The sequence below is a fragment of the Cellulomonas chitinilytica genome (assembly GCF_016862675.1).
Taxonomy (GTDB): Bacteria; Actinomycetota; Actinomycetes; order Actinomycetales; family Cellulomonadaceae; genus Cellulomonas; species Cellulomonas chitinilytica.
In genome coordinates, this window is sequence record NZ_BONK01000004.1 from 227,177 (window position 1) to 283,478 (window position 56,302).

At 74.0% G+C, this 56,302-nt stretch carries 54 protein-coding genes and 1 riboswitch (2 of these 55 cut by a window edge); of the genes, 32 read left to right on the plus strand and 22 right to left on the minus strand.

The genetic code is table 11. The annotated features are described in order from the left end of the window. A protein-coding gene (locus Cch01nite_RS07570) for a type II toxin-antitoxin system HipA family toxin (RefSeq protein WP_203750661.1) crosses the window boundary here: on the plus strand, window positions 1-1,222 show its 3' portion. Its footprint begins 59 nt before the window's first position; only the last 1,222 of its 1,281 coding nucleotides appear in the window; its start codon lies beyond the left edge, outside the window; the stop codon is at window positions 1,220-1,222. Between the two features lie 22 nt (window positions 1,223-1,244). Here the strand turns inward: Cch01nite_RS07570 and Cch01nite_RS07575 are convergent, their stop codons facing one another. Beyond that, window positions 1,245-2,705, minus strand: a complete 1,461-nt coding sequence (locus tag Cch01nite_RS07575; RefSeq protein ID WP_203750664.1) for an XRE family transcriptional regulator — start codon at window positions 2,703-2,705, stop codon at window positions 1,245-1,247. Between the two features lie 150 nt (window positions 2,706-2,855). On the opposite strand from Cch01nite_RS07575, the gene aceA reads away from it, so the two are divergent. Beyond that, window positions 2,856-4,169, plus strand: a complete 1,314-nt coding sequence (gene aceA, locus Cch01nite_RS07580; RefSeq protein ID WP_203750666.1) for an isocitrate lyase — start codon at window positions 2,856-2,858, stop codon at window positions 4,167-4,169. A gap of 34 nt (window positions 4,170-4,203) precedes the next feature. Further along, entirely contained in the window at window positions 4,204-5,859 is a 1,656-nt protein-coding gene (gene aceB, locus Cch01nite_RS07585) for a malate synthase A (RefSeq protein ID WP_203750668.1), read from the plus strand. Between the two features lie 84 nt (window positions 5,860-5,943). On the opposite strand, the gene Cch01nite_RS07590 is transcribed toward aceB, so the two are convergent. Then, entirely contained in the window at window positions 5,944-6,474 is a 531-nt protein-coding gene (locus tag Cch01nite_RS07590; RefSeq protein WP_239070026.1) for a TrmH family RNA methyltransferase, read from the minus strand. Between the two features lie 178 nt (window positions 6,475-6,652). On the opposite strand from Cch01nite_RS07590, the gene Cch01nite_RS07595 reads away from it, so the two are divergent. Genes Cch01nite_RS07595 through Cch01nite_RS07605 form a run of 3 tightly spaced genes read left to right on the plus strand, consistent with a single transcriptional unit; the run spans window position 6,653 to window position 8,714 of the window. Continuing rightward, on the plus strand, window positions 6,653-7,498 hold the full coding sequence (locus tag Cch01nite_RS07595) for a hypothetical protein (RefSeq protein ID WP_203750673.1): 846 nt from the start codon (window positions 6,653-6,655) through the stop codon (window positions 7,496-7,498). Further along, window positions 7,495-8,172: a helix-turn-helix transcriptional regulator gene (locus Cch01nite_RS07600; RefSeq protein WP_203750676.1), complete on the plus strand. Its 678-nt coding sequence runs from the start codon at window positions 7,495-7,497 to the stop codon at window positions 8,170-8,172. Before Cch01nite_RS07595 ends, Cch01nite_RS07600 begins: the two co-directional genes overlap by 4 nt. Then, window positions 8,169-8,714 (plus strand): hypothetical protein, encoded by a 546-nt coding sequence (locus tag Cch01nite_RS07605; RefSeq protein ID WP_203750679.1) that lies wholly within the window; start codon window positions 8,169-8,171, stop codon window positions 8,712-8,714. Before Cch01nite_RS07600 ends, Cch01nite_RS07605 begins: the two co-directional genes overlap by 4 nt. Window positions 8,715-8,767: 53 nt before the next feature. Here the strand turns inward: Cch01nite_RS07605 and Cch01nite_RS07610 are convergent, their stop codons facing one another. Together Cch01nite_RS07610 and Cch01nite_RS07615 are read right to left on the minus strand one after the other, a co-directional pair. After that, window positions 8,768-10,474 (minus strand): glycosyl hydrolase family 18 protein, encoded by a 1,707-nt coding sequence (locus Cch01nite_RS07610; protein ID WP_203750682.1) that lies wholly within the window; start codon window positions 10,472-10,474, stop codon window positions 8,768-8,770. 587 nt (window positions 10,475-11,061) lie between these two features. Continuing rightward, window positions 11,062-12,573, minus strand: coding sequence for an ArnT family glycosyltransferase (locus Cch01nite_RS07615; RefSeq protein ID WP_203750686.1), 1,512 nt, complete (start codon window positions 12,571-12,573; stop codon window positions 11,062-11,064). A gap of 115 nt (window positions 12,574-12,688) precedes the next feature. Here Cch01nite_RS07615 and Cch01nite_RS07620 point away from each other — a divergent pair, with 115 nt between their 5' ends. Beyond that, window positions 12,689-13,444: an ABC transporter permease gene (locus tag Cch01nite_RS07620; protein ID WP_203750689.1), complete on the plus strand. Its 756-nt coding sequence runs from the start codon at window positions 12,689-12,691 to the stop codon at window positions 13,442-13,444. 20 nt (window positions 13,445-13,464) lie between these two features. On the opposite strand, the gene Cch01nite_RS07625 is transcribed toward Cch01nite_RS07620, so the two are convergent. After that, complete coding sequence (locus Cch01nite_RS07625; RefSeq protein WP_373309862.1) at window positions 13,465-14,127, minus strand: DedA family protein; 663 nt, start codon at window positions 14,125-14,127, stop codon at window positions 13,465-13,467. After that, window positions 14,124-14,936: a COG4705 family protein gene (locus Cch01nite_RS07630; RefSeq protein WP_203750692.1), complete on the minus strand. Its 813-nt coding sequence runs from the start codon at window positions 14,934-14,936 to the stop codon at window positions 14,124-14,126. The genes Cch01nite_RS07625 and Cch01nite_RS07630 overlap by 4 nt, the downstream gene beginning before the upstream one ends. A gap of 53 nt (window positions 14,937-14,989) precedes the next feature. Between Cch01nite_RS07630 and Cch01nite_RS07635 the strand changes: the two genes are divergently transcribed. Then, the gene (locus Cch01nite_RS07635) at window positions 14,990-15,667 is read left to right on the plus strand and encodes a response regulator transcription factor (RefSeq protein WP_203750695.1); all 678 of its coding nucleotides are present in this window, start codon (window positions 14,990-14,992) and stop codon (window positions 15,665-15,667) included. Between the two features lie 31 nt (window positions 15,668-15,698). Continuing rightward, the gene (locus Cch01nite_RS07640; RefSeq protein WP_203750698.1) at window positions 15,699-16,163 is read left to right on the plus strand and encodes a GNAT family N-acetyltransferase; all 465 of its coding nucleotides are present in this window, start codon (window positions 15,699-15,701) and stop codon (window positions 16,161-16,163) included. A 6-nt stretch (window positions 16,164-16,169) separates the two neighbouring features. Here Cch01nite_RS07640 and Cch01nite_RS07645 read toward each other — a convergent pair whose 3' ends face one another. Continuing rightward, window positions 16,170-17,549, minus strand: coding sequence for a sensor histidine kinase (locus Cch01nite_RS07645; RefSeq protein ID WP_203750701.1), 1,380 nt, complete (start codon window positions 17,547-17,549; stop codon window positions 16,170-16,172). Between the two features lie 10 nt (window positions 17,550-17,559). Next, window positions 17,560-18,345, minus strand: coding sequence for a COG4705 family protein (locus Cch01nite_RS07650; protein ID WP_203750704.1), 786 nt, complete (start codon window positions 18,343-18,345; stop codon window positions 17,560-17,562). A gap of 117 nt (window positions 18,346-18,462) precedes the next feature. Here Cch01nite_RS07650 and Cch01nite_RS07655 point away from each other — a divergent pair, with 117 nt between their 5' ends. Then, window positions 18,463-19,029 carry a hypothetical protein gene (locus Cch01nite_RS07655; RefSeq protein WP_203750707.1) on the plus strand — a complete coding sequence of 189 codons (567 nt, stop codon included), beginning with the start codon at window positions 18,463-18,465 and terminating at the stop codon, window positions 19,027-19,029. A gap of 20 nt (window positions 19,030-19,049) precedes the next feature. After that, complete coding sequence (locus Cch01nite_RS07660) at window positions 19,050-19,559, plus strand: GNAT family N-acetyltransferase (RefSeq protein ID WP_239070032.1); 510 nt, start codon at window positions 19,050-19,052, stop codon at window positions 19,557-19,559. Here the strand turns inward: Cch01nite_RS07660 and Cch01nite_RS07665 are convergent. The 3 genes from Cch01nite_RS07665 to Cch01nite_RS07675 are packed head-to-tail and all read right to left on the minus strand — an operon-like array spanning window position 19,525 to window position 21,898. Next, entirely contained in the window at window positions 19,525-19,776 is a 252-nt protein-coding gene (locus Cch01nite_RS07665) for a hypothetical protein (protein WP_203750709.1), read from the minus strand. The two genes, Cch01nite_RS07660 and Cch01nite_RS07665, sit on opposite strands and share 35 nt — an antisense overlap. Then, window positions 19,773-21,677 (minus strand): ferrous iron transport protein B, encoded by a 1,905-nt coding sequence (feoB, locus tag Cch01nite_RS07670; protein WP_203750711.1) that lies wholly within the window; start codon window positions 21,675-21,677, stop codon window positions 19,773-19,775. Before feoB ends, Cch01nite_RS07665 begins: the two co-directional genes overlap by 4 nt. Next, entirely contained in the window at window positions 21,674-21,898 is a 225-nt protein-coding gene (locus tag Cch01nite_RS07675; RefSeq protein ID WP_203750713.1) for a FeoA family protein, read from the minus strand. The genes feoB and Cch01nite_RS07675 overlap by 4 nt, the downstream gene beginning before the upstream one ends. A gap of 131 nt (window positions 21,899-22,029) precedes the next feature. On the opposite strand from Cch01nite_RS07675, the gene Cch01nite_RS07680 reads away from it, so the two are divergent. Then, window positions 22,030-23,346, plus strand: coding sequence for a hypothetical protein (locus Cch01nite_RS07680; RefSeq protein ID WP_203750714.1), 1,317 nt, complete (start codon window positions 22,030-22,032; stop codon window positions 23,344-23,346). A gap of 3 nt (window positions 23,347-23,349) precedes the next feature. On the opposite strand, the gene Cch01nite_RS07685 is transcribed toward Cch01nite_RS07680, so the two are convergent. Beyond that, complete coding sequence (locus tag Cch01nite_RS07685) at window positions 23,350-24,369, minus strand: hypothetical protein (protein WP_203750716.1); 1,020 nt, start codon at window positions 24,367-24,369, stop codon at window positions 23,350-23,352. Between the two features lie 206 nt (window positions 24,370-24,575). Continuing rightward, on the minus strand, window positions 24,576-25,244 hold the full coding sequence (locus tag Cch01nite_RS07690; protein WP_239070033.1) for a type 1 periplasmic-binding domain-containing protein: 669 nt from the start codon (window positions 25,242-25,244) through the stop codon (window positions 24,576-24,578). 178 nt (window positions 25,245-25,422) lie between these two features. Between Cch01nite_RS07690 and Cch01nite_RS07695 the strand changes: the two genes are divergently transcribed. The 5 genes from Cch01nite_RS07695 to map all read left to right on the plus strand — a co-directional run bounded on the left by Cch01nite_RS07695 (window position 25,423) and on the right by map (window position 31,828). After that, window positions 25,423-26,628 carry a HupE/UreJ family protein gene (locus tag Cch01nite_RS07695; RefSeq protein ID WP_203750718.1) on the plus strand — a complete coding sequence of 402 codons (1,206 nt, stop codon included), beginning with the start codon at window positions 25,423-25,425 and terminating at the stop codon, window positions 26,626-26,628. 121 nt (window positions 26,629-26,749) lie between these two features. Further along, complete coding sequence (locus tag Cch01nite_RS07700) at window positions 26,750-28,747, plus strand: purple acid phosphatase family protein (protein ID WP_203750721.1); 1,998 nt, start codon at window positions 26,750-26,752, stop codon at window positions 28,745-28,747. Window positions 28,748-28,829: 82 nt separating this feature from the next. After that, window positions 28,830-29,894, plus strand: a complete 1,065-nt coding sequence (locus Cch01nite_RS07705) for a WxL protein peptidoglycan domain-containing protein (protein ID WP_203750723.1) — start codon at window positions 28,830-28,832, stop codon at window positions 29,892-29,894. Window positions 29,895-29,926: 32 nt separating this feature from the next. Then, the gene (locus tag Cch01nite_RS07710; RefSeq protein WP_203750726.1) at window positions 29,927-30,718 is read left to right on the plus strand and encodes an SDR family oxidoreductase; all 792 of its coding nucleotides are present in this window, start codon (window positions 29,927-29,929) and stop codon (window positions 30,716-30,718) included. Between the two features lie 345 nt (window positions 30,719-31,063). Beyond that, a complete protein-coding gene (map, locus tag Cch01nite_RS07715; RefSeq protein ID WP_203750729.1) occupies window positions 31,064-31,828 on the plus strand; it encodes a type I methionyl aminopeptidase in 765 nt (254 codons plus the stop codon). A 92-nt stretch (window positions 31,829-31,920) separates the two neighbouring features. On the opposite strand, the gene Cch01nite_RS07720 is transcribed toward map, so the two are convergent. The 3 genes from Cch01nite_RS07720 to Cch01nite_RS07730 form a co-directional block, all read right to left on the minus strand. After that, window positions 31,921-32,736, minus strand: a complete 816-nt coding sequence (locus Cch01nite_RS07720) for an ABC transporter permease (RefSeq protein ID WP_203750731.1) — start codon at window positions 32,734-32,736, stop codon at window positions 31,921-31,923. Continuing rightward, on the minus strand, window positions 32,733-33,830 hold the full coding sequence (locus tag Cch01nite_RS07725) for an ABC transporter ATP-binding protein (protein WP_203750741.1): 1,098 nt from the start codon (window positions 33,828-33,830) through the stop codon (window positions 32,733-32,735). Before Cch01nite_RS07725 ends, Cch01nite_RS07720 begins: the two co-directional genes overlap by 4 nt. A gap of 156 nt (window positions 33,831-33,986) precedes the next feature. Next, on the minus strand, window positions 33,987-34,676 hold the full coding sequence (locus tag Cch01nite_RS07730) for a PadR family transcriptional regulator (protein WP_203750743.1): 690 nt from the start codon (window positions 34,674-34,676) through the stop codon (window positions 33,987-33,989). A 147-nt stretch (window positions 34,677-34,823) separates the two neighbouring features. Here Cch01nite_RS07730 and Cch01nite_RS07735 point away from each other — a divergent pair, with 147 nt between their 5' ends. Next, window positions 34,824-35,324 (plus strand): low molecular weight protein-tyrosine-phosphatase, encoded by a 501-nt coding sequence (locus Cch01nite_RS07735; protein WP_203751169.1) that lies wholly within the window; start codon window positions 34,824-34,826, stop codon window positions 35,322-35,324. A 35-nt stretch (window positions 35,325-35,359) separates the two neighbouring features. On the opposite strand, the gene Cch01nite_RS07740 is transcribed toward Cch01nite_RS07735, so the two are convergent. Continuing rightward, on the minus strand, window positions 35,360-36,355 hold the full coding sequence (locus Cch01nite_RS07740) for a magnesium and cobalt transport protein CorA (RefSeq protein WP_203750745.1): 996 nt from the start codon (window positions 36,353-36,355) through the stop codon (window positions 35,360-35,362). 68 nt (window positions 36,356-36,423) lie between these two features. Between Cch01nite_RS07740 and Cch01nite_RS07745 the strand changes: the two genes are divergently transcribed. Then, on the plus strand, window positions 36,424-37,584 hold the full coding sequence (locus Cch01nite_RS07745) for an aminotransferase class I/II-fold pyridoxal phosphate-dependent enzyme (RefSeq protein ID WP_203750747.1): 1,161 nt from the start codon (window positions 36,424-36,426) through the stop codon (window positions 37,582-37,584). Between the two features lie 51 nt (window positions 37,585-37,635). Here Cch01nite_RS07745 and Cch01nite_RS07750 read toward each other — a convergent pair whose 3' ends face one another. Then, window positions 37,636-39,555, minus strand: coding sequence for an O-antigen ligase family protein (locus tag Cch01nite_RS07750; RefSeq protein ID WP_203750749.1), 1,920 nt, complete (start codon window positions 39,553-39,555; stop codon window positions 37,636-37,638). 145 nt (window positions 39,556-39,700) lie between these two features. Between Cch01nite_RS07750 and Cch01nite_RS07755 the strand changes: the two genes are divergently transcribed. From Cch01nite_RS07755 to Cch01nite_RS07790, 8 genes are all read left to right on the plus strand, one after another. Further along, complete coding sequence (locus Cch01nite_RS07755; RefSeq protein ID WP_203750751.1) at window positions 39,701-41,290, plus strand: OmpA family protein; 1,590 nt, start codon at window positions 39,701-39,703, stop codon at window positions 41,288-41,290. A 20-nt stretch (window positions 41,291-41,310) separates the two neighbouring features. After that, complete coding sequence (gene moeB, locus Cch01nite_RS07760) at window positions 41,311-42,441, plus strand: molybdopterin-synthase adenylyltransferase MoeB (RefSeq protein ID WP_203750753.1); 1,131 nt, start codon at window positions 41,311-41,313, stop codon at window positions 42,439-42,441. A gap of 137 nt (window positions 42,442-42,578) precedes the next feature. Continuing rightward, window positions 42,579-43,865, plus strand: coding sequence for a molybdopterin molybdotransferase MoeA (locus tag Cch01nite_RS07765; RefSeq protein ID WP_203750756.1), 1,287 nt, complete (start codon window positions 42,579-42,581; stop codon window positions 43,863-43,865). Further along, the gene (gene moaC / locus Cch01nite_RS07770) at window positions 43,862-44,335 is read left to right on the plus strand and encodes a cyclic pyranopterin monophosphate synthase MoaC (protein WP_203750758.1); all 474 of its coding nucleotides are present in this window, start codon (window positions 43,862-43,864) and stop codon (window positions 44,333-44,335) included. Before Cch01nite_RS07765 ends, moaC begins: the two co-directional genes overlap by 4 nt. Further along, window positions 44,335-45,189, plus strand: coding sequence for a molybdenum cofactor guanylyltransferase (gene mobA / locus Cch01nite_RS07775; protein ID WP_203750760.1), 855 nt, complete (start codon window positions 44,335-44,337; stop codon window positions 45,187-45,189). Before moaC ends, mobA begins: the two co-directional genes overlap by 1 nt. Then, the gene (locus tag Cch01nite_RS07780) at window positions 45,186-45,440 is read left to right on the plus strand and encodes a DUF6457 domain-containing protein (protein ID WP_203750762.1); all 255 of its coding nucleotides are present in this window, start codon (window positions 45,186-45,188) and stop codon (window positions 45,438-45,440) included. The genes mobA and Cch01nite_RS07780 overlap by 4 nt, the downstream gene beginning before the upstream one ends. After that, window positions 45,437-45,676 carry a MoaD/ThiS family protein gene (locus tag Cch01nite_RS07785; RefSeq protein ID WP_203750764.1) on the plus strand — a complete coding sequence of 80 codons (240 nt, stop codon included), beginning with the start codon at window positions 45,437-45,439 and terminating at the stop codon, window positions 45,674-45,676. The genes Cch01nite_RS07780 and Cch01nite_RS07785 overlap by 4 nt, the downstream gene beginning before the upstream one ends. A gap of 126 nt (window positions 45,677-45,802) precedes the next feature. After that, window positions 45,803-46,216: a hypothetical protein gene (locus tag Cch01nite_RS07790; protein ID WP_203750766.1), complete on the plus strand. Its 414-nt coding sequence runs from the start codon at window positions 45,803-45,805 to the stop codon at window positions 46,214-46,216. Window positions 46,217-46,271: 55 nt separating this feature from the next. Here the strand turns inward: Cch01nite_RS07790 and moaA are convergent, their stop codons facing one another. The 3 genes from moaA to Cch01nite_RS07805 are packed head-to-tail and all read right to left on the minus strand — an operon-like array spanning window position 46,272 to window position 48,177. Beyond that, window positions 46,272-47,276: a GTP 3',8-cyclase MoaA gene (gene moaA, locus Cch01nite_RS07795; protein ID WP_203750768.1), complete on the minus strand. Its 1,005-nt coding sequence runs from the start codon at window positions 47,274-47,276 to the stop codon at window positions 46,272-46,274. Beyond that, window positions 47,273-47,695, minus strand: a complete 423-nt coding sequence (locus Cch01nite_RS07800; protein WP_203750771.1) for a molybdenum cofactor biosynthesis protein MoaE — start codon at window positions 47,693-47,695, stop codon at window positions 47,273-47,275. Before Cch01nite_RS07800 ends, moaA begins: the two co-directional genes overlap by 4 nt. Then, window positions 47,692-48,177 carry a MogA/MoaB family molybdenum cofactor biosynthesis protein gene (locus Cch01nite_RS07805; protein WP_239070036.1) on the minus strand — a complete coding sequence of 162 codons (486 nt, stop codon included), beginning with the start codon at window positions 48,175-48,177 and terminating at the stop codon, window positions 47,692-47,694. The genes Cch01nite_RS07800 and Cch01nite_RS07805 overlap by 4 nt, the downstream gene beginning before the upstream one ends. 189 nt (window positions 48,178-48,366) lie before the next feature. After that, window positions 48,367-48,466, plus strand: a riboswitch (glycine riboswitch). Between the two features lie 186 nt (window positions 48,467-48,652). Between Cch01nite_RS07805 and gcvP the strand changes: the two genes are divergently transcribed. The 5 genes from gcvP to Cch01nite_RS07830 all read left to right on the plus strand — a co-directional run bounded on the left by gcvP (window position 48,653) and on the right by Cch01nite_RS07830 (window position 54,311). Then, window positions 48,653-51,679 carry an aminomethyl-transferring glycine dehydrogenase gene (gcvP, locus tag Cch01nite_RS07810; protein WP_373309869.1) on the plus strand — a complete coding sequence of 1,009 codons (3,027 nt, stop codon included), beginning with the start codon at window positions 48,653-48,655 and terminating at the stop codon, window positions 51,677-51,679. Between the two features lie 29 nt (window positions 51,680-51,708). Continuing rightward, on the plus strand, window positions 51,709-52,854 hold the full coding sequence (gene gcvT / locus Cch01nite_RS07815; RefSeq protein WP_203750775.1) for a glycine cleavage system aminomethyltransferase GcvT: 1,146 nt from the start codon (window positions 51,709-51,711) through the stop codon (window positions 52,852-52,854). 40 nt (window positions 52,855-52,894) lie between these two features. Continuing rightward, entirely contained in the window at window positions 52,895-53,263 is a 369-nt protein-coding gene (gene gcvH / locus Cch01nite_RS07820; protein ID WP_203750777.1) for a glycine cleavage system protein GcvH, read from the plus strand. A gap of 264 nt (window positions 53,264-53,527) precedes the next feature. Next, the gene (locus Cch01nite_RS07825; RefSeq protein WP_203750779.1) at window positions 53,528-53,761 is read left to right on the plus strand and encodes a helix-turn-helix domain-containing protein; all 234 of its coding nucleotides are present in this window, start codon (window positions 53,528-53,530) and stop codon (window positions 53,759-53,761) included. A gap of 118 nt (window positions 53,762-53,879) precedes the next feature. Further along, window positions 53,880-54,311 (plus strand): (deoxy)nucleoside triphosphate pyrophosphohydrolase, encoded by a 432-nt coding sequence (locus tag Cch01nite_RS07830; RefSeq protein WP_203750781.1) that lies wholly within the window; start codon window positions 53,880-53,882, stop codon window positions 54,309-54,311. Between the two features lie 568 nt (window positions 54,312-54,879). On the opposite strand, the gene metE is transcribed toward Cch01nite_RS07830, so the two are convergent. Then, window positions 54,880-56,302: the 3' portion of a 5-methyltetrahydropteroyltriglutamate--homocysteine S-methyltransferase gene (metE, locus tag Cch01nite_RS07835; protein ID WP_203750783.1), read on the minus strand. It continues 902 nt past the right edge of the window; the window shows 1,423 of its 2,325 coding nt (coding positions 903-2,325); its start codon lies off the right edge, out of view; the stop codon is at window positions 54,880-54,882.

A 56,302-nucleotide genomic window follows, 5' to 3' on the forward strand; every position in this document is an offset into this window, starting at 1 on the left:
ACGGGGCGACGTCGAGCTGCAGTACACGCCTGAGCACATCCGCCGACGCACCAGGACACCGCTCTCGGTGAGCATGCCTGTGACCTCGCAGACGTACCGGAACACGACCGTCGCACCCTGGCTGGACGGTCTGCTTCCTGACGACGACGCGGTGAGGCGCCGTTGGGGGCGCCGGTTCTCGGTGTCCGCCGGATCGCCGTTCTCGTTGTTGTCGACCCCGATCGGCGAGGAGTGCGCCGGCGCGGCCCGGTTCGTGACTGCCGAGCGGGTCGATGCGATGCTCGCGGGCAAGGGTGATGTGCGGTGGCTGACGGAGGACGAGGTCGGTGCCCGTCTGCGCGAGCTGCTGGCGGACTCCTCAGCGTGGCTCGGGGCGGACTTCTCGGGCCGGTTCTCACTGGCGGGGGCACAGTCGAAGGTCGCGATGGTCTACGACGACAACGCCGACCGGTGGGGTCTTCCCGAGGGGGCTGCCGCGACCAGCCACATCCTCAAGCCGGCGATCTCCGGGCTGGAGGACCACGACCTCAACGAGCACCTGTGCCTGCGCGCGGCCGCTGCGTGCGGGCTGGTGACCGCGCCGTCGAGGATCGTGCGCTTCGCCGGCACCTCGGCGATCGCCGTGACCCGCTACGACAGGGCAGCCGGTGAACCCTGGCTGCGACGCATCCACCAGGAAGACATGTGCCAGGCATCGAGCCTGCACCCGGCCTCGAAGTACCAGAACGACGGCGGCCCGGGAAGCAAGGACGTCGCGACCCTGCTGCGGGCGGTGCTGCCGGCATCGCAGGCCGAGGCCGGGGTGTGGAGACTCTTCGACGCCGTGACCTTCAGCTGGCTGATCGGCGGGACCGACGCGCACGCGAAGAACGACTCGCTGCTGCTGGCCGGCAACCAGGTGGCGCTCGCTCCGCTCTACGACGTCGCGTCGGTCCTGCCCTACGGGTGGACGCTGCAGAAGCTGCGCCTGGCGATGAAGTACGGCGGCGACTACACGCTGCGGACCCGGACGGCGACCATCTGGCCCAAGGTGGCCGCCGAGTTCTCCCTGCCGGTCGAGCAGGTGAGGTCTCGGGCAGGCGCGCTCATGGACGTCGTCCCCGACGCCTTCGCGGAGGCGGCCGCCGACCCGGACGTGAAGGCGTTGGGCAGCGTCCTGCCGACGACGCTCGCGAGCAAGGTGGCCGAACGAGTCACGCAGTGCCGCGAGACGCTCGCCTGACGAACCCCACGCACAGTTGCCGTCACTCCGGCGCGTGCCGGTCGAGGAACCGGTAGACCTCCGTCGTGTCGACCCCGGGGAACACCCCCACAGGCAGCGCGGCGAGCAGCGACGCGTGCGGCCGGGCGCTCGGCCAGGCCTGCGCGGCCCACCGCTGCGCGAGGTCGGCGGGAGGCTGCCGGCAGCACGTCGGGTCGGGGCAGCGGGACTGGGAGCGCTCGGTCGTCTCGCGGCCGCGGAACCACCTGACCTGGGAGAACGGCACCCCGACGCTCACCGAGAAGGCGCCCTGCGACGACGGCTGGACCCGGGACGTGCACCAGTACGTGCCCGACGAGGTGTCGGTGTACTGGTAGTACGGCGAGAACCGGTCGGGCAGCGTGAACACGACGCGGGCCGTCCACTGCCGGCACACGGGCTGCCCCTCGATGGCGCCGAGCGGGTCGGACGGGAACACGACGCCGTCGTTCTCGTACGCCTTGTGCAGGGTGCCGCCCTCGTGGACCTTCATGAAGTGCACCGGGATGCCGAGGTGCCGGGTCGCGAGGTTGGTGAACCGGTGCGCGGCCGTCTCGTAGGGGACGGCGAACGTGTCGCGCAGGTCCTCGACGGACAGCCGCCGCTCGGCCTTCGCCTGCTGCAGGAACGGCACGGCGCCGTCCTCGGGGAGCATGAGCGCGGCGGCCATGTAGTTGGCCTCGACGCGCTGACGCAGGAAGTCGCCGTAGTCGCGCGGCTCGGCGTGGCCGAGCACGTGGCTCGCGAGGGCCTGCAGGAGCGGTGAGCGGGCGTCGGTGACGCCGCCGGTGCCCTGGGACAGGTAGATGCGGCCGTGCGCGAGGTCGGTGACGGACCGGGTGGAGTGCGGCAGGTCCGTGACGTAGTGCAGCGAGAAGCCGAGGTGGGCGGCGACGTCGGCCGTGGCACGCTGCGACAGAGGGCCGCCGGGGTGGTCGATGGCCTTGAGCAGGGTGCGCGCGTGCTCCTCGAGCTCGGGGAAGTAGTTGTCCTGCGCGCGCATGCGGGCCCGCAGGTCGGCGTTGGCGCGGCGGGCCTCCTCGGGGGTCGCGGCGTTCTCGGTGAGGAGGCGCTGGATCTCGGCCTGAAGCCGCACGAGCGCCTCGAGGGCGTCGGGCGGCAGGGAGCGGCTGACCTTGACGGGCGGCACGCCGAGCGACGCGAACAGGGGGCCGCGCTGGGCGCGCTCGAGCTCGACCTCCAGGGCGGCCCGGCGGGTGGGCGGGTCGGTGCGGAGCAGCTCCGAGAGAGGCACGTCGAGGGCGTCGGCGACGAGGCCGAGCAGCGACAGCTTGGGCTCGCGGTGGCCGTTCTCCAGCATCGACACCTGGGAGGGGGCGCGGCCGATGGCGGCACCGAGGTCGTCGAGCGTCATGTCCCGGGCCGTGCGCAGGTGCCGGATGCGGCGGCCGAGGACGAGGGTGTCGATGCCGCCGGCAGGGACGGGCGAGGACGTCGTCGTCATGTGACCACCGTCTCAGTCCGCCACGGCTTCCGTCCAGGAGAAGAACCGCGGATCTTCCCCGCTCCAGACCAGTGATCTGCACGGTTGCGGGGGGCACCGTTGTCCTCAGGCGAGATCGCCGAGAAGAACTGCCGAATCACGGAGGAAGTCATGAGCGAGCACACCAGCCCGACGCCCCGCCCGGGGGACCAGACCCAGACCGCGGCCGAGCTCGCCGCGACCTGGGCGGCCGACCGTCGGTGGGCAGGTGTCAGCCGTTCCTACACGGCGCAGGACGTCGTCGAGCTGCGCGGGTCGGTGCGCGAGGAGCACACGCTCGCCCGTCGCGGGGCCGAGAAGCTGTGGGAGCTGCTGCACAGCCGCACCCACGTCCCGGCGCTCGGCGCGCTCACCGGCAACCAGGCCGTCCAGCAGGTCCGCGCGGGCCTCGAGGCGATCTACCTGTCCGGGTGGCAGGTGGCCGCCGACGCGAACCTGTCCGGCCAGACGTACCCCGACCAGAGCCTGTACCCGGCGAACTCCGTGCCCGCCGTCGTCCGGCGCATCAACAACGCGCTGCTGCGCGCCGACCAGATCGACACCACCGAGAACGGCCGGCGCACCCGCGACTGGCTCGCCCCGATCGTCGCCGACGCGGAGGCCGGGTTCGGCGGCCCGCTCAACGCCTACGAGCTGATGCACTCGATGATCGCGGCCGGCGCCGCAGGCGTGCACTGGGAGGACCAGCTCGCGGCCGAGAAGAAGTGCGGCCACCTCGGCGGCAAGGTGCTCGTCCCGACGTCCCAGCACGTGCGCACGCTGTCGGCGGCCCGGCTCGCGGCGGACGTCGCCGGCGTGCCGACCGTCGTCATCGCGCGGACCGACGCGCTCGCGGCCGACCTCGTCACGTCCGACGCCGACGAGCGCGACCACGAGTTCCTCACGGGGGAGCGGACCTCCGAGGGCTACTACCGGGTGCGGCCGGGGCTCGACGCCGTCGTCGCACGGGCCGAGGCCTACGCGCCGTACTCGGACCTCATCTGGGTCGAGACGTCCACCCCGGACGTCGCGCTCGCGATCGAGTTCGCCGAGCGGATCCACGACAAGTTCCCCGGCAAGCTCCTCGCCTACAACTGCTCGCCGTCGTTCAACTGGCGCCAGCACCTCGACGACACCCAGATCGCGCGGTTCCAGCGCGAGCTCGCCGGGTACGGGTACGCGTTCCAGTTCATCACCCTCGCCGGCTTCCACGCCCTCAACCACTCGATGTTCGACCTCGCCCAGGGGTACGCCACCCGCGGCATGAGCGCGTACGTCGAGCTGCAGGAGTCCGAGTTCGCGTCGGAGGCCCGCGGCTACACCGCGACCCGCCACCAGCGCGAGGTCGGCACCGGCTACTTCGACAAGGTCGCCACCGCGATCACCCCCGACAGCGCCACCCTCGCGCTCGCCGGCTCCACCGAGGCCGCCCAGTTCACCCACTGACGGGCGCCACCCACCCACGTTCCAGGAGACCGCCATGACCCTCACCACCCCGGCCCCCGGCCGGACCCTGCTGACCCATCCGTTCGCCCGGCCGTCGCTCGACGTCACGGGCCTGTCCGTCCCCGGCACCGACGAGATCCTCACGACGGCGGCGCTGGACTTCCTCACCGACCTGCACGCCCAGTTCGCCGGACGACGCCACGAGCTGCTGCTGTCCCGGCAGCGCCGCCGCGACCGGTTCTCCGACGGCGCCGACCCGTCGTTCCTGCCCCTGACCGCGCACCTGCGGGCCGACCCCACCTGGCGGGTCGCCGGGCCCGGACCCGGGCTGGAGGACCGCCGCGTCGAGATCACCGGCCCGACCGACCGGAAGATGACCGTCAACGCCCTCAACTCCGGGGCGAAGGTCTGGCTCGCCGACATGGAGGACGCCACGAGCCCCACCTGGGCGAACGTCGTCGGCGGCCAGCACAGCCTGTTCGACGCGATCCGCGGGCAGGTCGACTTCACGTCGCCGGAGGGCAAGCGCTACGAGGTCGGGGAGCAGACGCCGACGATCGTCTTCCGGCCGCGCGGCTGGCACCTCACCGAGCAGCACGTCCGGTACACCGACCGCGCGGGCCAGACGTACGCGGCGTCGGCGTCGCTCCTCGACGCGGGCCTCTACCTGTTCCACAACGCGCAGGCGCTCATCGACTCCGGCAGCGGCCCGTACCTGTACCTGCCGAAGCTCGAGGGGCACCTCGAGGCGCGGCTGTGGGACGACGTGTTCCGCTTCACCGAGACGTACCTGGGCCTGCGGCACGGCACGATCCGCGCGACCGTCCTCATCGAGACGATCACGGCCGCGTTCGAGATGGAGGAGATCCTCTACGAGCTGCGCGACCACTGCGCGGGCCTCAACGCCGGGCGCTGGGACTACATCTTCAGCGTCATCAAGAACTTCCGGGCCCGCGGCTCCCGGTTCGTGCTGCCCGACCGCTCGCAGGTCACCATGACGGTCCCGTTCATGAAGGCGTACACCGAGCTGCTCGTCGCGACCTGCCACAAGCGGGGCGCGCAGGCCATCGGCGGGATGAGCGCGTTCATCCCGAACCGGCGCGACCCCGAGGTCACCGCCCGGGCGCTGGAGCAGGTCCGCGCCGACAAGCAGCGCGAGGCCGGCCAGGGCTTCGACGGCACCTGGGTCGCCCACCCCGACCTCGTGCCGATCGCCCGCGAGGTGTTCGACGAGGCCCTCGGCGAGCGCGTCGACCAGCGCGACCGGCTGCGCTCCGCCGTCACCGTCACCGCCGCCGAGCTGCTCGACATCGGCTCCGCCGGCGGCACCGTCACCGACACGGGCCTGCGGGCGAACGTCTCCGTCGCCGTCCGCTACCTCGAGGCGTGGCTGCGGGGCGTCGGCGCCGTCGCCATCGACAACCTCATGGAGGACGCCGCCACGGCCGAGATCTCCCGGTCGCAGGTGTGGCAGTGGGTGCACCAGGGCGTCGTCACGGAGACCGGGACGACGATCACGTCCGGCGTCGTCGACCGGCTGCTCGACGAGGTCGTCGCCGAGCAGCCCCGCACCCCCGGGGACCGGTTCGACGACGCGGCCGACCTGTTCCGGCAGGTCGCGCTCGCGGACGACTTCCCGACGTTCCTCACCGTGCCGGCCTACACACAGTTCCTCGTCGAGCGGGGCTGACGTCCCGTTCACCTGGGGGACGAGGGGCACCGGGGGTGCGGCCGCATCGGGCCGCACCCCCGGCGTCGTCCCGCCGGGTCACCGTCACAGCAGGCCCGCGAGCCGGTAGAGGACGAGCGAGCCCGCCACCGCCACGTTGAGGCTCGCGCCGGTGCCCGTCATGGGGATCTCGACGACCTGGTCCAGCAGCGCCAGGGCCTCGGGCGGGATGCCGGTCTGCTCGTGCCCGAGCACCACGACCGTGCGACGACGGGCGGCCGCCAGGTCGCCGAGCCGGATCGCCTCGTCGGCGAGCTCGACCCCGAGCACGACCGACCCGCCGGCGCGCTGCTTGTCGAGCCAACGCGTCACGTTCCCCGTCCAGTGCACGCACGCGGGACGGCGCAGCGTGTTCCCGCGGGCCAGGGCCTCCGGCACCCACGGCAGGCGCGGGACGGCCATGCACGCCCCGACCGCGTCGCACGTGCGCAGGAGGGTCCCGAGGTTGACGCCGTGCAGGGGCCACAACGGCGCCACCACCAGGTGGTCCCAGCAGCCGTGCTCGCGTCGTCGGCGCTGCTGCCGCAGGTCGTCGCGCGAGCGGACCCGGACCGGGCTCGTCGTGCGGGCCGTCACGGGCGGGGGCGGGCGGGCTCTCCGGGGGTGCGGGGGGTCTCGTTCGTCATGAGTGGCGGCGCTTCGCGGCGCGCCGTGGGCCATCGTGGGGGCCGTCGACCGGCCGGAGGCGAAGGGCTCGCAGCCTGCCACAGGCGAGGGGCGGACGGGAAGGGCGGGCGGCCCTACGATCGCGAACGTGATGCCGGTGGCGGACGAGCGTCCGCGTCGTCCCGCGGCGGTCGCGCTCGTCGTGTGCTCGGCCGTCCTGCTCGCCGCCGCCGTCGTCGCGGCCGCGGTCGCCGTCGTCGTGCTCGGGATGCAGTCGGTGCGTCCCTGGGACGACAAGCTCGCCGTGCGCGGCGTGATCAGCCTCGGCTACTGGCTGGTCTGGCTCGCGGCGATCCTCGTGCTCGGCGCCCGCGCCCTCTGGCGGAAGGCACGCGCCGCGATGCTCCGGACGGGGCTCGTGCTCACCGCGCTCGCCGGCGTGTGGGGGCTCGTCGACTCGCTCGTCGAACGGTCGGCCACCTCGGCCCTCGTCGCCGTCGCGGTGCTCGTCGCGGCAGGCGTGCCCCTCGCCCTGCTCCGGCGGCCGTCGATGCGCCGGTGGCGTGCGGCCGTGGCCGTGCCCGTCGCGTCGGATCCCCGGCAGACCTTCCTCGGCCGGTGGGAGGGGCGGCTGAGCCGACCGGTCCTCCGGCAGCTCGTCAAGGTCTGGCTGTCCCCGCTCGTGCTGCTCCTGTCCGCGATCCTCGTCCTCCTCGGGCTCGCCTTCGTGGGGATCGACGAGCCCACGGGCGGCTGGATCGTCCTCGGCGTCGGTGCCACGGGCGTCGTCGCCGCGCTCGTCGTGTGGCCGACCGCGCTGCGAGCGGCGCGACGGCTCCTCGCCGTCGAGCACGGCCTGCCGCCCGACGCCTGCCGGTACGTCGAGTTCCAGGACCCGGTCGTGTTCGACGCGACCCTGCGCCGCGCGGTGCGGGTGTCGGGGAACCGGTCCACCATGATCTCTCTGATTCCGGGAGATAGGACCGTGGAGTGACGAACGCGACCGCGCTGTTCCGCACCGACGTCCAGCACGACGTCCTGCGCGACCTGGTCCTGTCGGCGGACGGCGTCCGCACTGCCGCAGACCTCGCGCGCACCACAGGGCACCCGCACTCGTCCGTCGCGCGCGAGGTCGCTCGGCTCGTCGATGCCGGACTGGTGCACAAGGTCGCCCACGGCCGTCGCAACCTGCTCAGCGTCAACTACGCCGACCCGTTCATGGCCGCGGTCCGGGACGCGTTCACCGCCGAGTCGACGATCGCGTTCGAACGCGACCGTGACGTGCGCTGGTGGCTGACGATCCCTGAGCTCGCGGACCAGCTCCGGGAGCACCTGGCGACCGGTGACACCACCTGGGCCGGACGTGTCCTGTGCGACACGGTCAACCAGGTCCCGCTCGTCGCCGCGCTCGACCAGCTCGACGCCATGCTCGCGACTCCGCAGTCCACCGGTGACGAACGCTGGGACGCCCTGCTCGCCGGGTCGGTGCGCTATCGGCTGCGGCTCCTCGGTCGTCCCGCTCCGGCATGGACCCACCGTGACCCGCTCGCGTCGTGGTGGTGGCCCTCGGGACGCGGCGCACGAGCCGTGCTCGCGATGCAGGACACCCCGCCGGAGCTGTCCCGCCTCGGGATCTGGTTCGACGCCCGGAACTTCACGACCGCGTGAGCCCCGACCCGTCCCTGTCCCGAGAGGACATCCGCGGACTGCTCACCGAGGTGGGCGGGTTCCTGCACGTGCGCGGCTGGACCGCGACCATCTACGTGGCCGGTGGCGCGGCGATGCCGCTGCTGTTCGAGAACCGCGCGACGACGCGCGACATCGACGCGGTCTTCCGCTCCGACAAGGGCCAGCTCGAGGCCGCGATCCGCGACGTCGCGGTCCGGCACGACCTGCCGGTGCAGTGGCTGAACGACAAGGTCACCTCGATGGTCCCGGCAGGCCCCGACGACGAGGCGAGCGAGCTCGTCGTCCCGGGCCTGCGGGTGCTGGTGTCCTCCGAACGGCATCTGCTCGCCATGAAGATGCTCGCCGGACGCGACCGTGACCTGGCCGACCTCGCCCTGCTCTTCTCACGTCTGGGCGTCACGTCGCCGCAGCAGGCCGTGCAGGTCACCGAGGACGTGTTCGGCCCGACGTACCCGGTGGACCCGCCACCCGTGGAGTACCTGCTCGCGCTCGCGACCGACGTCCTGGACGCGCTGTCCTGACGGCGCACGAAGGGGCGCGGAGCCGGTGACCGGTTCCGCGCCCCTTCGTCGTGCTACTTGACGCCGTTCGCCACCGCGGTGATCAGCTCACCGTTCGACGTGTCGCCGGACAGCTCCCAGAAGAAGGCGCCTGCGAGGCCCTTGTTCTTGGCCCACGTCGTCTTGCCGGCGATGGTGCTGGGCGTGTCGTACGACCACCACTCGCTGCCGCACTTGGCGTACGCGGTGCCGCCGACGGTGCCCGTGGCGGGGCAGCGTCCCTTGATCACCTTGTAGTCCTCGATGCCCTGCTCGTACGTGCCCGGGGCGGGGCCGGTCGCCGAGCCGCCGGGGGCGGTCTGCGAGACACCGGTCCAGCCGCGGCCGTAGAAGCCGATGCCGAGCAGGATCTTGTTCGCGGGGACGCCCTTCGAGATGAGCTTGTTGATCGCGTCCTCCGAGTTGAACCCTGCCTGCGGGATGCCGGGGTACGACGTGAGCGGCGAGTGCGGGGCCGTCGGGCCCTGCGGGTTGAACGCGCCGAAGTAGTCGTACGTCATGGGCATGATCCAGTCGAGCTTCTGGGTGGCCGTCGCGTAGTCGGCCGCGTCGATCTTGCCGCCGTTGCTGCCGTCGGCCGTGATCGCCGCCGTGACGAGGAAGCTGCTGCCGAACTTGTTCCGCAGCGCGGTGACCACCTTGTTGAACGCCGCCGGGCCGCTCGAGTCGCAGCTCAGGCCGCACGCGTTCGGGTACTCCCAGTCGATGTCGATGCCGTCGAACAGGCCGTTCCAGCGCGCGTCGTGCACGAGGTTGTAGCAGGAGGTCGCGAACGCCTCCGGGTTGGCCGCGGCCTGCGTGAAGCCGCTCGACCACGTCCAGCCGCCGAACGACCAGATGACCTTGAGGCCGGGGTGCAGGGCCTTCAGCTTCTTGAGCTGGTTGAAGTTGCCGCGCAGCGGCTGGTCCCAGGTGTCGGCGACGCCGTCGACGCTCTGGTCCGCGGTGTACGCCTTGTCGTAGGCGGCGTAGGAGTCACCGACCGCGCACTGGCCGTTCGCGGGGTTGCCGAAGGCGTAGAGGATCGCCGTCATCTTGCTGGCGGAGCCGCTCGTCTCGATGTTCTTGACGTGGTAGTTGCGGCCGTAGACGCCCCACTCGGCGAAGTAGCCGACGACCTTCTTGCCGCCGGGGGGCGGGGTCGTGGGCGTCGTCGTGGGGGTCGGCGTGACCGTCGGGGTGGAGGTGGGGGTCGTCGTCGGGGTGGTGGTGGGCGTGGTCGTGGGGGTCTGCGTCGCCCCCGTCACACAGCTGGCGCCGTTGATCGCACAGCTCGTCGGGCTGGCGTTCGGGCCGGAGGCGATGTAGCCCCACGTCTGCGACGCGCCGGCGGCGAGCGGGACGGCCCAGCCCTTCGCGACGGCCTTGTAGTGGGTGCCGGAGTGGGTGACGTCGGCGTCCCAGAAGCTGCTGACCGTCGCCGTGGCGGGCAGGTCGAACTCGATGGTCCACGCGGTCACGGGAGCGGAGGTGCCGTTGGTGACCTTGACGGAGACCTGGTGGCCGGTGCTCCAGTCACCGGCGGACGTGAACGTCGCTGTGAGCGAGCCGGCGGCGGAGGCCGTCGTGGCGGGGAGGGTGGCGGCGAGGCCGGCGACGAGGGCCGTCACGGCCGTGAGGGCCGCCGCGGCGATGCGCCGTGCCCTGCGGCGCCGGAGGGCGCCGGTCAGTCGTCGCGTGCCGGGGGTGTCCGCGGGGGTGTCATGGGGGGTGGTGCCCATCGTCATCTCCTGGTCCTCGAGGGGTCGTCGTCAGTTCAGGAATATGTAAGGACTGTGTACTAATGGATCACATTGGACGCTAACGCCAGTCACTGGGTGAAGTCAATGGTCGTCCCTGGCAACTGACCGCTGGGAGCGTGCCCAGCGCAGACGCGTCACGAGCGGTGCAGGGGATTGTGACAAGAATGCCGACATCGTTATCGAATCAATGACCGGAAATGCCGCGCCCGCGCGATTTCCCGCGATCGCGGCGCGACCGCCCGGACGGCGTCCACCGGCATGTTCACCGGGCGCCGCCGCGACGGACCGCGCCTCGAGATACCTGCAACCGTGCAGACCCGAGGACCACGGCGCACCCCACCGCCGACGCACCCGTAAAAGCCCGTGCGACCCGGCCGGACGTGCCCGACGAATGGCACCAAAACGGACACGGTGCGGAATTCCTCCCGGCGCTGCGGGCGGCCCGGACGTCGCTCGTGAATGGCCCGTCGACACGGCGGCACCCGGGACGTGCCGCAATGTCGTCACTCGTTCGGTGGAACCTGCGCCCCGAGTCGCCCCGGGCACTCGTCCCGGTCCGCCGCTCGTCAGCCGTCGCCGTCGTCGTCCGCGACGGGCGGCAGGAGCAGCCGGACGCCCCCGTGCCGCACGACGGTCCGCAGCTCGCCGAGCTCGCCCCTGGTCGCGGCGTCGAAGCCGTCTCCCGTGCCGCGGGCGAGCACCGTGGCCGACCCCGACGTGAGGTACGCGGTCGCGTACCGCTGCCAGGGGACGTTGTGCACCCGGGGGACGGGTCGGCCGTGCCGGTCCCGTGCGCCGACGTCGTAGGTGCGGCCGGACACGTCCACGGGCACCGCGCAGCCGTCGGCGAGGTCGCGAGAGAGCACGTCGAGCAGCGCGAGCGTGGCCGGGGAGTCCGACCGGACGCACCCGGTGGCGGGCAGCCGCGCCCGGATCTGGGCGGCGGGGAAGGGCGTCGTCCGCTCCGGTCGGGCGGCACCCGCGGCCAGCACGACGGCCAGGCAGAGCGCGACGGAGGCCGCGACCCGGCCCGGCGCGGGGACGAGGGAGGCCGCCGCGGCGACGACCAGCGCGATCGCCGCCGCGCTGAACGCGGCGTAGTGCGGGAGGTACGACGGCGACGCCAGGAGCACGACGACCTGAGCGGTGGCGAGCGCGACCCACAGCCGACCCCGGCGGCCGCGCCACGCCACCGCCGCCGCGGTCACCACGAGGCACCCGACCACCGCGACGGCGACCCGCGACCCGGCGGCGGACAGCGTCGTCGTGTCCACGCCGAGGATGCCGGCCAGCCGTTCGCCCGGCGTCACCGGGTACCGCGCGCGACCGAGCTGGTCGAGCACCACCAGCCGGAGCATCCGCCCCCCGGCGGCCACGGCGAACGGGAGCACGACGAGCGCGGCAGCCGCCTCGGCCGCGGCGGCGACCCGCAGCGCGGTGCGCCACCCCCGCTCGACGACCTGCCAGCCGAGCACCACGACGAGCGGGACGACGGCCCAGATCTTCACCGTCAGGCCGAGGCCCAGCACGGCGCCGGCCGCCCACGTGAGCCACGACGGCGCCCGCGGCTCGGCGGCGCGCAGGAGCAGCACGACCCCGCCGAGCAGCGTCAGGGTGCCGAGCGGTTCGAGGAGCGTGATCCGTTCCGCGTACGCGGCGCCCGGTGACATCGCGTACAGGACGCCCCCGACGAGCGCGGCCGCCGGACCCCAGCGGCGGGCGACCCGCGTCACGAGCACCGCGTTGAGGGCGCCGACCAGGATGAACGCGAGCCGGGCGACCACCAGCGCCGTCGCGTCGTCCGTCCAGCGGGTCAGCACCGCGAACGGGCTCAGGGCGAGGACGATCCCGGGCGGGTGCAGGAGGAGGAAGTCGCGGTACGGCAGCCGCCCGTGCACGAACGAGACGGCCGCCGCGAAGTACACGCCGTCGTCGTACCCGTGGTACCCGCGCAGCCCGGTCGCACCGCCGACGAGCGTCCAGCGCACGGCGACCGCGAGAGCGGCGACGCCCACGGCGAGCGGACGACCGGGGTGCGACGCGGCCCGCCGTGTCGAGGGTGCGGTCGTCGACCCCATGACGCCAGCCTCGTGCCCCGGCCTGAAGATCCCCTGAGAACGGCGTTGCCGGCGCCGTCGGGCGGCGGTGCGCCGTACGGTGCAGCGTGCGCACCCTGCCGGCCCGGGACGTCCGATGACCACAGCGCCGCTCGGCCGGGTCGTCGTCGCGCTCGTCGTCCTGCTCGCGACCGCGCTGCTCGTCCTGACGGTGGCCCGTGTGCCGGTGCGTCGCGACGCCGCGGTCGCCGCCGTGCGGGCCGCGGCTCAGCTCACGCTCGTGGCGCTCGTCATCGCCTGGGTGTTCCTGCACCCCGGCGGTGTCGTGCTGTACCTGTCGGTGATGCTCGGGGCCGCCGCCTGGACGTCGACGCGGCGGATCGGGCTCGGCACCCGCGTCCTGCCGGTGCTCGTCCTCGCCATCGCCGCAGGGGCCGTCACGGCCGCCGTCCCGGTGCTGGCGAGCGGCGCGCTGCCCCTGCGCGCCGAGACGGTCGTGCCGTTCGCCGCGCAGCTCATCGGCGGTGCCATGACCGCCGCCTCCCTGACCGGTGGGCGGCTGCGGGACGACGTCCGGTCCGAGTGGGACGTCGTCGAGGGGTGGATCGCGCTCGGCGCGACGTCTCGTCAGGCCGTCGCCGCCCAGGCACGCCGCTCGGTGGCCCGGTCCTTGGTGCCGGCGCTCGACCAGACGCGCAGCGCCGGTCTGGTGGTGCTGCCGGGGGCGTTCGTCGGGCTGCTCCTGGGCGGTGCGAGCCCGGCGCAGGCCGCGCAGGTCCAGCTCCTCGTGCTCGTCGGCCTCCTCGCCGCGGAGTCCGTCGCCGCCGTCGTCACCGCGCAGGCGCTGTCACGGCGGGTCGGCGCGCTCCGGCCGACGAGCCCGACGGACTGATGAGCCCGACGGACTGACGGTCACGTCGGGCTGAGGCGCCGGGCGCGGAGCCGTCCGACGACGAACCACGCGACGAGCGCCACCACGACGGCCACGACCACCCACTGGAGGACACCCGCGTACTGCTGGACCACACCCCAGCTCTCCCCCAGCAGGTACCCGGCGCACACGAACACGGTGTTCCAGACGGCACTCCCCGCCGCCGTGAGCAGGAGGAACGTCCCGAGCGGCATCCGCTCGACCCCGGCCGGGACCGAGATGAGGCTGCGGAACACCGGCACCATCCGCCCGACGAAGACGGCGGTCCGGGCGTGCCGCGCGAAGAACGCCTCGGCCCGGTCGACGTCCTGCAGGCTCACCAGCGGGATCCTGCCGAGGAGCGCCCGGGTGCGGTCCCGTCCGACCAGGGCGCCGACGAGGTACAGCACGAGGGCACCCACGACGGACCCTGCGGTGGTCCAGGCGATCGCCTCGACGAGCCCGAACGTGCCCTGGCTCGCCGTGAACCCGGCGAGCGGGAGGATCACCTCGCTCGGCAGGGGCGGGAACACGTTCTCGAGGGCGATCGCGAGAGCGGCGCCGACCACGCCGAGCGTCTCCATCAGGTGCACGGCCCACCCCGCCACGCCCGTGAGGGTCGCCGGGTCGGTGCCGGCGCCGACCGCCGTCGCCAGGGCGCTCACCGGGAGGTCGCGGGGGCCAGGTCCGCCTCCGCCGTCTCGACGTCGCGCCGGGTGATCGTCAGGTAGGTGACGATCGCGGCGATCGCGGCGAGGAAGATCACGCTGGTCGTCGTGGTCCCCAGCCCGAGGCCACCGTCCGCCGTGCTCTGCGACAGCAGGTCGCCGATCGAGGCACCGAGCGGCCGGGTCAGCACGTAGGCGATCCAGAACGCGAGCACGGCACCCATCCCGAACCGGTAGCGGGCGAGCGCGACCACGCCGATCGCCGCCGCGAACAGCACGGTCGAGGCGAGGTACCCGAGCCCCAGGCCCTCGGCGAGCAGGTCGCCCGCGGCCGTGCCCAGCGCGAACGTCAGCAGGATGGCCAGCCAGTAGAAGGCCTCCCGACGGGTCGTGGTGACGGCGTGGATCGACAGGGTGCCCTCGAGCCGGTACCAGACCGCGAACGTCACCCCGAGTGCGACGGCGAACACGACCGTCGTCACCCACAGCGGCACGCCGACCTCGTCGACGAGGTGGTCCGTGACGATCGTGCCGACCACGCTGACCAGCACGACCGCGACCCAGTACACGGGAGCGACGTAGCGGGCGGCGCGGAGCTGGAGGGCGAGGGTCACCACGAGGAGCGCACCGACGACCAGGCCGGCGGCGGTGAGCGTCATGCCGACCGTGCCGGTGAGGTAGTCGGCGAACGTCTCGCCCACGGTGGTCGCGAGCACCTTGATCACCCAGAAGAACACGGTGATCTCGGGGACCTTGTTCAGGACGCGTCGCGCGGTGGGTGCGAGCTCGGAGGTGTTCGATGTCATGCACGCAGCGTCGACGACGCATGCTGAGGAACCCCTGAGCCGGAGGGACGCGCGTGAAGGTGCTCGTGGTCGAGGACGAGGAGCAGCTCGCCGACGCCGTCCGACGCGGGCTGGAGGCCGAGGGGATCGCCGTCGACGTCATGCGGGACGGGGTCGACGGGCTGTGGGCGGCGACCGAGTCCGCGTACGACGCGGTCGTGCTGGACCTCATGCTCCCCGGCCTCAGCGGCCGCGACGTGCTCGTGAGCCTGCGGGAGCGCGGCGTGTGGACGCCGGTGCTCGTGCTCACCGCGCGCGACGGGGACGACGTGCAGGTCAGCCTGTTCGACCGGGGCGCGGACGACTTCCTGGCCAAGCCGTTCTCGTTCGACGTGCTCCTCGCGCGCCTGCGGGCGCTCGTCCGGCGAGGTGCCCCGGAGCGGCCGGTCGTGCTCGCGGCGGGTGACCTGCGCCTGGAACCGGCCCGGCGGCGCGTCACCCGCGGGGGCGTCGAGATCGCGCTCACCCCTCGCGAGTACGGCGTGCTGGAGCTCCTGCTGCGCCGGGGCGGCGACGTCGTGACGAAGCGGGAGATCCTCGACAACGTCTGGGACTCCGCGTTCGACGGGGACCCGAACGTCGTCGAGGTGTACATCAGCTACCTGCGTCGCAAGGTCGACGCCCCGTTCGACCGGACCACCATCCTCACGGTCCGGGGCATGGGCTACCGGGTCTCGACCGACGGCACCTGACGCCCGTCCGAGGGCAGCTAGGTTGCTTCCCATGACGAGCGGCGGCGAGGAGCTCGTGCTCAGCATCCGCGCGGCACGCGGCGCGGACCACCCCGTGTGGCGTGCCATGTTCCGGGAGTACGCGACGGTGGGCGGCCTGTCGGTCTCGGACGATCAGACGGCGCTGGTCTGGTCGTGGGTCCTGAGCGACGCTGCACAGACGTGCTGCTTGCTGGCGACGCAGCACGCGGCACCAGCGGGTTTCGTCCACTACCGACCGTTCGAGCGTCCGATCACGGCGAGCACCGGACTGTGGATCGACGACCTGTACGTCGCGCCGGCCTTCCGCGGGAGGGGCGTCGCCCGAGCCCTCATCGACGCGGTCCGTGGGCAGGCACGAGCGGGCGGCCATGACGTCGTCCGCTGGTCGACGCGCGAGTCCAACGTCGACGCGCAGAGGCTCTACGAGCGCATCGCGGCACGAGCACCCGTCCTGCTCTACAACGCGACGCCCTGACGTGACCTAGGTGGTCGGCGTCGGGAGCTGCACGACGAACGACGCCCCTCCGAGGTCCGACGTCCCGATCCGCACCGTGCCGCCGTGCGACACGACGAGACCGCGCACGATCGCGAGCCCCAGGCCCGACCCGCCGGCGGCCCGGGCACGCCCCTCGTCGAGCCGCGCGAACCGCTCGAACACGAGCTCGCGCGACTCCTCGGGGACACCGGCACCGTCGTCGTCGACCCGCACCTCGACGGCGTCCCGCGTCGCCGCGACCGAGAGGCGGACGTGCCGGGCGGCGTGCCGCACGGCGTTGTCGGCGAGGTTCTGCACGACGCGCTCGAGCTCCAACGGGTTGCCGCGGACGCGCGCGGGCTGCGAGACGACCTCGACCCGGACGCCCGGCGGTGGCCGCAGCGCGAACCCGACGCGTTCGACCACGTCGTCGAGGTCGACGTCGTGGTCCCGCTCGGGGGCCCCGCCCTCGGCCGACCGCGTGAGGACGAGCAGGTCGTCGACGAGCTGCTGCATCCGCTCGTTCGACCTCTCGACGGCACCGGCGGTCCGCAGCCAGTCGGCCGTCTCGGGGTGGCGCAGCGCGACGTCGAGCTCGGCGCGGACCGTCGCGAGGGGGCTGCGCAGCTCGTGGCTGGCGTCGGCCACGAACCGGACCTGCGCCTGGTGAGCGGCATGCAGGCGGTCGAGCATCCCGTTCAGGGTGACGGCGAGACGGGCGATCTCGTCCCCGGTGGCCGGGACCTCGATCCGGGTGCCGAGGTCCGTGTCGCCGATCTGGGCGCTGCGCCGGCGGATCTGCTCGACGGGCCGCAGCGCCCGTCCGGTGAGCACGTAGGTCATGGCGCCGACGACGACGACGAGCGCCGGCACGGCGACCAGCAGCGCCTGCGCCGCGTCGAGCACGGTCTCGGCGCCCTCCGCGTACGACTGCTGCACGACCACGGCGTCCGCGCCGGCGGCACCCTCGACCCCGAGCAGGACCGTGACGAACGGGCCCTCGCCGGGCCCGACGACGTCCGCGGGGACCTCGACCGCCCGGCCGGCGACCGGCGTCGCGCCGGTGAGCGGGGGCAGACCGGCGACGGCCGGGCTCGACCCGACGACCTCGCCGCCGGCCAGCACCTGCACGTGGACCGTGTCGCCCGGCCCCGGCGCGAGCTCGATCCCGTCGACGGGCGCGCCGTCGCTGGTGGTGCCGTCGGCGCCGATCTCGGCGGCGAGGTCGTGCGCCCGCGTCGTCGCCGTCGCCACGGCGCTGCGCTCGACCGAGTCGTGCAGGACCACGAGCAGCGCGAGCGACGCGAGCACCAGAGCGATCGTCACCGCGCCCATCGCGGCCAGCGCCGAGCGGGCCCGGACCGACAGGTGCCGCGGCCACGTCATGCGGCGCAGACTAGCCGCGCGACGGAGCGCGGCGCGTCGTGGACATCCGCGCGACCAGCGCGACGATCGCGAGCGTGAGCACCAGCGCGACCGGACCCGACCCGAGGGCCAGCCCGCCCCGCTCGCGGGACACCCCGAACCAGTCCGCGAAGGACGCACCGACCGGCCGCGTGAGGACGTACGCGAACCAGAACGCCGTGATCGCGCCCAGACCGCACCACCGGTACCCGACGGCCGGCACCAGCAGCACGGCGGAGAACAGCAGCCCCGCCGACAGGTAGCCGAGGTGCAGGGTCACGGCCGCGAGGTCACCCGCGGCCGTCCCGAGGGCGAACGTCACCATGACGGTCGCCCAGTAGAACAGCTCGCGCCGCGTCGTCCGGATGCTGTGGATCGACAGGGTCCCCTCGCTGCGGTGCCACAGGACGAACACCGCCCCGAACCCGACCGCGAACGCCACCGTCGACACGGCGTACGGCACGCCCAGGCCGACGTGCACGACGTCGGCCGCCATCGTGCCGAACACCCCGACCATCGACACCGCGAACCAGTACCGCCACGGCACGTACCGCCCGGACCGCAGCTGCACCACCAGCGCGACGGCCAGGCCCGCGGCGCCGAGCAGCACCGCGAGCTCCGGGGGCATCGCCCGGACGAGGTAGTCGGAGCTCGACTCGCCCATCGCGGTCGTCAGCGCCTTCGTCGCCCAGAAGATCGCCGTGACCTCCGGGACACGGCTGAGCGCCTCGGACGCGGGGGTGAGAGGTCGTACTGCGGTGGGTTCGCCGGTCGTCACGGGCCACAGGGTGGCGCGACGAACCTTGAGATCCGCTGAGGACCCACGCGGAACCTGTGGGCCCGTGCCGCGCGTCGGTCGAGGTGCGTGTCAGTGGTCGGAGGCACCCTGGTGCGCATGGTGACGATCTCCTGCTCGTGCGGTGCGGCGTCGACGACGCGGCGCAACCCGCTGCGTGGTCTGACGGTCGACGAGCGCGCGGCGCTCATCCGGTCCGCGTTCTCGGTGCACGCCGGGTTCCTCGCGGTCGAGCTGGACGGCTCGTGGCACCCCGCGCACGTCGAGCCGACGGAGGCGTGCTTCGTGCTCGCCGACCTCGACGCGATCGACGCGACGGACGGCCTCACCGGTGAGGACGCCCGCGGCATCCGTGCCCTGCTGGAGCAGTCGCACGTCGGCGGCCTGTCGCTGCCGGTCGAGGCGCAGGTCGGGTCGGTCCGGTTCCGGGTCACGCCCGCGGACGACTTCATGGGGTACGTGACGTACCTGGTGCACGACGGGCCGACGACGCTGCTGGAGGTCGGGGTGCCGCGCAGCGAGCCGCACGTGCTCGCCGAGCTCGTGGACCTCTTCCGGTCGCACGGCCGGGCGGCCGTCGTGCAGGTCGACGGTCTTGCGCCGCGGATCGGGCTGGGCGCGGCGATCGAGGGCGTGCGGCGGGCCCGGACGGCGTCGGTGGCCTGACCGGCCGTAGGGTCGCGGTCGTGAGCGCCGCACCCGTCGAACCCGCCACCGTCGAACCCGCCACCGGCGCGGACGCCGAGGCGATCCACCGGCTGCGGCGGTCGCTCGAGGACTGGATGGTGGCGCACGGCGTCGAGCAGTGGGTGCCGGGCGAGATGCCGCTGCAGCGGGTCGTCGACGAGGTCGCGGACGGGCAGTGGCACGTGGTCCGGGACGCCGAGGTCGGCCTCGCGGGCGCCCTGCGGCTGCTGTGGTCCGACGAGCCGTTCTGGGGCCCGGACCAGCCGCCCGCGGTGTACGTGCACGGGCTGATGGTCGACCGGCGCCGCAGCGGCCACGGGGTCGGGACGGCGCTGCTCGACTGGGCGGCGGCGCAGGGCCGGGCGGCCGGCGTGGGGCTGTTCCGGCTCGACTGCCGCACCACGAACCCGGTGCTGCGCGCCTACTACGAGGGCTACGGGTTCACGGTCGTCGGGCGCACGGACTTCCCGACGTTCAGCGCGACCCTGCTGGAGCTCGACCTGTCCTGACGGGCGTCGCGAACATGCAGCCCGCGCACGACGGCGGGCGGGCGGCGACGGGTGCGCAGTCCGTGCACGCGCCGGACGGGCGCACGACGAGCTCGGCGTGCACCGCGTGGTCGAGGGTGGCCGTGACGAGGTCGACGGGCAGCCCGAGCCGTTCCGCGACGCGACCGGGCCGCAGCCCCCGGTCGGTCTCACGCAGCACGTCGGCCAGCACCGTCACAGCAGCCGACCCACCTGGAAGGTGGCGACGGCGAGCAGCCACGCGAGCACGAGCTGCGCGACGACGGCACCCCCGGTCCACCGCCACCCGAACAGCCGCGCCTGCTCGGCCATCGTCGCGAGGCACGGCGTGTACGCCAGCACGAACAGCAGGAACGCCAGGGCGGCCGCCGACGGGGCACCGCCGGAGGACGTCTCGAACGTCGCGGCGAGCCGGCTGCCGAGGTCGCCCGGCTCCGACGGGTCGGAGGGCTCGGTGACGGCGTAGGTCTGCGCCATCGACCCGACGACGACCTCCTTCGCGACGAACCCGGTCATGAGCGCGGCCGACGCGTGCCAGTCCGCGAACCCCGCGGGGGCGAACACGGGTGCGATCCCGTCGGCGACCCGCCCGTACACGCTGTCCTCGACGGGCACGTCGGCGACGTGGTGGCCGGGCACGGCGGGCACGGCCATGAGCACCCACACCACGGAGAGCGTCGTGACGATGATCGCCCCGGCCTTCGTCACGAAGGAGCGCACCCGCACCCACGTCGACGCGGCGATGGACCGCAGCCGGGGACGCTGGTAGGCGGGCAGCGCGAGGACGAACGGCTCCCGCTCGACGTCGCGGAAGAACGTGCGCCGCAGCACCGCGCCGGCCCCGACGACGAGCAGCGCGGACACGACGTACATGGCGAGCACGACGGTCCCCGGGTCCCGCGGGAAGAACACGGACGCGAGCATCAGGTACACGGTGAGCCGCGCGGTGCAGGACGTGAGCGGCACCAGGAGCCCGGTGAGGAGCCGCTGCCGTGCGTGCGGGAGCACCCGGGTCGCGGACAGCGCGGGCAGGTTGCAGCCGAAGCCGACGACGAGCGGGATGACCGCGCGCCCGTCGAGGCCGACGGCCCGCATGGCCCGGTCGGCGACGAACGCGGCCCGGGCGAGGTACCCGGAGTCCTCGAGGAGCGCGATCGCGACGAAGATCAGCGCCATCAGCGGCACGAACGACAGGACGGTCGTGACGCCGGCGAGGACCCCGTCGACGACGAACGACGCGACCCAGCCGGGTGCGGGTCCGAGCACGGTCCGCACCCCGCCGCCGAGCCACCCGTTCAACGCGGCGTCGACCCCGTCCATGAGCGGCGTCGCCGCGACGGTGACGAGCTCGAACAGCACCCACATCACCGCGAGCAGCGCGGGCAGCCCGACCCACGGCCGCAGGAGGACGGCGTCGACCCGGTCGGACCACGTGCGCACCGAGCGCGGCGCCGCCCGGTCGAGCCCGGCGGCGGACATGACCTGCTGCACCCAGCCGAACAGCGCCTCCGCCTCGGCGAGCCGGTCCTCCGCCCCGTCGGGCAGCGCGGGGCGGCGCAGCCGCCGGGGCCGGGCGACGGCCGCACGGACCGTGGCGGTGAGGTCGTCGACGCCGTCCCCGGTCCGCGGGTCGACGCCCACGACGGGCACCCCCAGCGCGTCCGACAGGGCGACCGGGTCGACGACGATCCCGCGCGCCGCGGCGACGTCGCGCATCGTGAGCGCCACGACCGCCGGCACCCCGGTGCTCGCGACCTGCCCGACGAGGTACAGCGACCGGGCGACGGCCGTCGCGTCGACCAGCACCACGGCCGCAGCCACGTCCGGCCCTCGCCCCGCCAGGGTGTCCGCCGTGACGGCCTCGTCGGGCGACCGGGCGTGCAGCGAGTAGGCGCCCGGCAGGTCCAGGAGCGTCACCCCGGCGCCGCGCCACGTGCCCGACGCGAGCTCGACGGTGGTGCCCGGGGCGTTCACGACCCGCTGGCGGGCGCCCGTGACGGAGTTGAACAAGGTCGACTTGCCGACGTTCGGGCTGCCGACGAGCGCGACCGTGACGAGCCCGGTGCCGACCAGCGGCTCGGTGGTGTCGTGACAGCTCACCGGCCGACCTCCACGCGCACCGAGGCGCACGTCGGCAGGTCGAGCGCGAACCTCTCGGCACCGACCGCGACGACCCGTCCCGTCGCCCCGACGTCGTGCGTCACCTCGACGACCGCACCGGGGCGCAGGCCGAGCTCACGCAGCCGCAGACCGGCCGTCGCCGGCACGTCGACCGCGACGATCGTGGCGCGGGCACCGGGGTCGCACTGGGTGAGATCCACACCGCACACGGTGCTGTGAGGTGTGCCTCACCTCATGGGACGTAGGTCCCAGGGCACCGTGCGGCGGGCGCATCCGACTGAATCAGCAGCGCAGGGTTGAAGTGCGGGCCCCGGCGGCCCGATGCTGCGTCGTGCCCGTTGTGCCCGACGACCTGCCGCGCTCGCCCTCCGGTCGCGTCCCCCGGTGGGTCGTCGACGAGGCGTCGGGCCGCGTCGTGCAGCAGTTCGGGCCCGCCGAGCCGTTCCGGCCGGCCGGCGGATCCGGGCCGGACGAGTTCGGGCAGGTGTGGACGCCGGCCGTCCCGGCACGGCGCCGTGGGTCGCGGCCCGTCGTGCCGGTGCTGGCGCTCGTCCTCCTCGTGGGCTTCGGGTGCACGTGGTGGCTGACCGACGGCTTGTCCCGGGCGCCCGCCGGTGTCGTGGACGCCGCCGAGTCCGTCTTCGGCGTCCAGCTCTCCCCCGGGCTGCGGCCGGTGCCGCCCCCGACCGCGGAGGTCGTCGCGCTCGCGGGCGAGGCCCACCTGACGGACGAGGGACGTGAGCTGCTCTACGGCGCCCGCCCCGAGCTCCTCGGTGCCGCGGCGTTCGCGGGCCGGTGCGACGACGGGCACGCCGCCGGGGCCGTGGCCCACGACGGTGCGGTGGGCTGCTACAAGCCGGGGGACGAGTCGATCGTCGTGTACGTCCCCGCCGACGCCCGGCTGCACGGGTTCGTCGTCGAGACCGTCGCCCACGAGACGCTGCACGCCGCGTGGAACCGGCTGAGCCCCGCGGACCAGATGGTCGTGACGCCGCTGCTCGAGGCGGAGGTCGCCGCGCTGGCCCCCGACGACCCGATGCGGGCGCAGATCGACGGCTCGGTCGGCACCCATCTGGAGTCCCGGCCCACCGAGCTGTTCGCGTACGTCGGCACGCAGCTGTGGCGCGACGGGGGTCTCGCGCCCGCGCTGGAGGCCGTGTACGCGCGGTTCGTGGTCGACCGGGCTGCGCTCGTCGCCGTGCACACCGGGTTCCTCTCGCAGCTCGACACGATGCGCACCGACATCGAGGCGGCGTACCGCACCCTCGTCGACAGCGAGCAGGCGAACGCGCTGAGCCGGGCGCAGTACGACGCGGACGCCGCCGCCGTCGCCGACTACCGCGCGGAGTACCAGGCCAAGGCCGCGGAGGTCGCGGCCATGCCGGAGGAGCGCCGGGCCCGGCTGCGCCTGTCGTGGCGGTGGTGGGACGGCACGGACCTGCCGATGGCGCCCGCCGAGCAGACCCTCGCCACGGCGGCGGACCTGCTCGCCCGGGACGACGCCGAGCTGCCCGCCCGCGAGGCTGCGGTCGGGGCCGCGGAGGCTGCCGCTGCGGCGGAGCGCGCACGCCTCGACGGGCTCACCGCCGACTTCGACACCCTGCAGGCACAGCTCGACCCGACAGGCTCGCAGCCCTCGTCGTCCTGACCCTCACCGTTGTTCACCTGGTGAGCCCCCGGGTCCAGCGGCGTATGACTGGTCGCGTTCCGCCCGTGCGGCCTCGTCGCGTGCCTTCGCTTCTGCCGCCTCACGTTTGGCGGTTGCGGCGTCGGCGACTGATTGGTCGCGTTCCGCCCGTGCGGCCTCGGCGCGTGCCCTCGCTCCCTCCGCCTCCTTCTCGGCCGCCTTCAGGCGTCTCTCAGCGGACCTCGTGGCCTCTCGGACCTTGGCCTCCTGCTCCGCCAGGTCGGCGTCCGCCACCCTCCGCTTGGCGACGCTGCGCCCGTCCATCGCCAGCCCCTCGTCCTTGTCCCGGGCGCGACGCCGCTCCTCCTCGTCGTCGAGGTCCTCGACGGAGGTGGGTGGTTCGCCGGTCCGCGGGACCGTCTTGACGCCGAGGTAGCCGGCCATGCTGATCGCCAGGAGCGCGAGGAAGGTGGTGTTCAGGTCAGGGAGCGTCGAGATGTCAGAGGGGTTCTCGATCGGGACCGGGTCGCGGCCCATGAACGCGTGGATCGTCGTGAGCACGTACGCGCCGCCGAGCAGGATCGTCACGATCAGCGCCTGGAACTTCCCCACGTCGATCGTCTGGTCCGCGACGGCGCCCTCCTCGACAAGGAGGATCTGTGCGACTTCGGCGCTCCCTGGTGCGGCCGCCGCGGCCTGCCGAGAGCGGCGCCTGCCCTTGTACGTCTTCACGGCGGAGGAGGCGACCGTGGTTCCGACCGAGATCCCGAGCAGCCCCAGCACCGACTCCGGGATGGAGAACCCCAGCACCTCGATGCCCGCGCCGGTTCCGGGGTCGAACGTGAAGCGTCCGACGACCACGCCGCACACCAGCGAGAGCACGATGATCGTCCACCACACCAGCTGGAACCTGGAGAGCGAGACGCGTCCGCGTCCGTCGATGAGGATTCCGTACCAACGGGTCTTGATGACGATGCCCACCCAGGCGGCGAGGGTTACCATCGCCGCGGCCGACAGTCCCCACGCCCACCACACCGTGGTCATCAGAGTCGCACCTCGACAACGGAGACGCCGGCAGCCGGCACCGCCGCCGAGCTCGAGATCGCCACTTCGCCCCCCTACCCGCGGCTACGTTTGGGAGTTTTGTCCGGTTCGCGCAAGGCTGTCAAGGCGCCGCTGCTGCCACGACCGCTTGACACCGCTGTCGGCGGCACGCCCATCAGCACGCTCGAGGACCTCCCTGGACGCACCTAGGCGATCCAGACCACGATCCCCGTGAGGCCGTGCAGGACGGCGGCGACCCCGGCCCGGACCGCGGTGCCGCACCGGTCCGCCGTGAACGACGCCGGGTCGTACGTCGACGACGCCCCGAGCCCCTCGCCGCGGAACGACGCACCGGACCAGTCGACGGCCGTGACGTTCGCGGTGGGTTCGGCGACCTCCGCGCCGACCACGAGGAACTGCTGGTCGAGGTGGCTCGCGGTCACGGTGGCGAGCGGGTCGACGAGGTCGTTCCCGGCGCTCACGACGAGGTCCGGGTGCATCGCCGTCGCCGCCACGATGCCGCCGACCAGGTCGTCGTCCGCGACGACGGTCCGCAGGTCGACGTCCTCGTCGTCGGCCCACTGCCGCACGGCGCTGACCAGGGCTTTCGTCGGCCGGTCGTCGCCGGCGACCAGCAGCACCACGCGGTAGCCGGGCGACGGGCGCACGCCGTCCCACGAACCGGGCTGCGGGACGATCGTCGCCTCCGGGCTCGGCGTGGCCGACGGCTCGACGAACCCGGCGCCGAGGACGCCGATCGGCGTGGGAGCGGTGCGCGGGCCCGACCAGCCGTCCCCGCCTGCGCAGCCGGCGAGCATGCCAGCGCCCAGGACGGTGGCCGCCAGGACGGTCACGAGCCGACGACGGTGGTGCACGGGGATCCGTCCTCCGGGAGGAAGTGGGGGCGTGGGCCGGTCCTTCCTACCCCAGGTCACCGCCCGTTCGGACCCCTCGGAGGGGATCGGCGGTCGACGTTCCCGGGGTGTTCGTCGACGGTCCGCCCGCCGTTCATCCGGCGGGTGGAACGTGCGCTCGCCTACCGAACGGAGCACCATGCCGCGCCGCCCTGCGCTCGTCCTCGGCTGCCTCGCCGCCGCCCTCGTCACGGCCGTGCTCGGCGCGGCCCCCGCCGCGGCGCACGGGTTCAGCTCGACCGTGTACACGGACGTCACCGCGGCCGGGCAGGGGCACGTGCGCACCGCGCTGGAGCTGGAGTACGACCTGCTCGTCGTCTCCGCGGCCGACGCCGCGGGCGACGACGCGCTGTTCCAGGACGGCACCGCGGCGTTCGAGGACGGCGACCCGACCGCCCAGGCGGACGCCCTCGAGGCGCACGCCGACGCCGTCCTGGCCTACGTCGCGGACCGGTTCACGGTGTCGTCGGCGGACGAGCCGTGCACGCCCGCGGTCGACGGCGACGTCCGGATGACGCAGCGTGAGGGCGTCCCGCACGCCGTCCTCGTGCTCGACCACGCGTGCGCCGCCTCGGACGGCACCCACGAGATCAGCAGCGGCCTGTTCCCCGACGCCGAGGGCTTCGTCCGCGACACCACGACGATCGTGACGTACTCGCTCGACGCCCGGCACGGCAGCGCCGCCCTCGACGCGGAGCACCCGCAGTTCTCGACCGCGCAGACGTGGACGGAGCGCTTCGCGACGTTCTTCCGGCTCGGCGCCGAGCACCTGCTGACCGGCCTCGACCACATCCTGTTCCTGCTCGCCGTCATCGCCGGGTCGCGGCGGCTGCGGGAGATCGTGCTGGCCGCCACGACCTTCACGGTGGCGCACTCGGTGACGTTCATGCTGGCGGCGGCCGGGCTCGTCGCCGTGCCCGCGGCGGTCGTCGAGCCCGTCATCGCGCTGTCCATCGCGGTGGTCGCCGGGTGGCACCTGTGGCAGATCCGGTGGGGCGGCGACCGGGCGACCGAGCTGGACGTGCCGGGCGGCCACCTCAGCCTCGACCGGGCCGGGTGGGCGCGCCTCGCGGTCGTGTTCGCGTTCGGGCTGGTCCACGGGCTCGGGTTCGCCGGGGCGCTCGGGATCGACGAGGCGTTCTCCTGGACCCTCCTGTGGTCGCTGCTCGTGTTCAACGTCGGCATCGAGACCGTGCAGCTCGCGATCATCGCCGTCGTCTTCCCCGTGCTGGTGCTCGTACGCCGGCGCTCGCCGCAGCTCGGCCTGTGGGCCACGGGGTCGATCGCCGCCCTCGTCTCGGGGATGGGCCTGATCTGGTTCCTGCAACGCGTGACCGGCGGCTGACCAGGTGTTCTGCTCCGGGCAAGCGTCCGGTCCGTCCGTGTTCGCCGGGGGTTCACCGGGGACCGGGAGGGTGACGCCGCCCCACCTCATTCCCCTGGGATACGAAGAGAACGGACGACGCATGTCTTTCTCCACCGCGACACCGGGACAGGCCCCGGTCCGGCGCACCTCGCGCCACCGGGTGTCCGTACGGCTCGCTGCCCTCACCCTCGGCCTGAGCGTCGCCCTCGGCGGCGTGTGCGCCGCCCCGGCGCTGGCCGACGCCCCCACCGCCCTCACCGGCATCGTCCTCGGCGTCGGCGCCGACGAGTCCCAGCGCATCGTCACCTGGTACTCCTCGACCGACACCGCGCAGCAGGTCCAGGTCGCCCCGGCGCCCGCCGTCGTCAACGGGGTCTTCCCGGCCGACGCGCTGACGTTCTCGGCCGTCGGCTCCGCGAACATCGCGACGAGCGGCGGGTTCAACCGCCACGCGACGCTGTCCGGCCTGGCGGAGAGCACCGCCTACACGTACCGGGTCGGCGCGGAGGGGTCGTGGTCGCCCGCGTACACCTTCAAGACGCAGTCGTTCGAGGGGGACTACGACTTCCTGTTCTTCGGCGACCCGCAGATCGGCTCGTCGGGCAACACCGCGAAGGACCAGGCCGGCTGGACGGACACGCTCGACGTGGCGCTCGCGGCCAACCCGGACGCGGAGCTGCTCGTCTCGGGCGGCGACCAGGTCGAGACCGCCAACACCGAGTCGCAGTGGGACGCGTTCCTCGCGCCCGACAAGCTGCGCCAGTACCCGTGGGCCGCGACCATCGGCAACCACGACGTCGGCGGCAAGGCGTACGAGCAGCACCTGTTCACGCCGAACACGGACCGCTCGGCGCCGCTGTACGCGAACGGCCAGCCGACGTCGAACACGTCCGGCGGCGACTACTGGTACATCTACAAGGACGTGCTGTTCATCGACCTGAACAGCAACTCGTACGCGACGAGCCAGGGCGGCGGCGGCGACGCGGCGCACCTCGCGTACGTCACGGACGTCATCGACCAGCACGGTGACGAGGCGAAGTACAAGGTCCTCGTCTACCACCACGCGATCTACTCGCCGGCCGACCACGCGAAGGACGGCGACAACAAGGTCCGCCGCGTCGACTTCCCGACGACGTTCTCGAACCTCGGCGTCGACCTGGTGCTCCAGGGCCACGACCACAGCTACTCGCGCAGCTACCTCATCAAGAACAGCGCGAAGGCGGACCCGGCCGAGCAGCCCGGCCAGGCCGACGTGTACCCGGGCCCCGGCGGCGTGCTCTACGTGACGGCGAACTCGGCGTCCGGCTCGAAGTACTACGACCTCACGACGCCCGACAGCAGCGGCACGAGCGGTGCCGGCAACGGCGCGGACCCGCTGAACCCGAGCAGCTACTGGTACAACTCGGTCCAGAACCAGGAGCACGTCCGCACCTACGTGAAGGTCCAGGTGCGCGACGACCAGCTCGTCGTCGAGAACGTCCGCAGCGGCTCGTGCGCGGCCCCGAACGCGGCCGTCGAGCTCGGCAAGGTCGCCTGGTGCGGCCCGGACAGCGGCGCCACGGCCGCCCAGCCGGTCGGCTCCCTCGTCGACAAGGTGACGGTGCACCAGTACCACGGTGCCGGTCAGGACATCCAGGTCGACGTCCCGGACGCAGCCCCGGGCGAGTTCGGCTGGACGATCGACGGCCACAACGGCCTCGTCGACCTCGGCACGGCCGTCGAGCAGAACGGCTCGTTCGCGGCGACCGGGCAGATCAACCCGATCACCGTCTCGGACACCCGCCGCTCGCGGGCGCCGTGGTCCATCTCGGCCTCGGTCGGGACGTTCCAGGACGGCACGAAGACGTTCTCCGGGAAGTACCTCGGCTGGACCCCGAAGGTCGTGCAGCCGGGTGCCGGCGCGCAGGCCGGGGCGGCCATCCAGTCCGGCTTCGTCGCCGGCGACGGCCTGTCGGTGTCGCGGAACCTCGGCTCCGCGACGCAGGGCCACGACAAGGGCGAGGCCAAGCTCGGCGCCGACCTGGACCTGCGGATCCCGGACGACGTCGCGAAGGGGAGCTACCGCGCGACCCTGACGATCACCGCGCTGAGCAGCTGACCTGCTGATCCCCGGTGGGGTGGGTGCCGCGACGGCACCCACCCCACCACCCGTTCCCGTACCGACCCCGAGGACCACCGTGATGCGCACCAGTCCCGCCCTCCGTCCCGCCGCGACCGTCCTCGCCGTCGCCGCATCCCTCGCCCTCGGCCTCGTCGCGCTCGGTGCGGGGTCCGCCGTCGCAGCCGACACCGACGTCACCTGGACGGTCCGGACGGCCTCGAACGCCCTGGGCGCCGACCGGACGGGGTTCGAGTACACGGTCGACCCCGGCGGCACGGTCGACGACGCGATGGTCGTCGCGAACCACGGCACGACCCCGCTCGACCTGGCCGTGTACGCGGCCGACGGCTACACCACGGACAGCGGCGGGTTCGACCTGCTCGTCGCCGGCGAGAAGTCGCACGGCGTCGGCGCCTTCGTGGCGACGAAGGCCGACCACGTGACCGTCCCGGCCGGCGAGACCGTCGACGTCCCCTTCACCGTCACCGTCCCGGACGACGCCACGCCGGGCGACTACGCGGGCGGCCTGGTCACGTCGCTCCAGGCGCCCGACGACGAGGCCGGCATCGACGTCGACCGCCGCCTCGGCATCCGCGTCGACCTGCACGTCGGCGGCGAGCTCGCCCCGGCCCTCGCGATCGAGGACGTCCACGTCGCCTACTCGGGCACCCTGAATCCGTTCGGCAGCGGCGACGCGACGGTCACGTACACGCTGCACAACACCGGCAACACGGCCCTGTCCGCGGCGCAGGCCGCGTCGACCTCCGGCCCGTTCGGCTGGCTGACGACGTCCGCCGCCGCCGTCGCCGCACCCCCGGAGCTGCTGCCCGGCGAGAGCTGGGAGGTCACCGCGACCGTGCCCGACGTGACGCCCGCGTTCCGGCTCACCGCCACCGCGACCGTGTCGCCGCTGCTCACGGACGCGTCCGGCTCCACGACGTCCCTCGCACCGGTCGTCGTCACCGCCGGCACCTGGGCCGTCCCGTGGACGCTGATCGCGCTCGTCGTGCTGCTCGCCGCGGCCGTCGTCGTCGGGCTGCGCGTGCTGCGCCGCCGCCGCGCGCAGAGCAAGGAGCGTGAGGACGCCCGCGTCCAGGAGGCCGTCGCCGACGCGCTCCGCGAGCGGGAGGTCACGACGCACTGACCGGCGCGCGCCTCGCGCGGCAGGATGGGCGCATGCCCGACGACGCCCGTCCCGTCCTCGTCACCGGTGGCACCGGCACCCTCGGCCGCGCCCTGGTCCGCACCCTGCTCGACGACGGCCGTGCCGTCCGGGTGCTGAGCCGCCGCGAGCCGACACCGGCCGCACCGCAGGCCGTCGACTTCGTCACCGGCGACCTCCTCACCGGCGAGGGCGTCCGCGAGGCCGTCGCCGGCGTCTCGGCCGTCGTGCACTGCGCGAGCGACCCTCGGCACCCCGACCGCGACCTCGACGCCGCCGCCCAGCTGCTCCTCGCCGCACGGGCGGCGCAGGTGCCGCACCTCGTCTACATCTCGATCGTCGGCGTCGACCGGGTGCCGCTCGGGTACTACAAGATCAAGCACGAGGTCGAGGACCTCGTGGAGAACGCGGGCGTCCCGTGGACGATCCTGCGCGCGACCCAGTTCCACGACCTCGTCGCGACGATGCTGGGACAGCTCGCGAAGGCGCCGGTCGTCGTCGTCCCGGACGGGCTGCTCGACCAGCCCGTCGACGTGCGCGAGGTCGCCCGTCGGCTCGCCGACCTCGCCCGGCAGGAGCCGCAGGGCCGCGTCCCGGACCTCGGCGGCCCGCAGGTCCTCACCGTCGCCGAGCTCGCCCGGACGTACCTGACCGCGACGGGTCGTCGTCGTCCCGTCTGGTCGGTGCCGCTCGTCCTGCGCGCGACGCCGTTCCGGGACAACGGCCACCTCGCCCGCGAGCACGCCGTGGGCCGCACCACGTTCGCCGAGTGGGTGCAGCAGCGGACCGGTTCTCCCGCGGCATAAACCCTTGGCAGCCTCACGGGCGCGACGTACGGTCGTCGGACACGGGAAGGAGGTGGTCCGGAACATGAAGTCTTCCAGGACGCGTGAGGTGACTGTCCGCTAGTCGCCCGGAACATCGGACGGATTGTCGATCCGCCCGTGCGCCAGCCGGACCACCCGGCGGGGCGGCGAGCGAATCCCGGCAGTCACCGCAGCCCGTGGGCACGCCGCGACCTCGTCCTACGCGGCAGGACCTCTCCGGAGGCCCGGCCCACGGGCTGTTCCATGCCCGGACGCACGCCCGACGCACGCCCGGGGGGACGGCTGTCCCGGACCCGACCGCCGCACTCGTGGCAGGGTGGTCCGGTGGCCCTCAAGAACCCCGCCCAGATCGACCAGATGCGACCCGCCGGGACGTTCGTCGCCGGTGTGCTGTCCTCGCTGCGCGACGTCGCCCGCGTGGGCATGACGCTCAACGACCTCGACGCGCACGCGCACCGCATGATCGACGCGGCCGGCGCGCACTCCGTCTACCTCGGCTACCACCCGTCGTTCGGCGCGATCCCGTACCCGGGCGTGCTGTGCACGTCGGTGAACGACGCGGCGCTGCACGGCCTGCCGTCGGACCGAGTGCTGCAGGACGGTGACGTGCTGAGCGTCGACTTCGCCGCGAAGGTGCAGGGGTGGGTTGCGGACTCCGCGATCACGTTCCAGGTCGGCTCGACGACGCCTGAGGCGCAGGCGCTCATCGCCGCGACCGAGCAGGCGCTCGCGGCCGGGATCGCCGCCGCAGTCCCCGGCGGGCGCATGGGCGACGTGTCGGCGGCGATCGGTGCCGTCGGCCGGGGGGCCGGGTACGGCATCAACGCCGACTTCGGCGGGCACGGCGTCGGCCGGACCATGCACGAGGACCCGCACGTCGCGAACCTCGGCAAGCCCGGGACGGGGCTCAAGCTCAAGGCCGGGCTCGTGATCGCCATCGAGCCGTGGTTCATGGCCGGCGGCGACGACTACGTGATCGACGACGACGGCTGGACGATCCGCACCGCCGACGGCTCGCTCGCGGCGCACGCGGAGCACACCGTCGCCATCACGAAGGACGGCCCGCTGGTCCTCACGGCCCGCGACTGACCCGGACGACGGGCTGACGACTTCGTCGCGCGGGTCGCGACGAAGTCTTCAGCCTCGTCTGGGGCCCGGGTCAGGCCCAGGCCCGGGCCCGGTCAGAGCGACTTCTGGTACGTCCGCATCGCCTGCACCGACCAGGCCGCGACGACCGCCGCGAGGACCGTCAGCAGGGCGCCGCGCGAGGCGACGAGCCCCCAGTCGACGTCCGTCGACATGGCCGTCCGGCCGATCTCCGTGGCCCACGTCAGCGGGTTGTAGCGGGCCACCGTCTCGACCCAGTCCGGGAGCAGCGCCACCGGCATCAGGGCCGTCGAGAGGAACGTCGCGGGCAGCACGATGATCGTCGAGATGCCGATGAGGGCCGTCTGGTCCCGGGCGAGCAGCGCGACGGCCGCCGACAGCGAGCAGAACGCCGCCGCGAGCAGCAGGGACGCGACGAGCGCGACGGCCAGGCCGAGCACCCCGCCGTCGTACCGGGCACCCGCGAGCCAGCCGATGCCGAGCACGATGACGCCCTGGACCGTCGCCATGAGGAGCTGCTGCGCGAGCTGCCCCGCGACGAGCGACGACCGGTGGACGGGCGACGACAGCAGCCGGTCCATCACTCCGGAGCGGATGTCCTCGATGAACCCCGTCCCCGCCCACGCCCCGGAGTACAGGACCGTCATCATGAGGATGCCCGGCACGAGGAACGTCAGGTAGTCGCCCGCCCCGAACCCCGGCACGGTCGCGATCGACTCGAAGACGTTGCCGAACAGGACGATCCAGATCACGGGCTGGATCACCGAGACGCCGAGCCCCCACGGCTGACGGACGAGGTCGACGGTCCAGCGCCGGCACACCTCCGCGGTCTGCGTGGCCCACGACGCCCGGCCGCCGGTCGGGCGCCCGGTCTGGACGAGCGCGCTCATCGGGCCACCTCCGACCGCTCGACGCGGACGGTCCCGGTCGCGTCGTGCGGCGACGAGCCGTCCGACGAGCCGTCCGGGGACGCATCCGGCGACCCGGACGAGGTCGCCGCCGACTCCGCCGCGGTCCACGACCGTCCCGCGTGCCGCAGGTACACGTCGTCGAGCGTGGGCCGCGAGACGCCGACCGCGCCGTGCCGCACCCCGGCGGCCTGCAGCGCGGCGATCGTCGGGCCGACCACGGCAGGCCCGTCGGGCGTGCGCGCCACGAGCCGACCGGTGGGTCCCTCCACGTGGACGACGACGTCGCCGAGCCCGGCGATCCTCGCCGCGACCGAGCGCACGAGCACGGCGTCCGGCTCGACGAGGTCGACGGTGAGGGTGTCCCCGGCGAAGGCCGCCTTGAGCTCGTCGGGCGACCCGGCCGCGACGACCCGCCCGCGGTCGATGATCGACAGCCCGTCGGCGAGCCGGTCGGCCTCCTCCAGGTAGTGCGTGGTGAGCACGACGGTGAGCGAGTCCTCGCCCGCGAGCCGCCGGATCTCGGCCCACATCGACGCGCGCGCCTCGGGGTCGAGCCCGGTCGTGGGCTCGTCGAGGAACAGCACCTGCGGGGCGTCGACGAGCCCGAGGGCCACGTCGAGCTTGCGCCGCATCCCGCCGGACAGGACGCCGGTGCGCCGGTCGGCGGCGTCAGCCAGACCGAACCGGTCGAGCAGCTGCCCGGCCCGGTCCAGGGACGCGGACCGCGACGCGCCACGCAGGCGGGCGGTCATCGCGAGGTTCTCGCGGGGGGTGAGCAGCACGTCGGCGCCGGTGCCCTGGGACACGTAGCCGATGCTGCGGCGGACCTGGTCGGCGTGCCGGACCACGTCGTGCCCGGCGACCCGGGCGTCGCCGGCCGAGGCCCGCGACAGGGTGGTGAGCACGCGCGTGGTCGTCGACTTGCCCGCGCCGTTGGGGCCGAGCAGCCCGTGCACGGTGCCCGCGGGCACGGTGAGCGTGAGGCCGTCGAGGGCCCGGACGTCGGGTCGGCCGCGGCCCCCCGGATAGGTCTTGATGAGGCCGGTGGCCTCGACTGCCAGCTGGGTCGGCATGGATCGTCTCCTCGGTCGGCCGACCGAGAGAGCCACCTATGCTGGATCTGCAGCGGATCGCACAGGTGAACGCCTCGGACGGTTCGTCGTCGGTCGGCCCGGGTGTGCCAGCACCTGGGCCGACCTGTTCCCGGGCGGGTGCCCGGGGGTCGGTGGTCACGCGGTCGGGGGTGCGGCCCCCTCCGGCGTGAAGTAGGGAGCGAGGGCCTCGGCGAGCTCCTCCGGCTCGAGCCGCCCGCTCGCGGAGCCCGACGCGCGCGCGTGCAGCTCGCGCCACATCGCGACGCCCTCGAGCGTGCCGTCCGTGATGCTGGCCTCCAGCCCGACGACGAAGTCGAGCTCGGCGTGCAGCAGCGCGGAGTCGTAGTCGGCCTCCAGGACGAAGACGGACGGCAGCCCCTGGGCGCGCGCCTGCTCCCGGGCCGTGTCGACCGTCGTGACGTTGAGCTGCAGGGCGGCGATGCGCATGCGGAGCAGCCGCGCCACGTCGTCGGGCCCCAGCAGCGGCAGGAACGAGAGGGCCGCCTCGAACTGGGGGAACTCCTTGACCGGCGTGCGCAGCAGGTCGCTGAGCCAGTCGACGGCCTCCGTCGCTCCCGCGTCGGTCAGCCGGTAGACGGTCCGGGTGGGCCGGTTGCCCTCGCGCTCGGTGGACGCCGCCTCGATGAGCCCGTGCTTCACGAGCGAGTCGACGACCGAGTAGAGCGACCCGAAGTTGAGCCGGACCGACTCGTCCTTGCGGCGCTCGCGCAGCGTCATCGACATCTCGTAGGGGTGCATGGGCCGCTCCCAGAGCAGCGCGAGCACGGCCAGCGCCAGCGGGTTGTTGCGGGTCCGCGGGGCCATGCCGTCACCTCCTGACGCGTATCGTCCGATCCCGAATGCTCGAACCAGAGTATATCTCGACTGTGTCGCGTCTCAACCCCTGTCGCTCATCGGTCACGACCCGCTGGAGGACGGCACGATGGGCGCGTGGACCGACCGTTCCGGGTGATGACCGTGTGCACCGGCAACATCTGCCGCTCGCCGATGGCCGAGGTCGTGCTGCGCGAGCGGTTCGCCGCCGCGGGGCTCGCGGACGCGGTGGTCGTCGACTCGTCGGGCATCAGCGACGAGGAGCACGGCCGCCCCGTGGACCGGCGGGCCCGCGCGGTGCTCGTCGAGCACGGCTACCCGGCGGGGGACGGCCACCGGGCACGGCAGGTCCGCGCCACCGACCTGCCCGGGCGCGACCTGGTCCTGGCGATGACGAGCGTGCACGCCCGGTCGCTGCGCCGCCTCGCCGGCTCCCCGGAGGTCGCCGACCGGGTCGTCATGTACCGGGCGTTCGACCCCGCCGCACCCGTCGTCCCGCCGGGGCAGCCCGAGCACGTGCTCGACATCGACGACCCCTGGTTCGGCGGCCGCAGCGACTTCGAGGCGTGCCTCGCGCAGGTCGAGGCGGCGGCCGACGGCGTCGTCGCCCACGTCCGGGCGGCGCTCGCGGCCGGCTGACCGCCGCCCGCCTCGGCACCGCCCCGGCGTGTCGGCTACAGCCAGCCGTTCTTGCGGAACGCACGCCACAGCCCGGCGCACATCAGCCCGATCGCGCCCATCACGACCCCGAACCCGTACCCCGTGTGCGCCCCGGGCAGGTGGTCGACGTTCATCCCGTACACCCCGGCGACCGCCGTCGGCACGAGCCCGATCGCGGCCCACGACGAGATCCGCCGCATGTCCTCGTTCTGCCGGACGCTCACGCGGTTCTGCGCGACGGACACCTGCGCGATGTCGGCCTGCATCACGCTGGTGAGCATCGCGTCCTGCCCTTCGATGAGCTCCGCGGCCCGCAGTGCGTGGTCCTCGACGTCCCGGAAGTACGGCCGCATGACGGGCTGCACCCAGGGGATGTCGTCGTTGACGAGCCGGGTGAGCGGCCCGACGAGCGGCACGACGGCCCGGCGGAACAGCATCACCTCGCGCTTGAGCTTGTAGATGCGCTCGGCGTGGTCGCGGCCCGGTTCGTCGCCGAACACCTGGTCCTCGATCTCGTCGATGTCGGTGTCCACGGCGACGGTCACGTCGAGGTAGTCGTCGACGGTGAGGTCGAGCATGCGGTGCAGCACGGCCGCCGGCCCGTGCACGAGCATCGCCGGATCGCCCTCGAGCGAGGTGCGCGTCCGGTGCGGCACCGTGGAGTCGCCGTGCCGGACGACGATGACGAACCGCTCGCCGAGGAACACCGCGATCTCGCCGACCTCGACGACCTCGACGTGGTCCACGTAGTGCACGGGCTTGATGACGACGAACGTGACGTCGCCGTACCGCTCGAGCTTGGGCCGCTGGTGGGCGCGGACGGCGTCCTCGATGGCGAGCTCGGGCAGCGCGAAGCCGGCCGCGAGGGCGTCGAACTCGTCGGCGGTCGGCTCGTGCAGGCCGACCCACACGAACCCGTCGTCCTTCTCGGCCTCCCGCACGGCGACGAACAGGTCGTCGAGCCGGTGCCGGCGCACACCGCCGGTGTAGAGGGCGCAGTCCACGATCACGGCCGCGAGCGTACGTGCGGGACGCCGATGTCCGCGGGGAGATCGGCGGGCACGGCAGGATGAACCGCATGAAGGTCGCCCGCCGCGCTCACGTGCCCCCGTTCGCCGTCATGGAGATCCTGGCCGCCGCGAACGCCCGGCGGGCCGCCGGCGCGCACGTGCTCAACCTGTGCGCCGGTGAGCCGTCGACCGGTGCCTCCGACGTGGTGCGGCAGCGCGCGATCGACCTGCTGACCGCGGGCGACCTCGGGTACACCGAGTCGCTGGGCGCCCCCGGCCTGCGTGCGGCCATCGCGCAGCACTACCGCGACTGGTACGGCGTGGACGTCGAGCCGTCCCGGATCGCGGTGACCACGGGCTCGTCGGGCGGCTTCCTGCTCGCGTTCCTCGCGGCGTTCGACGTGGGCGACCGGGTCGCGCTCGCGGTCCCCGGCTACCCGGCGTACGCGAACATCCTCGCGGCGCTGGGCTGCGAGGTCGTCGAGATCCCGTGCGGGCCGGACACCCGGTACCAGGCGACGGTCGCGCAGCTCGAGGCGCTCGACGCCCCGGTCGAGGGGCTGGTCGTCGCGAGCCCCGCGAACCCGACGGGCACGATGATCGACCCCGCCGAGCTCGCGGCCCTGGCCGAGTGGTGCGGCGACCGCGGCGTCCGGCTGGTGAGCGACGAGATCTACCACGGCATCACGTACGGCGCCGCCGAGGTCCCGACGGCGGCGCGTTACCTGGGCTCGGGTGCGATCGTCGTGAACTCGTTCTCGAAGTACTGGGCGATGACCGGCTGGCGGCTCGGGTGGCTGGTGCTGCCCGACGACCTCGTCGCCCCCGTCGACGCGCTCGCGGGGAACGTCGCGCTGTGCCCGCCGGCGCTCGCGCAGCACGCGGGTGTCGCCGCGTTCAGCGAGGCCGGGTACGCGGCCGCCCGGGCGAACGTGGAGCGGTACGCGGCCGCCCGCGAGCACCTGCTGTCCCGTCTGCCGGAGCTCGGGTGGGACCGGATCGCGCCCGCGGACGGCGCGTTCTACCTGTACGCGGACGTGTCGTCGTCGGGGCTGGACTCCGTGACCTGGTGCGCGCGGCTGCTCGACGAGGCGGACGTGGCGCTCACCCCCGGGACGGACTTCGACCCCGTCGACGGGCACCGGTGGGTGCGGCTGTCGTTCGCGTCGTCCGTGGACGTGGTGCGCGAGGCCGTCGACCGGATCGTCGCCTGGCAGGCGCGCCTGTAGCCGGGCCGCCCGGTCGCCGGGTCGCCGGGTCGCCGGCCGGGGCGGGCGCGGTCAGCCCGAGGGGTGCGCGTCCTGCCACGCGCGCACCTCGGCGACGAGCGCCGTGTCGCCCATCGCCTGCGCCACGATCCCCAGGTCCGCCCAGGCGGCGGCGTTGCCGGGGTCGACCTCGGTCGCGCGGACGAGGTGGTCGCGCCCCGCCTCGAGGTCGCCGTCCTGCGCGGCGAGCGTCCCGGCCGCGAGCAGGAGGTCGACGTTGAGGGGGTCGTCGGCCAGGACCCGCTCGACGAGCACCCGGCCCTCCGCGGGACGGTCGAGGGTGGCGAGCGCGACGGCCCGGGTGCGGACCGTGTCGACGGACCCGGGGACGAGCGCGAGCGCGTCGTGCGACCAGGACAGGGCGTGGCGCGCCGACGCCGGGTCGCCCGCGTCCACCCCGGCGGCGAACGCGGCGGTCGCCAGCACGGGCACGTCGGCGTCCCACGGCCGCAGCGTCCGGGCGAGGTCGAACCGGTCCGACGCCGCGTCGATGTGGCCCTCGGCGGCGAGCGTCACGCCCCGGCCGACCGCCCCCTCGCCCGCGCACGCCACCACCAGCACGAGCGCCCACGCCGCACCACCGGCGGCCACCGCGGGCCCGACCCAGGCACGTTCGCGCTCGGCCGCGACCTGCGACGCGAGCGCGCCGGCGAGGACGCAGAGCAGCGGGGTCGTGGACGCGTGCGTGAACCCGGTCGACAGCGTCACGACGCCCGCGACGAGGCCCGCCGCGGCGCCGGCCAGCAGCCCCCCGCGCGGGCCGTCGAGCTCGCCGCGGGCCGCCCAGCCCGCACGCACCAGCAGGGCGACGAGCGCGAGCGTCAGCACGACGAGCACCGCGCCGCCCGCGACACCGGCCTGCAGCAGGGCGTCGTGCGGGGAGTCCGGCGGGTTCGCGGTGCCGAGCTCCAGCCGCCACCGGTCGGACGCGGCCGGGCCGGCGGCGTCGAAGAACCCGCTCGGCCCGACCCCGGTGACCAGGTGGTCGCCGAGCAGCCGCACGGTGTCCGACCAGAGCAGCGCGCGGCCCTCGACGGTCCCGGAGGCGAGCTCGTCGCCGCCGAGCACCCGGTCGCGCGTGGTGGGCAGGAGCAGGGCGGCGGCTCCGACGGCGACGGCGGCCCCGCCGGCGACGGCCAGGGTGCGTCGTCGCCCCGGCGCCCGCCACCCCGTCAGCACGACGACCCCGCACGCGAGCACCGCACCCGCGAGCGCGGCCCGCGAGCCGCTCGTCACCACGAGCGTCCCGGACGCGACGAGCCCCACGGTCGGCAGCGCGGCCGCACGGTCGACGGGCCGCCGGACGACGACCGCGAGCAGGACGGCCAGCAGCGTCGCACCGAGCGCGCCTTGCTGGCTCGCGTTCCCCAGGAGCGAGCCGGGCCGGGTCACGTCCCCGCCGAGCGGCCGCCTGCCGGTCGCCTCGACGAGCGCGACGAGCGCGCACACCAGGGCCGTCACCGACGCGGAGCCGACGAGCGCCCGGGTGCGCGCGGGCGTCGTCCCGGGGCCGAGCAGCCGGGCCCCCGCCCACAGCGCGCCCGCGTACAAGGGGAGGGCGACGAGGCCCTCGTAGCGGGGCCACCGCCCGACGAGCTGGGCGAGCGGCGCGTCGCCGGCGAGCGCGCACAGCACCAGCCACCCCGCACCCACCACGACGACGACGGCGACGTCCCGCCGGAGCCTCCCCACGGGCCGGGCCAGCGCGGCGAGCGCCACCGCCACGGCGACGACGGCCAGCTTCGGGAGCACGAAGCGGGACAGCCCGAACGGGAGCACGGCGAGCGGCGCGAGCGCCAGGAGGGCGACCGCCCACCGCCCGGCGAGGTCCCGCCCGGCCGGTGCGCTGCCCGGACGCCCTCGGGGTGCGGTCCCGCGCGCACCTCCCGGCCGGGTGACCGGCCGGTGCGGGGGCGTCGAAGGACGCGACACCGATCGAGTGAACCACACGGCCGGTGGCGGGCGGCCGGGTGACACGGCGCCCACGCGGCGGCACGGCGCCGCGCCGGAAAGGTCCGGTATGCGACCATCGCGGCTGCGCGATCGCCGAGCGCGCCCCCAAGCCCGAGGAGCCTCCATGTCCGAGCCCGCCCGCGCGCTGGCCCGCCGGGGCGCGACGCTCGCGCTCGTGGCGCTGGCCCTCGTCGGCTGCAGCCCCGACGACCCGTCGCCCGCCCCGACGACGTCGAGCCCGAGCCCGAGCGACGTCGACACGGACCCGGTCACGGCGGCCGTGCAGATCCATGACGAGGACCTGACGCTCGAGGTCGGGCCGGTCGCCGTCTCGGACGGCGTGGGCGTGCTGAGGATCGCGGGTCCGTCGGACGCGTCGCTGCAGACGCTGCTCTGGGACGTCTCGGTGTCGATGCGCCCCGGCGCGACCGGGGTCCGGCTCGTCGACCTCGACCAGGGCACGGTCACGATGCCCGCGCTGACGCAGTCCGGCGACGCCGTCGTGTCGTGGGCGATGTCTCCGGGCGGTCCCCGCACGGACGCCGCGCTCGCTGCCGCCGGTGACGACACCGAGGTGCTGTACGTCGCGTTCGCGGCACCCACCACGCCGACCGTCGACGTGCTCCTGCCCGGGGGCGGGGGCCTCGTCGAGCAGGTGCCCGTGACGGACGCGCACGACGCCGGTGACCTCACGGTCCCCCCGTCCGAGATCCGTGAGGACCCGGTCGCCACGACGCCCGTCGCACGCCTCGACACCTACACGGAGCAGGCCGACGGCCAGGTCCGCACCCGGGCCTCGGCGACCGCGGTCACGGTCGCCGTCGGTTCCGACGTGCTCTTCGACGTCGACTCCGCCGACCTCGGTCCGCAGGCCGACGCCGCCCTCGCGGCCGCGGCGCAGCAGGTCGGCGCGTACGACGGAGGGACGCTCGCCGTCGTCGGCCACACCGACGACGTCGCGGACGACGAGTACAACCAGGCGCTCTCGGAGCGCCGCGCGCAGGCCGTCGCAGACCGGCTCCGGTCGCTCACGGACCTGGGCGGGTTCGAGGTCTCCGTGCAGGGTCGCGGCGAGACGGAGCCGGCCACGGAAGGGACGTCCGTCGAGGCCCGGGCGCTGAACCGGCGCGTCGAGCTCGTGCTCACGGCGCAGCAGGGCGACGCGGCGACGGCACCGGCTCCCGCGGGCGCCCTGCCGGAGACGACGGGTCCCACCGCGGCGGCCGACGCTGCCGTCACGATCGACTCCGGCAACGGCGTGCCGGTCGACGTCCGCGTCCGTGAGGTCCGCCGGGTCGGCCGATACCTCGTCGGGAGCCTCGAGGTCAGCAACACCGCGGGGCCGGACCCGGCCAGCGGCGCGGTGTTCTCCACCGGCGCGTGGGACGCCCGCGGATCGTTCGACGCGTGGCTGCAGTACGCCGCCACGAACGTCACGCTGCTGCGGGGCGACGTGCGGACCTACCCCGTCGACTACGTCGCGACCGACGTCCGTCGCGACCCCCTCGCGGACCGTCAGATCGACGGGCCGAAGGTCGGTCGCAGCACGCGCGTGACGGTCGTGTGGCCGGACCCGGGCACGGACACCGTCGTCGTCGACTCCCCGACGCAGACCCACGAGATCTCCGGGTCGATCGCGGTCGACCTGGACACCGCCCCCTTCCGCATCACGGACGTGCCGGTGACGGGCTCCGCGGGGGCGGCGCGCGGCTGACGGCGACGTAGGTTGGGACCGTGCCGCTCCCGCCCCTCGTGGACCCCGGTCCGCCGCTCACCCTCGACCAGCTCGCCCGTGCGAACCGGCACCTGCTGCTCCCCGGGCTCGGTGCCGACGGGCAGCGGCGCCTGCGGGCGGCCCGCGTGTGCGTCGTCGGGGCGGGCGGGCTCGGGGCGCCCGTGCTGCAGTACCTGGCGGCGGCGGGCGTCGGGACGCTCGGTGTCGTGGACGACGACGTGGTCGACGTCTCCAACCTGCAGCGTCAGGTCATCCACGGCACGAGCGACGTCGGCCGGCCCAAGGTCGACAGCGCGCGCGACGCGATCGCCGCGCTCGACCCGTCGATCGAGGTCGAGGTCCACGCCACGCGGCTGACCGCCGAGAACGTCGACGACATCCTCGGCCGGTACGACCTCGTCGTCGACGGCACCGACAACTTCCCGACCCGGTACCTCGTCAACGACGCGTGCGTGCGGCTCGGGATCCCCGAGGTGTGGGGCTCGGTGCTGCGGTTCGACGCCCAGACGACCGTGTTCTGGGGCCGCCCGCCCGCGGGCGTCGCCGCGGTCGAGCTGCGCGACCTGTTCCCGACGCCCCCGCCCGCCGACCAGGTGCCGTCCTGCGCGGAGGCCGGTGTGCTCGGCGCGCTGTGCGGGCAGGTCGGATCGGTGATGGCGGTCGAGGCCGTCAAGCTGGTGACCGGGCTCGGGGAGCCGTTGCTCGGGCGGGTGCTCGTGCTCGACGCGCTGCGCGGCCGGTGGCAGGAGGTCCCGCTCCGTCCGGCACGCTCGCGACCGCCGGCTTCGGCGCCGGTCGCGGCAGCCCGCGTCGACGTCCCGCGTGCGCCCGGGGTCCCGCAGGTGACGGTCGACGAGCTCGCGGCCCTGCTCGCCGACGGGGACGTCTACCTCATCGACGTCCGCGAACCGGCCGAGGCCGCGGCCGCCTCCATCCCGGGCGCGCGCCTCGTCCCGCTCGCGACGGTGCTCGACGGGTCGGCGCTCGCGGACCTGCCCCGCGACCGGGAGATCCTCGTGCACTGCCAGGTCGGGGGCCGGTCGCTCATGGCGGCGCAGGTGCTGCGCGACGCCGGGTTCGACGCGACGAACGTCGTGGGCGGCATCGCGGCGTGGCTCGACGCCCGCTGACACCGACGTGACCACAGCCCCTGCCCGGACGCGCTGACCCGGTCCATGCCCTGAGGTCCCAGGACCTGCCCCGCGGGGTGGTGCCAGGATCGTCCTGCCCGCCAGGACGCGCGGGTGGACCGGACGAGAGGACACCCGTGCGACCGCTCGACGAGCACCGCGCCGCCGCCCTGGCGCTGGCGCACCCGCTGACCCCGGTCGAGGTCGGGCTCGACGACGCGTGGGGCACGGTGCTCGCCGACGACGTCCGCACCGACGGCCCGCTGCCTCGCTGGGACAACTCCGCGATGGACGGGTACGCCGTGCGGTCGGCCGACGTGGCGACCGCGTCGGCCGACGCCCCGGTGGTGCTGCGCGTGGTGGCGGACCTGCCCGCCGGGTCGTCGAGCGCCCCGCTGCTGGCGGCCGGAACCGCGGCCCGGATCATGACGGGCGCCCCCGTCCCGCCGGGCGCCGACGCGATCGTCCCGGTGGAGGTGACCGACGCGGGGACGACGACCGTCGAGATCCGCGCCGCCGCTCCCGTCGGGGCGCACGTGCGGCGGGCAGGCGAGGACGCCGTGGCCGGCGACCTCGTCGTCGCGGCCGGGACCCTGCTGGGTGCGGCGCACGTCTCGGCGCTCGCGTCGGTCTCCGCCGCGACGGTGCGCGTGCACCGCCGGCCGCGGGTCGCGGTCGTGTCGACCGGCGACGAGCTCGTCACCCCTGGGTCGCCGCTCGAGCGGGGGCAGATCCCCGACTCCAACTCCTGGCTGCTCGCCGCCGCCGTCCGCGACGCCGGCGGCACCCCCGTGCGGATCGGTCCCGTCGGCGACGACCCTGCAGCGCTGCGCGCGCTGCTCGGCGACCTCGACGGGACCGTCGACGCGATCGTCACGTCGGGCGGCGTCAGCGTCGGTGCGTACGACGTGGTGAAGGCCGCGCTCCGTGACGACCCCGGTGTCGAGTTCGTGCCCGTGGCCGTGCAGCCCGGCAAGCCGCAGGGCCTCGGGCGGCTGCCCGGCGGCACGCCCGTGTTCGCGCTCCCCGGGAACCCGGTGAGCTCGTTCGCGTCGTTCGAGATGTTCGTCCGGCCCGCCCTGCTGCGGATGCGCGGGCTGGCCGACGTGGAGCGACCGACCGTGGTCGCGCCGGCGGGCGAGCAGTGGCGGACGCCGCCCGGCCGCGCGCAGCTCATGCCCGTGCGGTGGGTACGCGCGACGGGCGACGCCGCCGACCCCGCCGCCCGCCTCGACGCCGACGCCGCGGCCGGTCCGGCCGCCCGCCCGGCCGCCGGAGCCGTCGTCGTCCGGGCCACCGCCGGTGGCTCGGGCTCGCACCTCGTCACACGCCTCGCCCTCGCCGAGGGGCTCGCCGTGATCCCCGCCGACGTCGACGAGGTGCTCGTCGGCGACCTCCTGACCGTTCTGAAGGTGACCCCATGACGCAGCCGTTCACCCACCTCGACGCCGCCGGGCACGCCCGCATGGTCGACGTCACCGCCAAGCAGCCCACGGTCCGCTCGGCGCGCGCGTCGGGTCGGGTCGAGTGCGGGCCGGACGTCGTCGCTGCCCTGCGCGACGGCACCGTGCCGAAGGGCGACGTCCTCGCGGTCGCCCGCGTCGCCGGCATCGCCGCCGCCAAGCGCACGCCCGAGCTCCTCCCGCTCGCGCACGTCATCGGCGTGCACGGCGTCGTCGTCGACCTGGAGGTCTCGGACGACGGCGTCGACATCTCCGCCACCGTTCGGACCGCCGACCGGACCGGTGTCGAGATGGAGGCCCTCACCGCCGTCGCCGTCACGGCGCTCGCGGTCGTCGACATGCTCAAGGGCCTCGACAAGTCGGTGCGCATCGCGGGTGTGCAGATCGAGGAGAAGACCGGCGGGAAGTCGGGCGACTGGCGGCGCGGCTGATGCCGACCGACCCTCCCGCCCCGAGCCCTCCGGCGGCCGGCGGCTCGAGGCCAGATGCGCTCAGGCCAGATGCGCTCAGGCCCGACGCGCTCGGGCCAGACGCACTCGCGCCTGGCGCGCACCGGCCCGACGCGCTCCCGCCGTTCGACGCGATCGTCCTCGCGGGCGGCCGCGGCCGCCGGCTGGGCGACGTCGTCGAAGGCACCGTCAAGCCGGAGGTGCTGGTCGGCGGGGTCGCGCTGGTGGACCACGTGCTCGCGGCCGTCGCCGGCGCGCGCCGGGTCGTGCTCGTCGCGCCGCCGCAGGTCGCACGCCCGGGCGTGCTCACCGTCCTCGAGGACCCGCCCGACGGCGGCCCGGTGGCGGGGGTCGCCGCGGGCCTCACCGCCTTGCGGTCGCTTCCCGACGAGGCCCCGCCTGCGCCCGACGCCGGTCCGATGCCTCCTGATGATGCCTCGCCCGGTGAGTCGCCTGGAGCGTCCCGCGCCCCCGACCTCGTCGTCGTCCTCGCGTGCGACGTCCCCCATGCAGCCCGCGCCGTGCCGTCGCTCCTGGCCGCCGCGAACGCCCCGGACGTGGACGGCGCTCGCCTGGTCGCCTCCGACGGCCGACCGCAGCACCTCGTCGCCGCGTATCGCCACGACGCGCTCGCCGCGGCCCTCGCCGCGCTCCCGTCGGTGCGCGACGTGGCCGTCCGCCGGCTCGTCGAACCGCTGCGCCTCGCCGACGTCCCGGACACCACGGACGCCGCCGCGGACGCCGACACCTGGGACGACGTCGCCCGCCTGGACGCCGCCCTGACCCGTGGCACCATCGAATCCGCGAACCCACCTGACGGACGGAGCACCCCATGAGTGAGGACCCCCGCCGCGCCCCCGGCGCCGACCTGCCCGCGTGGGTGGCGCACATCGCCGCCGAGCTCGGCGTGGACCCGTCGCTCGTCGACGTGGACCGGATCCTGGGCGTCGCCGGCGACGTCGCCCACTCCGTGGCGCGCCCGGCCGTCCCGGTGACGATGCTGATCGCGGGCCTCGCGTTGGCAGGCGGCCGCACGGACGTGCTCGACGTCGTCGAGCGCGAGGCACAGGCGTGGGTGGCGGGATGACGGTCACCGTCCGGTACTTCGCGGCCGCGGCCGAGGCCGCCGGCGTGGACACCGAGCAGGTCGACGCGGGGACCGCCGCCGAGGTCCGGGCCCGGCTCGTCGCCCGGCACGGGGCCACCCTGGACCAGGTCCTCGACCGCTGCGCCCTCCTCGCCGACGGCACCCGCGTGGAGCCCGCCGACCTGGTCCCGGCAGGCACGACCCTCGACGTCCTCCCGCCGTTCGCGGGCGGCTGACACCTCGACGGACTGTCTGACGGACCCGACGCAGCCGGTCTGCTGACCTACGACGAGTCGAGCGTCAGACCCCCGGCACGGCGTGGATATCCTCAGCCCGCCACACCCGCCGCCCGAGGGAGTCTCGTGATCGTCGTCGTCGACCGCTCGTCCGTCGCGATGGGCGACGACGCCGTCAGCCACCGGACCGAGACCGACGTCGATCCTGCGACCACGGTCGGGGCGTTCGTCGCCCGGCTGCTGCAGCCGCGGCCGCCGCTCCCGAGCGTCGCGGGCGAGGTCGCGTGGCTGGTGCAGGTCAAGGTCAGCACGGACGACGAGCCGTGGCACGAACGCCGCACGGACGTCGCGCTGATCACCGTGCCGTACCCGACGGGCGCGTCGTCGATCGTGCCGCTGTCCCGGTACACGCTCGGCAGGACGCTCGGCGACGTCGCGCAGGAGAGCACGGACGGCTCGGTGACGATCTTCTTCGCCTACCGGACCGAAGGTGCGCGGATGTCGTACGCCGGCTTCGAGCAGGCGTACGGCGGGGTCTGACCCGGGATCGGCACGGCGGCCGGAGCGGCCGGGTCGTGCTCAGCCGCCGATGCGCTCAGCCGCCGATGGCGCTCATCGGCCGGGCTGGCTGCAGGAACGACGGGTCGTCGATGTCGTGCCCGGCCTTCTTCCCGGCGAGACACCGCCGGTAGGCGTCCGCGATCGCCGCGTCCATGTCCGCGGAGGCCTCTCCGGCACGCAGGAGCGAGCGCACGTCGGTCTCCCCCTGGGAGAACAGGCACGCGCGGAGCTGCCCGTCGGCGGTGAGCCGCAGCCGGTCGCAGGACCCGCAGAACGGTGCGGTGACCGACGCGATGACCCCGACGGTGGCGGGCCCACCGTCGACGGTCCAGAGCTCGGCGGGTGCGGCGCCGCGGCCGGGGACCTCGGTGAGGGTGAACTCGGCGGTGAGCCGGGCGAGGATCTCGGCCTGCGTGACCATCTCGGTGCGGTCCCAGGTGTGGCCGCCGTCGAGGGGCATCTGCTCGATGAACCGCATCTGGTACCCGCGGTCGACGGCGAACCGGGTGAGGGCGACGACCTCGTCGTCGTTGACGCCGCGCATGGCGACCGCGTTGAGCTTCACGGGGCGCAGCCCGGCGGCGTCGGCGGCGGCGATCCCGGCGAGGGTCTCGACGAGCCGGTCCCGCCGGGTGAGCGAGATGAACCGCGCCCGGTCGAGGGTGTCGAGGCTGATGTTCACGCGGGAGAGCCCGGCGTCGGCGAGCGGTGAGGCGAGGGCCGGCAGCCGGAGCGCGTTCGTCGTGAGCGACACCTCCGGGCTCCCGCTCGGCCCGGTGAGGGCGGTGAGGCGCCGCACGACGTCGACGACGTCGACCCGCAGCAGCGGTTCGCCGCCGGTGAGGCGGATCTCGGTGATGCCGTGCTCGACCCCGACGCGCGCGACCTGCACGATCTCCTCGGTCGTGAGCATCGTCGAGCGGGCGAGCCACGGGACGCCGTCGGCGGGCATGCAGTACGTGCAGCGCAGCGAGCAGCGGTCGGTGAGGGAGATCCGCAGGTCGCGGTGCACCCGGCCGAACCGGTCGGTCAGGGTCATGTCATCCCCACCCATACGTGGCTCCCGTCCGCGAGGACCTCACGCTTCCACACCGGCAGCTCGGCCTTCACCCTCTCGACGAGTGTCCGGCAGACGTCGAACGCGTGCGCCCGGTGCGCCGTGGCGACGGCCGCGACGATCGCGGCCTCCCCGACCGTCAGGTGCCCGGTCCGGTGGCTGACCGCGAGCCCCAGCACATCGGGGTCGTCGGCGACCTCCGTCGCGATCCGCGTCAGCACCAGGCCGGCGTCCGGGTGGGCGCTGTAGTCGAGCGCGACCACGGCGCCGGTCACCGACGGGTCGTGGTCACGCACGAGCCCGACGAACGTCGCGACGGCACCCGCGCGCGGCCCGCTCACATGTTCCACGTGAAACAGCAGGTCAAGCGGCGTCTTCTCGAGCCGGGCGAGCACCGTCACGCGTGGTCACCCCCGCCCAGCTGGTCCAGCAGATGGCCGACGAGCGGAAGCAGCACGTCGAGCCCCTCGACGACGCCCCCGGGCGACCCGGGCAGGTTGACGACGACCGCGCCGGACGCGGTCACGCCGGCGACGCCCCGGGACAGCACGGCCGTCGGCACGGTCCGGGCGCCCTCGCGCCGCAGCAGCTCGGCGATCCCCGGCAGCTCGCGGTCGAGCAGTGGACGGGTGCCTTCGGGGGTGCGGTCCCGCGGCCCGACTCCCGTGCCGCCGGAGGTGATCACGAGGCGCGCCCCGTCGGCCAGGGCGGCGGCGAGGGCGGCCGAGACGGGCTCGGCGCCGTCGGCCACGACCACCGGCTCGCCGACCGTGAACCCGGCGTCCCGCAGCCGGTCGCGCGCCGCCGGGCCGGACCGGTCCTCGCGCAGCCCGGCGGCAGACCTGTCGGAGGCGACGACGACCGTCGCGCGGGGTGCGGACACCGGGCCAGGGTAACCAGCGCCGCACGCCCGGCATCCGTCGGACCACCGTGGAAATGGTGGCCGCGGGACCGGCGGGTCGCGGCCGGGTGCGCCGATCCCACGCCGGCACCACGATCTCGGCGTTTCCGCACACCGAGGCGGACGCGCGTCCGACGCAGGTACGCTGGGCCCACAACTCAACATGCTGCTCGAACCGCGGCGGGAGAGCTCCCGCACAGCACGTACAGCGGGACGCCGAAGGAGCAACCCTCCCCGGGAATCTCTCAGGCCCCTGTACCGCCGTGGCGAGGCAACTCTGGAAAGTGGTCACCCGGCGACGAGGTGACCCACCGACGGTGCAAGTCGGCGCGCCCCGGGCTCGGTGAGCCACGGCGGACCGGCAAAACTCTCAGGTACGTGCGTACGCGCGGATGACAGAGCGGGGAGCCCACCCGTCCGTCCCGGCGTCCCCGCCGGGCGAGCCCCCGGAGCAGCTGTGACCGATCTGCACGCAGTCCCGACGACGATCCCGGTGATCCCGCCGATCGAGGTCACGCCTGACGTCGTCCCCTTCACCGCGGTCGAGCACACGCCCGCAGCGGTCGACTTCGCCGACCGGCACATCGGGCCGCGTGGCGAGGAGACGGCCCGGATGCTCACGGCCGTCGGCTACGACAGCCTGGACGCGCTGGTCGACGCGGCGGTCCCGGCGTCGATCCGCTCCGAGCGGCCCCTCGACCTGCCGGCCGCGAGGTCCGAGGAGGAGGTCCTCGCCGACCTGCGCGCGATCGCGGGCCGCAACCGCGTCATGACGCAGATGATCGGCCAGGGCTACTCGGACACGATCACGCCCGCGGTGATCCGCCGGAACGTGCTGGAGTCGCCCGCCTGGTACACCGCGTACACGCCGTACCAGCCGGAGATCTCGCAGGGCCGGCTGGAGGCGCTGCTGAACTTCCAGACGATGGTCACGGACCTCACGGGCCTGGACATCGCGAACGCGAGCCTGCTGGACGAGGCCACCGCGGTCGCCGAGGCCGTCGCGCTGATGTGGCGCGCGCAGAAGAACAAGGACGGCACGGTCGTCCTGGACTCCGAGCTGTTCGGGCAGTCGCTCGCGGTGACGGTCGGCCGCGCGGAGGCCATCGGGCTGCCGGTCGTGGTCGCCGACCTCACCGACGGCCTTCCGGAGGTCGACGGACCCCTGCTCGGCGTCGTGGTCCAGCAGGTCGGGGCGTCGGGCGTGGTCCGCGACCTCGCACCCGCGATCGCCCAGGCCAAGGAGCGCGGCGCGCTCGTGACGGTCGCCGCCGACCTGCTCGCCCTGACGCTGCTCACGAGCCCGGGCGAGCTCGGCGCGGACGTCTCGGTCGGCTCGGCGCAGCGGTTCGGCGTCCCGCTCTTCGCGGGCGGGCCGCACGCGGCGTTCATGGCGGTCCGCAACGGGCTCGAGCGGATGCTGCCGGGTCGCCTGGTCGGCGTCTCGGTGGACGTGGACGGCGCCCGCGCGTACCGGCTCGCGCTCCAGACGCGCGAGCAGCACATCCGTCGCGAGAAGGCGACGAGCAACATCTGCACCGCGCAGGCCCTGCTCGCGGTCGTCGCGTCGATGTACGCCGTCTACCACGGGCCCGCCGGCCTGCGGGCGATCGCCGAGCGCGTGCACAACCGCGCGGAGGCGATCGCGACCGTGCTGCGCGCGACGGGCGTCACCGTCACGCACGACCGGTTCTTCGACACGGTCCAGGCGCACGTGCCCGGGCAGGCGCGCGCGGTCGTCGAGGCCGCCGCCCGCGGGGACATCAACCTGTGGGCACCGGACGACGACCACGTGCAGGTCGCCTGCGACGAGCGGACCTCCGACCAGCACGTAATGGCGGTCGCGCTCGCGTTCGCCGACGCCGGCGCGACGCGGGTCGGGCCCGACGAGGTCGGCGTCGAGGCGGTCGAGGCCACGACGCTCCGGGCCGCCTCCGGCACCCCCACGACGGCCCTGCCCGCCGACGTGCGCCGCACCAGCACGTACCTCACGCACCCGGTGTTCCACCTGCACCGCTCGGAGACGGCGATGCTGCGCTACCTGCGCCGCCTGTCCGACAAGGACCTGGCGCTCGACCGCACGATGATCCCGCTGGGCTCCTGCACCATGAAGCTCAACGCGACGGTCGAGATGGAGCCCATCTCGTGGCCGGGCTTCGCGAGCATCCACCCGTACGCCCCCGCCGACCAGACGACGGGCTACGCGGAGCTCGTCGCCGAGCTGCAGGAGTGGCTCGCCGAGATCACGGGGTACGCGGCGGTGTCCGTGCAGCCCAACGGCGGTTCGCAGGGCGAGTTCGCGGGCCTGCTGGCCATCCACGCGTACCACGCGGCGCGCCACCAGGACGGTGACCCGGCCCGCGACATCTGCCTGATCCCGGCGTCCGCGCACGGCACGAACGCGGCGAGCGCGGCGCTCGCGGGCATGCGCGTGGTGGTCGTCGCGACGGCCGGCGACGGCTCGGTGGACCTCGACGACCTGCGTGCGAAGCTCGACCAGCACGGCCCGCAGGTGGCCGCGATCATGATCACGTACCCCTCGACGCACGGCGTCTACGAGGAGGGCGTCCGCACGGTGTGCGACCTCGTCCATGAGGCGGGTGGTCAGGTGTACATCGACGGCGCGAACCTCAACGCGCTCGTCGGTCTGGCCCGACCCGGCGAGATCGGCGGCGACGTCAGCCACCTCAACCTGCACAAGACCTTCTGCATCCCGCACGGCGGCGGCGGCCCGGGCGTCGGCCCGGTGGCTGTCGCGGCGCACCTCGCCGAGTACCTGCCGGGAGACCCCACGCCGGGATCGCTCCCCGGCGACCCGACGCCCGGCGCCACCCGGAACGCGGTCGCCCCGGTGTCCGCAGCCCCGTACGGCTCGGCCGGCATCCTGCCCATCTCCTGGGCGTACGTCGCCCTCATGGGCGCCGAGGGCCTGCGCACCGCGACGGAGACCGCGGTCCTCGCGGCGAACTACCTCGCCGCCCGCCTGGGTGACCACTACCCGGTCCTGTACACGGGCCCGAACGGCCTGGTCGCGCACGAGTGCATCCTCGACCTCCGGGACATCACCAAGCGGACCGGCGTCACCGCCGAGGACGTCGCGAAGCGGCTCATGGACTACGGCTTCCACGCCCCGACGCTGTCGTTCCCTGTCGCGGGCACGCTCATGGTCGAGCCGACCGAGAGCGAGGACCTCGCCGAGCTCGACCGGTTCGTCGACGCCCTGCTCGCGATCCGCGCCGAGATCGACGCGGTCGAGGCCGGCACGTGGACGGTCGAGGACTCGCCGCTGCGCCACGCCCCGCACACGGCGGCGAGCGTGACGTCGGACGCGTGGGACCACCCGTACGGCCGCGAGCTCGCCGCGTTCCCCGTGCCGGGGCTGCGTGCCGGCAAGTACTGGCCGCCGGTGCGCCGGATCGACGGTGCCCGCGGCGACCGGAACCTCATCTGCTCGTGCCCGCCGGTCGAGGCCTACGCCGAGTGACCGCCACCCCATCGACGAACGGATCCACCGTGACCGACGACGTCCGCTCCCCGCTGCACGACGAGCACGTGGCCCTGGGCGCCGCGCTGACGAGCTTCGCGGGCTGGCAGATGCCGCTGCGCTACACGTCCGACATCGCCGAGCACACGGCGGTCCGCACGGCCGCCGGGCTGTTCGACCTGTCCCACATGGGCGAGCTCGAGGTCACCGGCCCGCAGGCCGCGGCCGCGCTCGACGGCGCGCTCGTCGGCAACCTGTCGGCGCTGGCGCCCGGCCGGGCCCGCTACACGATGATCGTCGCGGAGGACGGCGGCGTGATCGACGACCTGGTCGTCTACCGCCTGGCCGACGAGCGGTTCGTCGTGGTCGCGAACGCGTCCAACGTCGCGGTCGTCCGCGACGCGCTCGTGGACCGGATCGCGCGGTTCGACGCCACCCTCGACGACGCGTCGCTGCGCACCGCGCTCGTCGCCGTCCAGGGCCCGCGCGCGGAGGCGATCGTCACGTCCCTGACCGACGAGGCGGACCAGCGCGAGGCCGTCTCCGCGCTCAAGTACTACACGGCGACCGACGCGACGGTGGCAGGCGTCGAAGCGCTCGTCGCCCGCACCGGTTACACCGGGGAGGACGGCTTCGAGCTGTTCGTCGACGCCGACCAGGCACCCGCCCTGTGGCGCGCGCTCCTCGCCGCCGGCGAGCCGCACGGCCTCGTCCCGGCCGGCCTCTCGGCCCGCGACAGCCTCCGCCTGGAGGCGGGCATGCCGCTGTACGGCAACGAGCTCGACCGCACGACGACCCCGCACGACGCCGGGCTCGACCGCGTGGTCAAGCTCGACAAGGTGGACGACGAGGGCCGCCCGCTCCCGTTCGTCGGCCGTGCCGCGCTCGAGGCCCGCGCGGACGCCGAGCCGACACGCACGCTCGTCGGCCTGGAGGGCCTGGGCCGCCGGGCCGCCCGGCACGGCTACCCGGTGCTCGCCTCGGCCGACCCCGGCGCGGCCGTCGTCGGCACGGTCACGTCCGGCGCCCCGTCGCCGACGCTCGGCCACCCCGTCGCGATGGCGTACGTCGACCCGGCGTCCGCGGAGCCGGGCACCGAGCTCGCCGTCGACGTGCGCGGCCGGGCCGAGCCCGTGCGCGTCGTGGCACTTCCCTTCTACCGTCGTCCTCGTTGACGTCGACGTCACCGCCGGCACCCGACCACTGGAGCACCCGATGACCCTGCCCACGCACCTGCACTACACCGTCGAGCACGAGTGGCTCGAGGACGGTTCGCCCGCCACGGTCGGGATCACGTCGACCGCCGCCGACGCGCTCGGCGACATCGTCTACCTCGAGCTGCCGGCGGTCGGCGAGGAGCTGACCGCAGGCTCCGTCGTCGGTGAGATCGAGTCGACGAAGTCGGTCTCGGAGCTGTTCTCCCCCGTCACGGGGACCGTCGTCGAGGTCAACCAGGCCGCCGTCGACGACCCCTCGGTGGTGAACTCGGACCCGTTCGGGGCGGGGTGGCTGCTCAAGGTCGACGTGACCGGCACGGGCCCGCTCCTCACCGCCGACGAGTACGCGGCCCAGTCCCAGGCGTGACCTGCGTCACGATCTATATCGGATGTTCCGGACCATGTGTGTCCGCCGGACGAGTGAACGTCACACGCCTGTAGCACACGGGATGTATCTCTCTGCCGATGCCTCGTTCATTGTGGGTGGCAGCGGGATCGGGTTTCCCCACGAAGTTCGTGTTGACGAGATGACCAAACCGGCGTCATGACGCCCGGGATGTCACCTCTCATCCGGTACGCCGCCCACAGCGGAGCCGGAGAAGACGGCATCCACGCGCAACCGGAGGACATGATGACCATGCTGGAGACGACTGGGACCGTCGGGACCGTCACCGAGGCGCTCACGCGCCGCGAGCGGGTGGTCCTGGCAGAGCTGGCCGAGGACGTGACGCTCGAAGAGATCGCCACACGGCTGTTCGTGACGCGCAACACCGTGAAGTCGCAGGTGCGCAGCGTCTACCGGAAGATCGGTGTCTCCACCCGGTCCGAGGCCGTGGCCTGGGCCGTGGCGCACGGGATCCGCTGAGCCACATCAGACTCCTCCGCCAGACTTCTTCTCTGGGACGGCCCGGGCGACCGGGCCGTCGCCATGCCCCGGACGTCGGCAGCGGCACGGCGCCGACGGCGGCTGGCAGAATCTCCGCATGACCCCACCTGTGCTCGTCGTGGCGGCCGCGCTCGTCGACGACCTGGATGATCCGACAGCACTCCTCGCCGCCCGTCGAGCCGTTCCAGCCCGGCTCGCGGGGCGGTGGGAGTTCCCCGGCGGCAAGGTGGACCCGGGTGAGGCTCCGCAGGACGCGCTGCACCGGGAGATCCGTGAGGAGCTCGGTGTGCGGATCGCCCTGGGCGGCGAGCTCGTCGGCCCCGACGACGGGGCGTGGCGGCTGTCGGACGACTACGTGATGCGGCTGTGGCTCGCGGAGCTCGTCGACGGGACGCCGGCGCCGCTCGTCGAGCACGACGAGCTGCGGTGGCTCCCGGTCGGGCAGTGGCTGGACGTGCCCTGGTTGGATGCGGACGTCCGCATCGTGGAGGCGCTGGTGGCGCGCGTCAGCGACGTCATCGTCGGCTGAACGCGCGCGGCCTCACCAGCGGTGGTTCGAGTTGCCCGAGCAGACGGACCCGGTGCCCTTGCAGAGGGTGCACTCACCCTTCCAACGGATCCGGCCGGCGCCGTCGCACTTCGCGCACTGCTGGACCGCGGAGCTGCACTCCTCACACGTTGCCATCTCGGTGGCTCTCTTCCGTCGTACTTCGTTGGCGGACGCCGCTCGAGGTCGCGAGGGGTCCCGCGTCCATGCGTCGTGACTGAATCATCGGCATCTCTGCCGCGAAGATGAGAACGTACGGCGGTCGCGCGTAGGTCGGAGGTCCGTACCTCCGCGCGGGAGCGCTTCCATGTCCTGGATCGTCCCGTTCGTTCGGCCGTCCGGGTTCCGAGATCACCCGTTCGGCCCAGGCGCTCCTTCGCGCAGGTCGGGCTCACCGTAGCCCTCGAGGACGCCCGAGACCCGCATGTCGGCGGGCGAATCGACCCGCAGATAGCGGCGGCGCCCACACCGACGCGCTGACCACGCCCGCGCGCGGACGACGAAGGCCCCGGCCGCATCGTGCGGGCCGGGGCCTTCGGGTCGAGCAGGGTCAGAGCGTCGCGCGGACCGCCTTGGTCGCCTCGATGATGTGCTCGAGCGAGGGGGCGACCTCCTCGTAGCGACGCGTCTTCAGGCCGCAGTCCGGGTTGACCCAGAGCTGGTCGACGGCGATCGCCTTGACGGCCTCGGTGAGGAGCTCCTCGACCTCGCCCTCGGACGGGACGCGCGGCGAGTGGATGTCGTAGACGCCCGGGCCGACCGCACGCGGGTAGCCGGCCGCGTTGATGTCGCCGAGGATCTCCATCTTCGAGCGGGCCGCCTCGATGGACGTGACGTCCGCGTCGAGGCCGTCGATCGCGCCGATGATCTCGCCGAACTCCGAGTAGCACAGGTGCGTGTGGATCTGCGTGTCGTCACGGACACCGGCCGTGGCGAGGCGGAACGAGCGGACCGACCAGTCGAGGTAGGCCGCGTGGTCCTCCTCGCGCAGGGGGAGCAGCTCGCGCAGGGCGGGCTCGTCGACCTGGATGATCGCGATGCCGGCCGCCTCGAGGTCGGCGATCTCGTCGCGCAGGGCGAGGCCGACCTGGTTGGCGGTGTCGCCGAGCGGCTGGTCGTCGCGGACGAACGACCACGCGAGGATCGTCACCGGGCCGGTGAGCATGCCCTTGACGTGCTTCTCGGTGAGCGACTGCGTGTAGCTCGTCCAGGCGACCGTGATGGGCGCCGGGCGGGACACGTCGCCCCACAGGATCGACGGGCGCGTGCAGCGCGAGCCGTAGGACTGGACCCAGCCGTTCTGCGTCACGGCGAACCCGTCGAGGTTCTCCGCGAAGTACTGGACCATGTCGTTGCGCTCGGGCTCGCCGTGCACGAGCACGTCGAGGCCGATCTTCTCCTGCAGCTCGACGACGCGGCGGATCTCCGCCTTCATCTCGTCCTCGTACTGCTCGGCCGTGAGCTCGCCCCGGCCGAACGCGGCGCGGGCCACGCGGATCTCGGTGGTCTGCGGGAAGGAGCCGATGGTCGTCGTCGGCAGCGGGGGCAGGTCGAGGCGCTTGGCCTGCTGCTCCTTGCGCGACTCCCACGTGCCGCGGTTGAACGCGTCCTCGGTGAGGGCGGCGGCACGCGCGCGCACCTCGGGGCGGACGACGCCGGGAGCCGTCTTGCGGGAGTTCACCGCGTCCGTGGCGGCGAGGAGCTCCTCGTGGATCGCCTCGCGGCCCTCGGTCAGGCCCTCGGCGAGCGTGACGATCTCGAGGGTCTTCTGGTCGGCGAACGCGAGCCACGACTTCAGCGTCGCGTCGAGGTTCGGCTCGTCGGCCGTGTCGTGGGGGACGTGGAACAACGACGTCGACGTGCCGACCGTGACGGCGGCGGCGCCGAGGCCCTCGAGCTGCTCGAGGATCTGCAGCTTCGCGTCGAGGTCCGCGCGCCAGATGTTGTGGCCGTCGATCACGCCGGCGACGAGG

Bases quoted from the DNA above. Each gene is read 5' to 3' on its own strand.
- Cch01nite_RS07630 (WP_203750692.1), bottom strand. From the start codon at position 14,936: ATGACATCGAACACCTCCGAGCTCGCACCCACCGCGCGACGCGTCCTG.
- mobA (WP_203750760.1), top strand. From the start codon at position 44,335: ATGCCGACCGACCCTCCCGCCCCGAGCCCTCCGGCGGCCGGCGGCTCG.
- Cch01nite_RS07720 (WP_203750731.1), bottom strand. From the start codon at position 32,736: ATGAGCGCGCTCGTCCAGACCGGGCGCCCGACCGGCGGCCGGGCGTCG.
- Cch01nite_RS07730 (WP_203750743.1), bottom strand. From the start codon at position 34,676: ATGGCCCCGCGGACCCGCAACAACCCGCTGGCGCTGGCCGTGCTCGCG.
- moaA (WP_203750768.1), bottom strand. From the start codon at position 47,276: ATGACCCTGACCGACCGGTTCGGCCGGGTGCACCGCGACCTGCGGATC.
- Cch01nite_RS07725 (WP_203750741.1), bottom strand. From the start codon at position 33,830: ATGCCGACCCAGCTGGCAGTCGAGGCCACCGGCCTCATCAAGACCTAT.
- Cch01nite_RS07610 (WP_203750682.1), bottom strand. From the start codon at position 10,474: ATGGGCACCACCCCCCATGACACCCCCGCGGACACCCCCGGCACGCGA.
- gcvH (WP_203750777.1), top strand. From the start codon at position 52,895: ATGACCCTGCCCACGCACCTGCACTACACCGTCGAGCACGAGTGGCTC.
- Cch01nite_RS07710 (WP_203750726.1), top strand. From the start codon at position 29,927: ATGCCCGACGACGCCCGTCCCGTCCTCGTCACCGGTGGCACCGGCACC.
- Cch01nite_RS07735 (WP_203751169.1), top strand. From the start codon at position 34,824: ATGACCGTGTGCACCGGCAACATCTGCCGCTCGCCGATGGCCGAGGTC.
- moaC (WP_203750758.1), top strand. From the start codon at position 43,862: ATGACGCAGCCGTTCACCCACCTCGACGCCGCCGGGCACGCCCGCATG.
- Cch01nite_RS07745 (WP_203750747.1), top strand. From the start codon at position 36,424: ATGAAGGTCGCCCGCCGCGCTCACGTGCCCCCGTTCGCCGTCATGGAG.
- Cch01nite_RS07825 (WP_203750779.1), top strand. From the start codon at position 53,528: ATGACCATGCTGGAGACGACTGGGACCGTCGGGACCGTCACCGAGGCG.
- Cch01nite_RS07755 (WP_203750751.1), top strand. From the start codon at position 39,701: ATGTCCGAGCCCGCCCGCGCGCTGGCCCGCCGGGGCGCGACGCTCGCG.
- Cch01nite_RS07615 (WP_203750686.1), bottom strand. From the start codon at position 12,573: ATGGGGTCGACGACCGCACCCTCGACACGGCGGGCCGCGTCGCACCCC.
- Cch01nite_RS07830 (WP_203750781.1), top strand. From the start codon at position 53,880: ATGACCCCACCTGTGCTCGTCGTGGCGGCCGCGCTCGTCGACGACCTG.
- Cch01nite_RS07705 (WP_203750723.1), top strand. From the start codon at position 28,830: ATGCGCACCAGTCCCGCCCTCCGTCCCGCCGCGACCGTCCTCGCCGTC.
- Cch01nite_RS07685 (WP_203750716.1), bottom strand. From the start codon at position 24,369: ATGACCACGGTGTGGTGGGCGTGGGGACTGTCGGCCGCGGCGATGGTA.
- Cch01nite_RS07655 (WP_203750707.1), top strand. From the start codon at position 18,463: ATGGTGACGATCTCCTGCTCGTGCGGTGCGGCGTCGACGACGCGGCGC.
- Cch01nite_RS07640 (WP_203750698.1), top strand. From the start codon at position 15,699: ATGACGAGCGGCGGCGAGGAGCTCGTGCTCAGCATCCGCGCGGCACGC.
- Cch01nite_RS07785 (WP_203750764.1), top strand. From the start codon at position 45,437: ATGACGGTCACCGTCCGGTACTTCGCGGCCGCGGCCGAGGCCGCCGGC.
- Cch01nite_RS07780 (WP_203750762.1), top strand. From the start codon at position 45,186: ATGAGTGAGGACCCCCGCCGCGCCCCCGGCGCCGACCTGCCCGCGTGG.
- Cch01nite_RS07695 (WP_203750718.1), top strand. From the start codon at position 25,423: ATGCCGCGCCGCCCTGCGCTCGTCCTCGGCTGCCTCGCCGCCGCCCTC.
- Cch01nite_RS07620 (WP_203750689.1), top strand. From the start codon at position 12,689: ATGACCACAGCGCCGCTCGGCCGGGTCGTCGTCGCGCTCGTCGTCCTG.
- Cch01nite_RS07575 (WP_203750664.1), bottom strand. From the start codon at position 2,705: ATGACGACGACGTCCTCGCCCGTCCCTGCCGGCGGCATCGACACCCTC.
- aceA (WP_203750666.1), top strand. From the start codon at position 2,856: ATGAGCGAGCACACCAGCCCGACGCCCCGCCCGGGGGACCAGACCCAG.
- Cch01nite_RS07700 (WP_203750721.1), top strand. From the start codon at position 26,750: ATGTCTTTCTCCACCGCGACACCGGGACAGGCCCCGGTCCGGCGCACC.
- Cch01nite_RS07645 (WP_203750701.1), bottom strand. From the start codon at position 17,549: ATGACGTGGCCGCGGCACCTGTCGGTCCGGGCCCGCTCGGCGCTGGCC.
- aceB (WP_203750668.1), top strand. From the start codon at position 4,204: ATGACCCTCACCACCCCGGCCCCCGGCCGGACCCTGCTGACCCATCCG.